This is a genomic window from Saccharomonospora sp. (assembly GCF_027317685.1).
In the GTDB taxonomy this organism is placed as follows: domain Bacteria; phylum Actinomycetota; class Actinomycetes; order Mycobacteriales; family Pseudonocardiaceae; genus Saccharomonospora.
Genome location: NZ_DAHVQP010000045.1, coordinates 56,850 through 113,010, shown reverse-complemented (window position 1 = coordinate 113,010; position 56,161 = coordinate 56,850). Strand labels below are relative to the sequence as shown.

At 67.5% G+C, this 56,161-nt stretch carries 59 protein-coding genes (1 of these 59 running past the window's edge); 42 read left to right on the top strand and 17 right to left on the bottom strand.

Annotated features, from left to right (window positions below; genetic code table 11):
- The first annotated feature begins 16 nt into the window (after window positions 1-16).
- Together M7H19_RS05860 and M7H19_RS05855 are read left to right on the top strand one after the other, a co-directional pair.
- The gene (locus tag M7H19_RS05860; RefSeq protein ID WP_298177953.1) at window positions 17-1,717 is read left to right on the top strand and encodes a CTP synthase; all 1,701 of its coding nucleotides are present in this window, start codon (window positions 17-19) and stop codon (window positions 1,715-1,717) included.
- A complete protein-coding gene (locus M7H19_RS05855; protein WP_298177951.1) occupies window positions 1,714-2,340 on the top strand; it encodes an NUDIX hydrolase in 627 nt (208 codons plus the stop codon). The genes M7H19_RS05860 and M7H19_RS05855 overlap by 4 nt, the downstream gene beginning before the upstream one ends.
- A 20-nt stretch (window positions 2,341-2,360) precedes the next feature.
- On the opposite strand, the gene M7H19_RS05850 is transcribed toward M7H19_RS05855, so the two are convergent.
- Window positions 2,361-2,846, bottom strand: a complete 486-nt coding sequence (locus M7H19_RS05850; protein ID WP_298177949.1) for a DUF1707 domain-containing protein — start codon at window positions 2,844-2,846, stop codon at window positions 2,361-2,363.
- 58 nt (window positions 2,847-2,904) lie between these two features.
- Between M7H19_RS05850 and M7H19_RS05845 the strand changes: the two genes are divergently transcribed.
- The 7 genes from M7H19_RS05845 to M7H19_RS05815 all read left to right on the top strand — a co-directional run bounded on the left by M7H19_RS05845 (window position 2,905) and on the right by M7H19_RS05815 (window position 8,465).
- A complete protein-coding gene (locus M7H19_RS05845; RefSeq protein ID WP_298177947.1) occupies window positions 2,905-3,615 on the top strand; it encodes an OBAP family protein in 711 nt (236 codons plus the stop codon).
- Between the two features lie 58 nt (window positions 3,616-3,673).
- Complete coding sequence (gene xerD / locus M7H19_RS05840) at window positions 3,674-4,609, top strand: site-specific tyrosine recombinase XerD (protein WP_298177945.1); 936 nt, start codon at window positions 3,674-3,676, stop codon at window positions 4,607-4,609.
- Between the two features lie 99 nt (window positions 4,610-4,708).
- Window positions 4,709-5,707: an AAA family ATPase gene (locus tag M7H19_RS05835; protein ID WP_298177943.1), complete on the top strand. Its 999-nt coding sequence runs from the start codon at window positions 4,709-4,711 to the stop codon at window positions 5,705-5,707.
- Window positions 5,704-6,120, top strand: a complete 417-nt coding sequence (locus M7H19_RS05830) for a cobyrinic acid a,c-diamide synthase (RefSeq protein WP_298177941.1) — start codon at window positions 5,704-5,706, stop codon at window positions 6,118-6,120. The genes M7H19_RS05835 and M7H19_RS05830 overlap by 4 nt, the downstream gene beginning before the upstream one ends.
- The gene (locus M7H19_RS05825; protein ID WP_298177939.1) at window positions 6,117-6,986 is read left to right on the top strand and encodes a segregation/condensation protein A; all 870 of its coding nucleotides are present in this window, start codon (window positions 6,117-6,119) and stop codon (window positions 6,984-6,986) included. Before M7H19_RS05830 ends, M7H19_RS05825 begins: the two co-directional genes overlap by 4 nt.
- A complete protein-coding gene (gene scpB, locus M7H19_RS05820; protein WP_298177936.1) occupies window positions 6,983-7,735 on the top strand; it encodes an SMC-Scp complex subunit ScpB in 753 nt (250 codons plus the stop codon). The genes M7H19_RS05825 and scpB overlap by 4 nt, the downstream gene beginning before the upstream one ends.
- A complete protein-coding gene (locus M7H19_RS05815) occupies window positions 7,722-8,465 on the top strand; it encodes a pseudouridine synthase (RefSeq protein ID WP_298177934.1) in 744 nt (247 codons plus the stop codon). The genes scpB and M7H19_RS05815 overlap by 14 nt, the downstream gene beginning before the upstream one ends.
- Window positions 8,466-8,580: 115 nt before the next feature.
- Here M7H19_RS05815 and M7H19_RS05810 read toward each other — a convergent pair whose 3' ends face one another.
- Window positions 8,581-9,162 carry a GNAT family N-acetyltransferase gene (locus M7H19_RS05810; RefSeq protein WP_298177932.1) on the bottom strand — a complete coding sequence of 194 codons (582 nt, stop codon included), beginning with the start codon at window positions 9,160-9,162 and terminating at the stop codon, window positions 8,581-8,583.
- Between the two features lie 66 nt (window positions 9,163-9,228).
- Here M7H19_RS05810 and M7H19_RS05805 point away from each other — a divergent pair, with 66 nt between their 5' ends.
- Window positions 9,229-10,437, top strand: coding sequence for a crosslink repair DNA glycosylase YcaQ family protein (locus tag M7H19_RS05805; RefSeq protein WP_298177930.1), 1,209 nt, complete (start codon window positions 9,229-9,231; stop codon window positions 10,435-10,437).
- 10 nt (window positions 10,438-10,447) lie between these two features.
- On the opposite strand, the gene M7H19_RS05800 is transcribed toward M7H19_RS05805, so the two are convergent.
- On the bottom strand, window positions 10,448-11,329 hold the full coding sequence (locus tag M7H19_RS05800; protein WP_298177928.1) for a DUF4097 family beta strand repeat-containing protein: 882 nt from the start codon (window positions 11,327-11,329) through the stop codon (window positions 10,448-10,450).
- A gap of 4 nt (window positions 11,330-11,333) precedes the next feature.
- A complete protein-coding gene (locus tag M7H19_RS05795; RefSeq protein ID WP_298177926.1) occupies window positions 11,334-11,843 on the bottom strand; it encodes a toxin-antitoxin system HicB family antitoxin in 510 nt (169 codons plus the stop codon).
- A 155-nt stretch (window positions 11,844-11,998) separates the two neighbouring features.
- On the opposite strand from M7H19_RS05795, the gene thyX reads away from it, so the two are divergent.
- The 5 genes from thyX to M7H19_RS05770 all read left to right on the top strand — a co-directional run bounded on the left by thyX (window position 11,999) and on the right by M7H19_RS05770 (window position 17,517).
- A complete protein-coding gene (gene thyX / locus M7H19_RS05790; protein ID WP_298178038.1) occupies window positions 11,999-12,751 on the top strand; it encodes an FAD-dependent thymidylate synthase in 753 nt (250 codons plus the stop codon).
- 46 nt (window positions 12,752-12,797) lie between these two features.
- Window positions 12,798-12,992 (top strand): hypothetical protein, encoded by a 195-nt coding sequence (locus M7H19_RS05785; protein ID WP_298177924.1) that lies wholly within the window; start codon window positions 12,798-12,800, stop codon window positions 12,990-12,992.
- 143 nt (window positions 12,993-13,135) lie between these two features.
- On the top strand, window positions 13,136-14,665 hold the full coding sequence (locus tag M7H19_RS05780) for a serine/threonine-protein kinase (RefSeq protein WP_298177921.1): 1,530 nt from the start codon (window positions 13,136-13,138) through the stop codon (window positions 14,663-14,665).
- A 129-nt stretch (window positions 14,666-14,794) separates the two neighbouring features.
- Window positions 14,795-15,820, top strand: coding sequence for a 4-hydroxy-tetrahydrodipicolinate synthase (dapA, locus tag M7H19_RS05775; RefSeq protein WP_298177919.1), 1,026 nt, complete (start codon window positions 14,795-14,797; stop codon window positions 15,818-15,820).
- Entirely contained in the window at window positions 15,817-17,517 is a 1,701-nt protein-coding gene (locus M7H19_RS05770; protein ID WP_298177917.1) for a ribonuclease J, read from the top strand. Before dapA ends, M7H19_RS05770 begins: the two co-directional genes overlap by 4 nt.
- On the opposite strand, the gene M7H19_RS05765 is transcribed toward M7H19_RS05770, so the two are convergent.
- The 4 genes from M7H19_RS05765 to M7H19_RS05750 all read right to left on the bottom strand — a co-directional run bounded on the left by M7H19_RS05765 (window position 17,504) and on the right by M7H19_RS05750 (window position 19,843).
- Window positions 17,504-17,653 carry a hypothetical protein gene (locus M7H19_RS05765; protein WP_298177915.1) on the bottom strand — a complete coding sequence of 50 codons (150 nt, stop codon included), beginning with the start codon at window positions 17,651-17,653 and terminating at the stop codon, window positions 17,504-17,506. The genes M7H19_RS05770 and M7H19_RS05765 overlap by 14 nt on opposite strands.
- Window positions 17,650-18,693, bottom strand: a complete 1,044-nt coding sequence (locus M7H19_RS05760; protein WP_298177913.1) for an EamA family transporter — start codon at window positions 18,691-18,693, stop codon at window positions 17,650-17,652. Before M7H19_RS05760 ends, M7H19_RS05765 begins: the two co-directional genes overlap by 4 nt.
- Window positions 18,690-19,526, bottom strand: coding sequence for a lysophospholipid acyltransferase family protein (locus M7H19_RS05755; protein WP_298177911.1), 837 nt, complete (start codon window positions 19,524-19,526; stop codon window positions 18,690-18,692). Before M7H19_RS05755 ends, M7H19_RS05760 begins: the two co-directional genes overlap by 4 nt.
- A gap of 95 nt (window positions 19,527-19,621) precedes the next feature.
- Window positions 19,622-19,843 (bottom strand): hypothetical protein, encoded by a 222-nt coding sequence (locus M7H19_RS05750; protein WP_298177909.1) that lies wholly within the window; start codon window positions 19,841-19,843, stop codon window positions 19,622-19,624.
- A gap of 46 nt (window positions 19,844-19,889) precedes the next feature.
- On the opposite strand from M7H19_RS05750, the gene M7H19_RS05745 reads away from it, so the two are divergent.
- Together M7H19_RS05745 and M7H19_RS05740 are read left to right on the top strand one after the other, a co-directional pair.
- Window positions 19,890-22,238 (top strand): DNA translocase FtsK, encoded by a 2,349-nt coding sequence (locus M7H19_RS05745; RefSeq protein ID WP_298177906.1) that lies wholly within the window; start codon window positions 19,890-19,892, stop codon window positions 22,236-22,238.
- Window positions 22,239-22,270: 32 nt separating this feature from the next.
- The gene (locus tag M7H19_RS05740) at window positions 22,271-23,272 is read left to right on the top strand and encodes an o-succinylbenzoate synthase (RefSeq protein WP_298178036.1); all 1,002 of its coding nucleotides are present in this window, start codon (window positions 22,271-22,273) and stop codon (window positions 23,270-23,272) included.
- Here the strand turns inward: M7H19_RS05740 and M7H19_RS05735 are convergent.
- Window positions 23,255-23,821 carry an amino-acid N-acetyltransferase gene (locus M7H19_RS05735; protein ID WP_298177904.1) on the bottom strand — a complete coding sequence of 189 codons (567 nt, stop codon included), beginning with the start codon at window positions 23,819-23,821 and terminating at the stop codon, window positions 23,255-23,257. The genes M7H19_RS05740 and M7H19_RS05735 overlap by 18 nt on opposite strands.
- Window positions 23,822-23,897: 76 nt before the next feature.
- Here M7H19_RS05735 and rimO point away from each other — a divergent pair, with 76 nt between their 5' ends.
- From rimO to M7H19_RS05700, 7 genes are all read left to right on the top strand, one after another.
- Window positions 23,898-25,340 carry a 30S ribosomal protein S12 methylthiotransferase RimO gene (gene rimO / locus M7H19_RS05730; RefSeq protein ID WP_298177902.1) on the top strand — a complete coding sequence of 481 codons (1,443 nt, stop codon included), beginning with the start codon at window positions 23,898-23,900 and terminating at the stop codon, window positions 25,338-25,340.
- A gap of 47 nt (window positions 25,341-25,387) precedes the next feature.
- Window positions 25,388-25,972 carry a CDP-diacylglycerol--glycerol-3-phosphate 3-phosphatidyltransferase gene (gene pgsA, locus M7H19_RS05725; RefSeq protein ID WP_298178034.1) on the top strand — a complete coding sequence of 195 codons (585 nt, stop codon included), beginning with the start codon at window positions 25,388-25,390 and terminating at the stop codon, window positions 25,970-25,972.
- A complete protein-coding gene (locus tag M7H19_RS05720; RefSeq protein ID WP_298177900.1) occupies window positions 25,969-26,454 on the top strand; it encodes a CinA family protein in 486 nt (161 codons plus the stop codon). Before pgsA ends, M7H19_RS05720 begins: the two co-directional genes overlap by 4 nt.
- Window positions 26,455-26,607: 153 nt before the next feature.
- Complete coding sequence (locus tag M7H19_RS05715; RefSeq protein WP_298177898.1) at window positions 26,608-27,084, top strand: helix-turn-helix transcriptional regulator; 477 nt, start codon at window positions 26,608-26,610, stop codon at window positions 27,082-27,084.
- 215 nt (window positions 27,085-27,299) lie between these two features.
- The gene (locus M7H19_RS05710) at window positions 27,300-28,148 is read left to right on the top strand and encodes a PspA/IM30 family protein (RefSeq protein WP_298178032.1); all 849 of its coding nucleotides are present in this window, start codon (window positions 27,300-27,302) and stop codon (window positions 28,146-28,148) included.
- Window positions 28,149-28,176: 28 nt separating this feature from the next.
- Entirely contained in the window at window positions 28,177-29,082 is a 906-nt protein-coding gene (locus tag M7H19_RS05705; RefSeq protein ID WP_298177896.1) for a hypothetical protein, read from the top strand.
- Window positions 29,083-29,156: 74 nt separating this feature from the next.
- Window positions 29,157-30,515: an amidase gene (locus M7H19_RS05700; RefSeq protein ID WP_298177893.1), complete on the top strand. Its 1,359-nt coding sequence runs from the start codon at window positions 29,157-29,159 to the stop codon at window positions 30,513-30,515.
- Here M7H19_RS05700 and M7H19_RS05695 read toward each other — a convergent pair.
- Together M7H19_RS05695 and M7H19_RS05690 are read right to left on the bottom strand one after the other, a co-directional pair.
- Complete coding sequence (locus tag M7H19_RS05695; protein WP_298178030.1) at window positions 30,487-31,551, bottom strand: quinone-dependent dihydroorotate dehydrogenase; 1,065 nt, start codon at window positions 31,549-31,551, stop codon at window positions 30,487-30,489. The genes M7H19_RS05700 and M7H19_RS05695 overlap by 29 nt on opposite strands.
- Before the next feature lie 499 nt (window positions 31,552-32,050).
- Entirely contained in the window at window positions 32,051-32,938 is an 888-nt protein-coding gene (locus M7H19_RS05690; RefSeq protein WP_298177891.1) for a ParA family protein, read from the bottom strand.
- Between the two features lie 67 nt (window positions 32,939-33,005).
- On the opposite strand from M7H19_RS05690, the gene M7H19_RS05685 reads away from it, so the two are divergent.
- From M7H19_RS05685 to M7H19_RS05675, 3 genes are all read left to right on the top strand, one after another.
- Window positions 33,006-33,761 carry a methyltransferase domain-containing protein gene (locus M7H19_RS05685; protein ID WP_298177889.1) on the top strand — a complete coding sequence of 252 codons (756 nt, stop codon included), beginning with the start codon at window positions 33,006-33,008 and terminating at the stop codon, window positions 33,759-33,761.
- A gap of 65 nt (window positions 33,762-33,826) precedes the next feature.
- Window positions 33,827-35,071, top strand: a complete 1,245-nt coding sequence (gene dinB / locus M7H19_RS05680; protein ID WP_298177887.1) for a DNA polymerase IV — start codon at window positions 33,827-33,829, stop codon at window positions 35,069-35,071.
- Between the two features lie 241 nt (window positions 35,072-35,312).
- Window positions 35,313-35,729 carry a DUF3040 domain-containing protein gene (locus M7H19_RS05675; protein WP_298177885.1) on the top strand — a complete coding sequence of 139 codons (417 nt, stop codon included), beginning with the start codon at window positions 35,313-35,315 and terminating at the stop codon, window positions 35,727-35,729.
- 102 nt (window positions 35,730-35,831) lie between these two features.
- Here the strand turns inward: M7H19_RS05675 and M7H19_RS05670 are convergent, their stop codons facing one another.
- Genes M7H19_RS05670 through M7H19_RS05660 form a run of 3 tightly spaced genes read right to left on the bottom strand, consistent with a single transcriptional unit; the run spans window position 35,832 to window position 40,716 of the window.
- Window positions 35,832-38,360 (bottom strand): DUF3488 and transglutaminase-like domain-containing protein, encoded by a 2,529-nt coding sequence (locus M7H19_RS05670; RefSeq protein ID WP_298177883.1) that lies wholly within the window; start codon window positions 38,358-38,360, stop codon window positions 35,832-35,834.
- Entirely contained in the window at window positions 38,357-39,628 is a 1,272-nt protein-coding gene (locus M7H19_RS05665; RefSeq protein WP_298177881.1) for a DUF58 domain-containing protein, read from the bottom strand. Before M7H19_RS05665 ends, M7H19_RS05670 begins: the two co-directional genes overlap by 4 nt.
- An 8-nt stretch (window positions 39,629-39,636) precedes the next feature.
- On the bottom strand, window positions 39,637-40,716 hold the full coding sequence (locus tag M7H19_RS05660) for a MoxR family ATPase (protein WP_298177879.1): 1,080 nt from the start codon (window positions 40,714-40,716) through the stop codon (window positions 39,637-39,639).
- Between the two features lie 277 nt (window positions 40,717-40,993).
- Between M7H19_RS05660 and M7H19_RS05655 the strand changes: the two genes are divergently transcribed.
- The 8 genes from M7H19_RS05655 to M7H19_RS05620 all read left to right on the top strand — a co-directional run bounded on the left by M7H19_RS05655 (window position 40,994) and on the right by M7H19_RS05620 (window position 48,041).
- Entirely contained in the window at window positions 40,994-41,362 is a 369-nt protein-coding gene (locus M7H19_RS05655) for a hypothetical protein (protein WP_298177877.1), read from the top strand.
- Between the two features lie 13 nt (window positions 41,363-41,375).
- The gene (locus M7H19_RS05650; RefSeq protein WP_298177875.1) at window positions 41,376-41,966 is read left to right on the top strand and encodes a DUF3558 family protein; all 591 of its coding nucleotides are present in this window, start codon (window positions 41,376-41,378) and stop codon (window positions 41,964-41,966) included.
- Window positions 41,963-42,586: a PE-PGRS family protein gene (locus M7H19_RS05645; protein ID WP_298177873.1), complete on the top strand. Its 624-nt coding sequence runs from the start codon at window positions 41,963-41,965 to the stop codon at window positions 42,584-42,586. Before M7H19_RS05650 ends, M7H19_RS05645 begins: the two co-directional genes overlap by 4 nt.
- Window positions 42,583-43,350, top strand: coding sequence for an ESX secretion-associated protein EspG (locus M7H19_RS05640; protein WP_298177871.1), 768 nt, complete (start codon window positions 42,583-42,585; stop codon window positions 43,348-43,350). The genes M7H19_RS05645 and M7H19_RS05640 overlap by 4 nt, the downstream gene beginning before the upstream one ends.
- A gap of 525 nt (window positions 43,351-43,875) precedes the next feature.
- Window positions 43,876-44,307, top strand: coding sequence for a division/cell wall cluster transcriptional repressor MraZ (gene mraZ / locus M7H19_RS05635; RefSeq protein WP_298177867.1), 432 nt, complete (start codon window positions 43,876-43,878; stop codon window positions 44,305-44,307).
- Between the two features lie 121 nt (window positions 44,308-44,428).
- Window positions 44,429-45,412, top strand: a complete 984-nt coding sequence (rsmH, locus tag M7H19_RS05630) for a 16S rRNA (cytosine(1402)-N(4))-methyltransferase RsmH (protein WP_298177865.1) — start codon at window positions 44,429-44,431, stop codon at window positions 45,410-45,412.
- A 254-nt stretch (window positions 45,413-45,666) separates the two neighbouring features.
- Complete coding sequence (locus tag M7H19_RS05625) at window positions 45,667-46,098, top strand: hypothetical protein (protein WP_298177863.1); 432 nt, start codon at window positions 45,667-45,669, stop codon at window positions 46,096-46,098.
- Window positions 46,099-46,127: 29 nt separating this feature from the next.
- Window positions 46,128-48,041: a penicillin-binding protein 2 gene (locus tag M7H19_RS05620; protein WP_298177861.1), complete on the top strand. Its 1,914-nt coding sequence runs from the start codon at window positions 46,128-46,130 to the stop codon at window positions 48,039-48,041.
- Window positions 48,042-48,080: 39 nt separating this feature from the next.
- Here the strand turns inward: M7H19_RS05620 and M7H19_RS05615 are convergent, their stop codons facing one another.
- Both M7H19_RS05615 and M7H19_RS05610 read right to left on the bottom strand, forming a co-directional pair.
- The gene (locus M7H19_RS05615; RefSeq protein WP_298178027.1) at window positions 48,081-48,848 is read right to left on the bottom strand and encodes an ABC transporter permease; all 768 of its coding nucleotides are present in this window, start codon (window positions 48,846-48,848) and stop codon (window positions 48,081-48,083) included.
- A 68-nt stretch (window positions 48,849-48,916) separates the two neighbouring features.
- On the bottom strand, window positions 48,917-49,915 hold the full coding sequence (locus M7H19_RS05610) for an ATP-binding cassette domain-containing protein (RefSeq protein WP_298177858.1): 999 nt from the start codon (window positions 49,913-49,915) through the stop codon (window positions 48,917-48,919).
- 88 nt (window positions 49,916-50,003) lie between these two features.
- Between M7H19_RS05610 and M7H19_RS05605 the strand changes: the two genes are divergently transcribed.
- The gene (locus tag M7H19_RS05605) at window positions 50,004-50,777 is read left to right on the top strand and encodes a TetR/AcrR family transcriptional regulator C-terminal domain-containing protein (protein ID WP_298177856.1); all 774 of its coding nucleotides are present in this window, start codon (window positions 50,004-50,006) and stop codon (window positions 50,775-50,777) included.
- 47 nt (window positions 50,778-50,824) lie between these two features.
- Here M7H19_RS05605 and M7H19_RS05600 read toward each other — a convergent pair whose 3' ends face one another.
- Window positions 50,825-52,621, bottom strand: coding sequence for a long-chain fatty acid--CoA ligase (locus M7H19_RS05600; RefSeq protein ID WP_298177854.1), 1,797 nt, complete (start codon window positions 52,619-52,621; stop codon window positions 50,825-50,827).
- A 110-nt stretch (window positions 52,622-52,731) separates the two neighbouring features.
- On the opposite strand from M7H19_RS05600, the gene M7H19_RS05595 reads away from it, so the two are divergent.
- The 6 genes in view from M7H19_RS05595 to M7H19_RS05570 are tightly spaced (at most 33 nt apart) and all read left to right on the top strand, a layout consistent with a single transcriptional unit that may run on beyond the window.
- Window positions 52,732-53,142, top strand: coding sequence for a polyketide cyclase / dehydrase and lipid transport (locus M7H19_RS05595; protein WP_298177852.1), 411 nt, complete (start codon window positions 52,732-52,734; stop codon window positions 53,140-53,142).
- 10 nt (window positions 53,143-53,152) lie between these two features.
- Complete coding sequence (locus M7H19_RS05590) at window positions 53,153-53,950, top strand: metallophosphoesterase (protein ID WP_298177848.1); 798 nt, start codon at window positions 53,153-53,155, stop codon at window positions 53,948-53,950.
- 33 nt (window positions 53,951-53,983) lie between these two features.
- Window positions 53,984-54,427, top strand: a complete 444-nt coding sequence (locus M7H19_RS05585; RefSeq protein WP_298177846.1) for an SRPBCC family protein — start codon at window positions 53,984-53,986, stop codon at window positions 54,425-54,427.
- A gap of 1 nt (window position 54,428) precedes the next feature.
- On the top strand, window positions 54,429-55,559 hold the full coding sequence (locus M7H19_RS05580) for an ArsA family ATPase (RefSeq protein ID WP_298177844.1): 1,131 nt from the start codon (window positions 54,429-54,431) through the stop codon (window positions 55,557-55,559).
- Complete coding sequence (locus tag M7H19_RS05575) at window positions 55,556-56,002, top strand: hypothetical protein (protein WP_298177842.1); 447 nt, start codon at window positions 55,556-55,558, stop codon at window positions 56,000-56,002. Before M7H19_RS05580 ends, M7H19_RS05575 begins: the two co-directional genes overlap by 4 nt.
- Window positions 55,983-56,161: the 5' end (the start) of an ROK family protein gene (locus tag M7H19_RS05570; protein WP_298177840.1), read on the top strand. It continues 772 nt past the right edge of the window; 179 of the gene's 951 nt are visible here — the first part of the coding sequence; its start codon is at window positions 55,983-55,985; the stop codon falls past the right edge of the window. The genes M7H19_RS05575 and M7H19_RS05570 overlap by 20 nt, the downstream gene beginning before the upstream one ends.

The window sequence follows — 56,161 nt, the reverse complement described above, 5'->3', positions numbered from 1 at the left end:
GATAAGGTGGAAGCCCGTGGGACTTCAGCCGCGGACTACCAAATACGTCTTTGTCACCGGAGGCGTCGCCTCCTCACTGGGCAAGGGGCTCACCGCCTCCAGCCTCGGTCAACTCCTCACGGCCCGCGGGCTTCGGGTCACGATGCAGAAGCTCGACCCGTACCTCAACGTGGACCCCGGAACGATGAATCCGTTCCAACACGGAGAGGTCTTCGTCACCGACGACGGGGCCGAGACCGACCTCGACATCGGTCACTACGAGCGGTTCCTCGACCGCGACCTGTCGGGGACCGCGAACGTGACCACCGGTCAGATCTACTCCTCCGTCATCGCCAAGGAACGGCGTGGCGAGTATCTCGGTGACACCGTCCAGGTCATCCCGCACATCACCGACGAGATCAAGTCGCGGATCATGGCGCTGGCCACCGACGACGGCAGTGGGACCACGCCCGACGTCGTGATCACCGAAGTCGGTGGAACCGTGGGCGACATCGAGTCGCTGCCGTTTCTGGAAGCCTGCCGGCAGGTCCGGCATGACGTCGGCCGGGACAACTGTTTCTTCCTGCACGTGTCGCTGGTGCCGTACCTGGCGCCGTCCGGCGAGTTGAAGACCAAGCCCACGCAGCATTCCGTGGCCGCGTTGCGCAACATCGGTATCCAGCCGGACGCGCTGGTGTGTCGTGCGGACCGTGACCTGTCGGACGAGGTCAAGCGCAAGATCGGCCTCATGTGCGACGTGGAGACCGAGGCCGTCATCGCCTGTCCCGACGCGCCATCGATCTACGACATCCCCAAGGTGCTGCACCGGGAGGCGCTCGACGCCTACGTGGTGCGCCGCCTCGGGCTCCCGTTCCGCGACGTCGACTGGACGGTGTGGGGAGGCCTGCTCGACCGCGTGCACAACCCCGCCGAGACCGTCCGGATCGCGATCGTGGGCAAGTACGTCGATCTTCCCGACGCGTACCTGTCGGTCACCGAGGCGCTGAGGGCGGGAGGGTTCTTCCACCGCGCGAAGGTGGAGATCGTGTGGGTCGCGGCCGACGACGTCGCGACGTCCGCGGGCGCCGCCTCCGCCCTGTCCGGTGTGGACGGCATCCTGATTCCGGGTGGCTTCGGGGTGCGAGGCATCGAGGGCAAGATCGGTGCGATCAACTACGCCAGGGTCCACCAGATCCCGGTGCTGGGTCTGTGCCTGGGGCTGCAGTGCATGGTGATCGAGGTGGCGCGTAACCTCGCCGGTCTCTCCGGCGCGAACTCGGTGGAGTTCGACGAGAACACGCCCGACCCGGTGATCTCCACGATGGCCGACCAGAAGGACGTCGTCGCCGGTGAACGCGACATGGGCGGCACCATGCGACTCGGGGCGTACCCGGCGCAGCTGGTCGAAGGGTCTCAGGTCGCCGAGGCGTACGGCGTGAGGGAGGTGTCCGAGCGACACCGGCACCGCTACGAGGTCAACAACGCCTACCGCAAGCGGCTCGCGGACGCGGGCCTCGTGTTCTCCGGTTTGTCGCCGGACGGGCGACTCGTGGAATTCGTGGAACTGCCGAAGGACGTGCACCCGTTCTTCGTGGGAACACAGGCGCATCCCGAGTTGAAGTCGCGTCCCACGCGGCCGCATCCGCTGTTCGTCGCTTTCGTTCGCGCGGCGGTGGATTACCACACGGCAGAACGGTTGCCGGTGGAGCTGCCGGAGGCCACGGCGGCGGTCCGATGAGCGCCCCGGGGAGTCACGAGTTCAGCGTCGCGTCCTCACGCGACATCCACATCGGACGTGTCGTGGGTCTGAGGATCGACGAGGTGGTGATGCCGGATGGTTCCACGGCCTCGCGGGAGGTCGTGGAACATCTCGGCGCCGTCGCGGTGTGCGCCGTGGACGACGACGGTGCCGTGACTCTCGTCCACCAGTACCGGCATCCGGTCGGTGACCGGTTGTGGGAGTTGCCCGCGGGCCTGCTCGACCAGCCCGGGGAGGAACCGGTGGAGGCCGCTCGCCGCGAACTCGTCGAGGAGGCGGGCCTGGAGGCGCGGCGCTGGGACACGCTCGTGGACATCGCCGCCTCGCCCGGCTTCACCGACGAGGTGGTGCGTGTGTTCCTGGCGCGGGAACTGACCCGGGTCGACCGCGAGGCCCACGGCGAAGAGGAGGCCGACCTGGTCATCCACTCAGTTCCGCTGGACCGGGCGGTGGCCATGGCGTTGTCGGGGGAGATCGTCAACGGCGCCACCGTGGGCGGGCTGCTCGCGGCGTACACCGTGCTCACCGGTGGCCGCTCACCCCGCCCCGCCGACGCACCCTGGCGGCACCGGCCGACCCGTTTCGCCTCTCGCGACCGCTGAAACCGACGGGAAGGGCCGCTTCACTGCAGTGAGCGGCCCTTCCCGTCGGTTCCTCCCTCGACGAGCAGGATGATGCCGTCCACGATCGGCCACAGCGCACCCAGTCCCAGGGTGAGTACGACACAGGCGAGCTGGAGCACGGCAAGACGTGTCTCACCGGTGTAGAACCGGCCTGTTCCGAAGGGCAGCGCGATCTGGAGGATTCCCGCCGTGACGGCCGAGCGGTCGGACTGTTCCTTCTGTCCCACCTCGGCGGTGGCGGTTTGCGAAGGCACCATCGCTGTGTCCGGTGGCGGGCCGAGGAACACCGGATGCGGGGCGGGTAGGTCGGCGAACAACGGCCGGACGTCGCCTCGTGTGCGCGCCGTCAGAGCACGACCCATCCGATCCTCGTACTCGGCGGTCGTGAGACGTCCCTCGGCGAAGTGGTCCGCGAGAAGTCGGTTGGCCTCCTCCCGTTCGGCCGTGCCGATACGGAGGCTGTCACTGTCGATCCCGCCGTCCATGTGACAACGGTACCGGGCGGACGTTTCGGTTCAGCGTAGTCTGTCAACGCTTTCGGGCATGAATGTGACGATTCCATCCAGGCCCGCCCCGCGGCGACCGGCGGGGGAGGACAAAAGCGGCTGGCTCGCGGTTCTGGAGCAGGGCGCGAACGTGCTGCAGCAGACGGGTCCGATGTCCGGTTTCGACGTGTACGTGGTCGGTCTGCACTGCGCGAAGGACCACCCCGACATGCAAATGGAGGCCCACCACTACTGCCGGGTGGTGAACGACGACCTCCTGCAGTGCGTGCTGTTCGACGGCAACACGGCCCACGCCAACCTCATCGGCATCGAGTACATCGTCTCGGAACGGATGTTCGACACCCTGCCGGAGGCGGAGCGCGAGTACTGGCACCCGCACAACTACGAGATCCTGTCGGGCCAACTCGCCGCGCCCGGACTACCCGCCGTGGCCGAGAAGGCGTTGATGAAGCAGTTGATGAACAGCTACGGCAAGACGTGGCACACCTGGCACACGGGTCGACACGACAATCGACCCGGTGACGCGCTGCCCATGGGAGAGGCCATGTTGATGTGGTCGTTCAACCGTGACGGCGAAGCCGACGAGGCGTTGCATCTGAACCGGGACGAGGCCATGCGGTTGGACACGATGGCCAAGCGCGACCACCGGCACGACCTGGTCGAACTGGCGCATCCACAGCACGGTGTGGACGACATGCGGGACCAGTTCACCGGTACCACGCCTGTGGAAGGCGTCGTGAACGCGTGATGTCTCACGCGCGTCGTGGTGCTCCCTGCCGGGTTGTGGCGTCACCTACAGTGTGCATGTGGCACAGGCCGACGATCATGACCTCCGCGTGGTCGTGGCCGCGTATGTAGATCACCTGACGGTCGAGCGCGGCACCGCGCGCAACACGGTGGACGGTTACGCCCGCGACCTGCGACGCTATCTCGCTCATCTGACCGACGCGGGAGTGACCGACTTACGACAGGTGGTCCGCGACCACATCGTCGGGTTCGCGGCCTCACTGAGACACGGGGAGGGGGACCGCCCGCCGCTGGCTCCATCGTCGGCGGCGAGGGCGCTGTCGGCGGTGCGCGGGCTGCACCGGTTCGCCCATGCCGAAGGGTGGACTGAGGAGGACCCGGCGCGGGACGTGCGGCCTCCGCCGCCCACCCGTCGTCTACCGAAGGCACTGTCGGTGGACGACGTGCTGCGCCTGCTCGACACGTTCCCGGGCGAGGACGCCCGGACGCTGCGGGACCGGGCGTTGCTGGAACTGTTGTACTCGACCGGCGCCCGCATCTCCGAGGCCACGGGACTGGATGTCGACGATGTCGACCGCGCCGAGCGCACGGTGGTGCTCGACGGCAAAGGAGGCCGTCAACGCCTCGTCCCCGTGGGACGTCCGGCGCTGGAAGCGCTCGACGCCTACCTTGTGCGTGCCAGGCCCGTACTGGCGGCTAAGGGCCGGGGAGCGGGGGCCGTGTTCCTCAACGCGCGTGGAGGACGGTTGTCCCGACAAGGTGCCTGGCGGGTGTTGAAAGCCGCGGCCGAACGGGCCGGCATCTCCGCGCCGGTCTCGCCCCACACGCTCCGGCACTCGTTCGCCACGCACCTGTTGGAGGGTGGCGCGGACGTGCGAGTGGTGCAGGAACTGCTGGGACACGCGTCCGTCACCACCACCCAGGTCTACACGCTCGTCACCGTGAACACACTCCGTGAGGTGTATGCGACGACGCATCCACGGGCGCTGGGTTGATCGAAAGTACTCCGGACGTGGTCCGGCGAGCCGCTTTGGCGCTCGTTTCCTCGCGGCATACGCTGGCGCCGGTCCATGTGAACAAGGAGCTTTCGCCCCATGTCGACTTTTCAGCAGCCGGTGAGGCGTCTGCCGGATCGTCCGGGTCAGGCGGCCGGAGCCGATCCGGGCGACACCGACACGCGCGACCGGACCACCGTGCGGACCGCGAAAGGAGCCAAGGGCAGCAAAGCGGGGAAGACCGGGAAGGATTCGGACGGCCAGGGGCCCAAGATCGGGCCGACGGGACGGCCGATCAGGCACATCCCGGACCCGCCTCCGCTCGAACGCCACGGGCCGGCGGAGATCGTCGCCATGTGCAATCAGAAGGGTGGCGTCGGAAAGACCACCTCGGCGATCAACCTCGGTGCCGCGTTGGCGGAGTACGGACGCAAGGTCCTGCTGGTGGACTTCGATCCGCAGGGAGCGTTGTCGGTGGGGCTCGGCATTCAACCGCACGAGCTGGACAAGACCATCTACAACGTCATCATGGAGCGGTCCGTTGACGTGGACGACGTGATCCGAGAGACCCGGGTCGAGAACGTGGACCTGTTGCCCAGCAACATCGACCTGTCGGCGGCCGAGGTGCAGTTGGTGGCCGAGGTCGGGCGTGAACACACGTTGCTGAGGGTGTTGCGTCCGGTGCTCGACCGCTACGACTACATCCTGGTCGACTGCCAGCCGTCGCTGGGGTTGCTGACCGTGAACGCGTTGACGGCCGCCGACGGCGTGATCATTCCGCTGGAGTGCGAGTTCTTCAGCCTGCGCGGTGTGGCATTGTTGATCGACACGATCGAGAAGGTACGTGAGCGGCTGAACCCGAAGCTGGACATCAGCGGCATCCGCGCCACCATGTTCGATCCGAGGACTCTGCACTCCAGGGAGGTCATCGCGCGCGTGGTGGAGGCATTCGGCGACACCGTGTTCGACACGGTGATCAACCGCACCGTGCGTTTCCCGGAGACGACCGTCGCCGGCGAGCCGATCACTCGTTGGGCACCTCGGTCGAGCGGCGCGGCGGCGTACCGGGCGTTGGCCCGCGAGGTGATCGCTCGGTGACCAGGCGAGCGTCTCTGCCCGGCGCCTCGGAACTCTTCCGCCGGACCGGAGAGCGGGACATCCCCACCTCCGACGACGCGTCCGCGCAGCACAGCAGCACACCGGAACAGTCGACGACGCGACAACTCGCCAGAGTGACCGGTGCCCGACGGGGGTCGGGCCGACAGAAGCACGACGCCAAGATCACCGTGTATGTGTCGGGCGAGGAACTCCTGGCGTTGGAGCATGCCCGGTTGGAACTGCGGGGATCGCACGGCCTCGTGGTGGACCGAGGCCGCATCGTCCGGGAGGCCGTGGCCGTGCTGCTCGCCGATTTCGACGAACACGGTGAGGACTCGGTGCTGGTACGTAGGTTGCGAGGCGACGACGTCCCGGGCGCGGACGGCTGCGGTGAGGACGTCGGGAGCCGATGACGGAGCAGACGCCGCCGTCGCAAGCCTCGCCTGCCGAGGAGAGGGCCGACACCGAACGGCCCTCACGGGGCTTCAAGGTGAAGCTGGACAACTTCGAGGGCCCGTTCGACCTGTTGTTACAACTCATCTCCCAGCACCGACTGGATGTCACCGAGGTCGCTCTGCACCAGGTCACCGACGATTTCATCGCCTACACCCGAAAATTGGGGCAGGAATGGGACCTCGATGAGATCACGGAGTTCCTCGTCGTCGCCGCCACCCTGCTCGATCTGAAGGCCGCACGGTTGCTGCCGTCGGCGGAGGTGGAAAGCGAGGAGGACCTCGCGTTGTTGGAGGCTCGCGACCTGCTGTTCGCCCGCGTGCTCCAGTACCGCGCGTACAAGCAGGTGGCGGCCCTGTTCGCCGAGCTGGAGGCCGGGGCACTGCGGCGTTACCCGCGTTCGGTGGCGTTGGAGGAACGCTACGTGGGCCTGCTTCCCGAGGTGATGCTCGGCGTGACGCCGGAGAAGTTCGCCGAGGTCGCGGCCGCCGTGTTCCGGCCCAAACCGCCGCCTACCGTGTCTTTGGATCATCTGCACGCGGCGAAGGTGTCCGTGCGGGAACACGCGGCCGTGCTACGAGTGCGGCTGGCCACCGAGGGTGGTGCGACGTTCTCCGAGCTCGTCGCCGATTGTGAGCACACCATCGAGATCGTCGCGCGTTTCCTGGCGCTGTTGGAGCTCTACCGTGAGTCGGTGGTGCAGTTCGACCAGGAGGAGGCGCTGGCCGAGTTGCATGTGCGGTGGACCGGCGGGTCCGCCGAGCAGGCCGCCGATGACGCCGAACGTGATCGCGCCGCGAGCCAGGAGGATGAGGAGTACGGGTGAGCAGCGAAGCCGACAGCCGCGGTGAGGGGCTTGAGCCAGCACGGGGCGAACTCGACACGGACAGCGACTTGAGCGAGGGCCTGGACACGATCGATGACGGCGGTGCCGAAGTCACCGGGCTCACAGAGCCCGCCGAAGTCACCGAGGTCACCGAGACGGCGGGAGAGGCCGACGAGTCGGTCACCTCGACGCGGGACCTGCCGGACCTGACCAGCGACGCGGTGTTGCAGTCCGCGCTGGAGGCCCTGTTGTTGGTGGTGGACTCTCCGGCGAGCGAGGAGTCGTTGGCGGGAGCTCTGGAGCAGCCGGTGGACAGGGTCACCGAGATGTTGCGCACGATGGCGGAGGACCTCAACGACCGGGGTAGCGGCATGGACCTGCGGCGGGTGGGAGAGGGGTGGCGACTCTACACCCGCGATACCTACGCGCCGTTGGTGGAGAAGTTCCTGCTCGACGGCCAGCGTTCGAAACTGACCAGGGCGGCGTTGGAGACACTGGCCGTCATAGCCTATCGGCAGCCGGTCACCCGGTCCAGGATCGCCGCCGTACGAGGTGTCAACGTCGACGGTGTCGTGCGGACACTGCTTGCGCGCGGGCTGATCGAGGAGAACGGCACGGACCCGGAAACCGGTGGCACGCTGTATGTGACGACGGAATTGTTCTTGGAACGGCTGGGGTTGTCGTCTTTGAACGACCTCCCCCCGATCGCCCCGTTGCTACCCGAGGTGGATTCGATTGACGACAGCTGACCCGTCCGAGGGCGTGCGTCTGCAGAAAGTGCTGGCCAAGGCAGGAGTGGCCTCTCGCCGTGCGTCGGAGGAACTTATCGCGGCGGGCCGTGTCAGCGTGGACGGCGTCGTCGTACGTGAGCTGGGCCGCAGGGTGGACCCGGACACCGCCGTCATCCACGTCGACGGGACGCGCGTGCAGGTGCGTGACGACCTTGTGTACCTCGCGTTGAACAAGCCCCGCGGAGTGCACAGCACCATGACCGACGAGCAGGGCAGGCCTTGCGTGGGCGACTACGTGGCCGACCGGCCCGAACGGTTGTTCCACGTGGGGCGGTTGGACGCCGACACCGAAGGGCTGCTGTTGCTCACCAACGACGGTGACCTGGCGCATAAGCTCATGCACCCGTCGTTCCACGTCACCAAGACCTACCTCGCCGAGGTCGAGGGCACGGTGGCACGCGGACTGGGTAAACGACTGAAGGCCGGTGTGCGGCTGAGCGACGGCCCGGTGACGGCCGACGCGTTCCGCATCAAGGACGTGCGGCCGGGGCGCACCCTAGTCGAGATCGTGCTGCACGAGGGGCGCAAGCACATCGTGCGCCGACTTCTGGCCGAGGTGGGGCATCCGGTGCGCAAGCTCGTGCGCATCGCCATCGGAGAGGTCCGATTGGGCACCACCAAGCCCGGCAAGTTGCGTGTCCTGACCCAGCAGGAGGTCGGCTCGCTCTACCGCGCCGTGGGCGGGTGAGTCGGAAAAGCCCCGCCCTGTGGGCCGGAGGTAATCCGGTGTCGACGCCTTTTTCGTCCGCTCCGTGGGGTGGGGGACACTCCGAGTTCTTGAGTCCTTGCCGCGGTCGAGTGCGTCAGACCGAATCGGCCGTCACGGGATCTTCGAGACGCAGATCGAGGGTGCCGGTGAGTCGGATCTCCTTGATCGTGCGTTCGCCGGTGTCGAGGGTGCGCACGGTGCCGTCGGGATTCCAGCCGACGCTGCGGTAGAAGGCGAGTGACGCCGAGTCCGACTGCATCACCCAGGCGATGCCCCGTTCGGCTCCGTGTTCGCGGAGCCCAGCTGTCGCCGTGGCGAGCAGTCGCCCACCGTGTCCACGCCTACCCCAGCGGGGCTCCACGAGCAACGACGCGATCAGTCCGGTGCGACCGGCGTCGTCGGGGAGACTGCCGTCCGCGGCGGCGACTTCCCCGTCCGGTGCGGCGCCCGCGACGCAGAACCCGACCGTGAACTTCCCTTCGGTCGCGACGTAGACGGCGGTGTCCGGGTGTGCGACCGCCTCCGACCAACGTGCGGCGACATCGTCGGCGGTGAGCGCGTCGACGACCGAGGGGCCGAGGGCCTCGCCGTAGGCCGTGCGCCAGGTGGCGAGCTGGATCCGCGCGATCTCGGGGACGTCGTCGGAGGTGGCGGGACGAACGTCAGCGGTGGTCATGGCCGCCACCGTAGCGGTGCGGTGACGTAGCGGAAACCGTCGGGGTGCGCTGGCACGATGTCGCACATGAGAACGCTCAGCCGAGACGTCGCCCGTCGTACGGCACTGGCCGCGCAAGGTTTCGCAGACCCCCGTCCCGGCACCGAACCCACCCGCAGGCATTTGCAGAGGGTGCTGTCTCGGGTCCAGCTGCTGCAACTCGACTCGGTCAACGTCGTGGTACGAGCACATTACGCGCCCCTGTTCGCTCGTCTCGGCGCATACGATCGCGGGCTGGTGGACGCCGCAGCGTGGTCGCACAGCGCACGGCGGCCCCGGTTGCTCGTGGAGTGCTGGGCCCACGAGGCGAGTCTCGTTCCGGTGGAGGACTGGCCGCTGCTGCATTCCGGTGCGAAACCGAGAGGCTGGTGGCGGCACTACGGCGGTCTGGCCGAGTCGTCGCCCGCGTTGGTGGACGACGTGCTCGCCGTGGTGAAGGAGTTGGGTCCCGTCGGGGCTGGGACGATCGAGCGAGAGCTGGTGGGAGTTTCGGCGCGCCGCCCAGGCGCGTGGTGGGAACGTTCCGACGTCAAGAAGATCTGCGAGTGGCTGTTCGGTATCGGGGAACTGACCACGGGCACTCGGCGCGGGTTCGAGCGCCTGTACGACCTCACCGAGCGGGTGTTGCCGCCGGAGACCCTGGCCTGTCGGGTGGACGCCGACACCGCTGCCCGTGAGTTGGTGGACCGTGCGGCCAGGGCTCTCGGGGTGGCCACTGAACCGGATCTGCGCGATTACTACCGGCTGGCGCCCGAGACGACACGGCGTGCCGTCGCTGAACTCGTCGGGGACGGCACGTTGGAGCAGGTGCGGGTGGACACGTGGCGGGCCCCGGCTTACCGGCATGCGGCGGCCCGCACCCCGCGCCGGGTGGAGGGGCGTGCGTTGTTGTGCCCGTTCGACCCGTTGATCTGGGAACGCAACCGAACGGAGCGGCTGTTCGGTTTCCGCTACCGCATCGAGATCTACGTTCCGGAGGCCGAGCGGGTACACGGCTACTACGTGTTCCCGTTCCTCCTCGACGGCGAGTTGGTGGCCAGAGTGGACCTCAAAGCCGATCGTCCGAATCGGATGCTGCGCGTTCCGGGCGCGTTCGCCGAGGCCGGTCGAGACCGAGCCGGGATCGCCGCCGAACTGGCCGGCGAACTCGAACACATGGCTTCCTGGCTCGGTCTCGACGAAGTCGTTGTGGGAGCCCGGGGCGACCTCGCCGACGACTTGCGTCGTGCGCTCTGAATCGGCTGGTTCAGGCGCCGGTCACCAGCACGTTGCCTGAACCACTACGTGCTCGGATACTCAACGCCACCTCCTCGTCGGGCGGGGAGTCGGCGACTTCGAGAGCACTGTGGACACTGCCGCCACCGCTGGAGAGGTCGACCTCCGCGGTCGTGCCCTTCCGGATTCCGATTCGGATGTCCCCGGAACCCGAGAATGCCTCCACCGAGCCCGAGGCCGCGTCGTCGACCACGATCTCGCCACCGGCGGTACGCGCCAGTGTCGTGTCGGTGACTTCGCCGAACCTCACGTCCCCACTGCCGCCGTTCACGGTGACCGGCCCGTCCAGCGCGGCGATGTCGACCTCGCCGCTGCCGGTGCGCACGGTGGTGGACTCGGCCACCCGGTCCAATGTCACGGTTCCCGAGCCGGTGCTGATGTCGGCGCGTCCGCAAGTTCCCCGCACCGCGACGGCCGCGAGTCGAGTGCGAACCCGCACGTGCGAACCCGCCGGCGCGTGTACGGTCACCGCGAGTGCCGAATTCATCGGCGGCGGGATCTTGGATCCGCGTACCACGATGCGTTCGCCTATCTGCTCGATACGGACCTCGCGTACCGCGTCGGCCGGAACACCGGCGAACGGACTGCCGACCTGGCCGCCGAATATCTCGCTTACCCGGTTCAGCACCTCGGCCGCGCTGTGGGCCCACTCCGGTGAGGCGGCAGGGGCGCTGCGTACCTCCACCGACGTGCCCTTCTCCTCGGAGTCGCCGTCCAGGCGTACCTCCACGGTGCCCGCTGTGATGTCGAGGTCGAGTTCGACGGGGCCGTCGGTGTCGAATGTCTGAGTGCGGACGATGTTCTCGGAGCCGTCGTCGTTGTTGCTGCGACCGCCGGACGGTTGTTCGCTCACGATGTCACCCCTTCACCCAGCCGTGCAAGCTCGTGCCACCGCGACCGCCTCGCCCGTGTGGACCGTGCCGGTGGTGCGATTTGCCCTGCAGCGCGCCTTGGACCGCCTGGGACACGAACGTGTTCAACGACACGCCTTGTGCGGCGGCGGCCTGCTCGGCCTGCGCCTTCAAGCGTTCGAACAGGCGCAGAGTCATGCGGCTGATATCGCCGGACTCCTCCGACAGAGGAGGCGGGGGAGGTGGTTTCGGTGCCTCCGGCGGCTCTTCGGAGGCGCTGCCCGACACGGCGACACGAACGTCGCGTCCGTCCAATCTCACCTCGACCACGTGGTCGGGCAGTTGAGCGGTGATCTCGGCGGCGAGATCCGAGAGAGCGTTCATGAGCGTCAGTCGAGCGGCGGGTTCGAGGGCGGCCGACAGCACTGCCGCGGCACGTTGTAGCTGCTCATCACCCGCCGAGGCCGTGGTGGCCAGGCTTTCTCGCAATGCGGCGAGATACGGATCCAATTCCATGACATCACTGTGACATCACTTATGATGTCACTCAAGGGGCCATGTGATGCCGTTGATGGTGTCGCGGTGTGTCCCACACGCCGGGGATGCGCCTCGTGGAGCCGGAGCACACCGGAAGTACGCTTCCCGTGACGAACGAGTGGAGGGAGTCGGACGTGGCCGAAACGGTGGCACCCAAGGTGCGGTTGATCGCGAAGACGGAGTTCTTCCCGCCCGAGGACGTGCCGTGGACGACAGACGCGGACGGTGGGCAGGCACTCGCCGAGTTCGCGGGCCGGGCGTGCTACCAGTCGTGGTCGAAGCCGAATCCGAAGACGGCGACGAACGCGGGCTATCTGGACCACATCATCGAGGTCGGGCACCTGTCGGTGCTGGAACACGCGAACGTCACCTTCTACATCACCGGTATCTCACGGTCGTTGACCCACGAGCTCATCCGGCACCGCCACTTCTCCTACTCTCAGCTGTCCCAGAGGTATGTCCCCGAGCGCGATGCCGCGTTCGTCGAGCCCGATGTGATCGCGAACGATCCGGAGCTGCACGAGAAGTTCATCGCCGCCACGCAGGCCAGCGTCGACGCCTACAACGAGCTGCTCGCCGGGCTGGAGGAGAAGTTCAACGACGCCCCCAGCGCGACGTTGCGCCGCAAGCAGGCGCGCCAGGCCGCCCGGTCGGTGCTGCCCAACGCGACTGAGACCCGGATCGTCGTCACCGGCAACTACCGCGCATGGCGTCACTTCATCGCCATGCGCGCCACCGAGCACGCCGACGTGGAGATCCGGGCGCTGGCCGTGGAGTGCCTGCGGCAGCTGCAGAAGGTCGCCGAGAACGCCTTCGCCGACTTCACGATCTCGACATTGCCCGACGGCACCGAGGTGGCGTCGAGCCCGAAGGTCGCCGAGAGCTGACACGCGGCAGGTCGTAAGGAGGCATAAGGAGTCGTAAGGAGGCACTGTGCGCAAGCCGGTCATCAATGTCCGGCCGGGTGAGTACGTGACCGCCCGGTTGGGCCCGGCGGCGCCGGTGCCGTCCCACCGAGCCCGGCATCGGTTTCGTGTCGGTCAACACCGGTTGCTGGTCGAACAAGCCGATCTCGCTCGCGCGGTGACGGCGCTGCGAGATACCGGCCATATGGTTGACGAAGCCTGACCGGGTGACTCGGTCGGCATATCGTCGGTAGTACGCGTAACGGTCACGGACCAGTGCGTCACGGTGGGTGTCTGCGTGGGTAGCCGCCCCCGGTACGGGCGATCTCGTTACGATCTCTGCGCACGAGACGAGGAGAGGCAAGGTTGACCGACGAGCAGACCGACACCACGCCCGCCTTCTCCGCTTCGAGGGTGATCGCCGACCGGTACCGGGTGATCGACGAGCTCGGCCGAGGCGGCATGGGCGTCGTCTGGCGTGCCGAGGACACCGTGATCGGCAGGCAGGTGGCCATCAAGGAACTCAGCTTGCCCGACGGTGCGGAGGACACGGGTGTGTTCCAGGAGCGGGTGCTGCGTGAGGTGCGCACCGGTGGCCGACTCAACGACCCGGCCGTGGTGACGGTGTTCGACGTGGTGGCCGAAGGCGACACCACCTACATCGTCATGGAACTCGTCGAGGCTCCCACGCTCTCCGAACTCGTGCGGCGCAACGGCCCCCTGCCCGCGCAGCAGGTCGCCTCGATCGGATTGCAGGTGCTGTCGGCACTGAACGCCGCGCATCAGGCGGGGATCGTGCACCGCGACGTCAAACCGGCCAACATCATGGTGGGCGCGGACGGTCGGGCGAAACTCACCGACTTCGGTATCGCGCAGGCCATCGACGATCCGCGCATCACCACGAGCGGGATGCTCGTCGGCTCACCCGCGTTCATGGCGCCCGAGCGTGTCGAAGGGCGCGAGGCGATGCCCGCCTCGGACCTGTGGTCGTTGGGAGCGGCGTTGTTCTTCGCCGCGGAGGGCTCCGTACCGTTCGAGCGGTCGAGCACGGCGGCCACCCTCCACGCGATCATGACCGAGGTCCCGTATCTGACCCGGGTCCACGGGCCGCTCGCCTCGGCGATCATGGGACTGATGTCCGCCACGCCGGAGGGTCGGATCACAGCCGCTCAGGCGCACGGACTGCTCAGCCTCGCCGCCCAGCAGCCTGTTCCGGGGACTCCACCGACCGGGCAACCGGTGTCGACCGTGCAGTCGACAACCCACCAGTCCGGGCCGCATCCCACGATGGTCGCCGGAGGGCTCGCCCACGGTGGTGTGCCCGCGCGGCGGATGAGTCCGGGCAGGAAGAAGGCACTGTTCACCGGAGGCGCGCTCGCGGCCGTCGGATTGTTGGTCGGTGGGTTCTTCCTCGGTAAGCCGGTGTGGTCGCCCGATGTGGACGAACAGATGCTGCCCACGCTCACCTACGGTGAGAACGGTGACGTCGAGCAGCTGAACGCGGACAGCTACAACGACTGTGTCAACACGACCGTGGACAAGGGGCGTTCGCTGGCCGACAGCAACTGGGTCGACTGCGACCAGTCGCACGACCTCGAGCTGTACACCACCTGGAACCTGAGCTCCTCGAACGACGATGACGCCGTGGCGTATCAGTACCCGGGCCGGGAGGCGTTCGCCCACTTCGGGGAAACGGTATGTGGTTTCTCCTTCCACTCCAGCAAGGTCAAGGACGAATTCCGTGGTCAACTGGTCTATCGGGCGTTGATCCCCAGTCAGGACGAGTGGGAGAAGCGACAAGATCCTCCCGATGACCCGGCCCGCTCGGTCTACTGTCTGCTCGGCCGGGAGGACGGCACCCAGATGTCCCAGTCGGTGGTGCAGTCGGTCCGGTAACCGGAAACGTTTTCGTTTCACCGCGCCGTCACCGGCAATCCTGTCGCCGCGTCGGCGGATCAGCGCGCATCAATGCATTTGCGCCGGTCGGCGCGGTCGTCGTCGAGTTGAAGAGGTACCGTCGAATCCATGTCGATCGCACCGCCCACTCCCCCCACGGCCGCACCGGGACGTCCTTTCGGCCGTGTACTCACCGCCATGGTCACGCCGTTCACCGCCGAGGGCGCGGTGGACCTGAAGCGGGCGCAGGAGCTCGCCGTGCACCTGGTGGATCTGGGTAACGATGGTCTGGTCGTCAACGGCACCACGGGCGAGAGCCCCACGACGAGCGACGCGGAGAAGACCGACGTCGTCCGGGCCGTCGTGGAGGCCGTCGGTGACCGCGCCACCGTCGTGGCAGGCGCGGGCACGTACGACACCGCTCACAGCGTGGAACTCGCCCGTCGAGCGGAACAGGCCGGTGCCCACGGACTCCTCGTCGTGACGCCGTACTACTCGCGGCCCACCCAGGCAGGACTGTTCGCACACTTCACCACGGTCGCGGACGCCACCGAACTGCCGGTGATGCTGTACGACATCCCGCCGCGCTCGATCGTGCCCATCGAGGTCGACACTCTGCGCAGGCTCGCCGAGCACCCGCGCATCCTCGCCGTCAAGGACGCCAAGGGCGACCTGCTGGCGGGGAGCGAGGTCATCGCCAACACCCACCTCGCGTACTACTCCGGCGACGACGGACTCAACCTGCCGTGGTTGTCGGTCGGAGCGACGGGCGTGGTCAGCGTCATCGGCCACGTCGTGGCCGGCCGGATCCGCGCCATGATCGATGCCTACGAGAACGGAGACACCTCCACCGCTCGCACCAACCACCGTGGCATGATCCCGGTGTACCGCGCGTTCTCGCGCGTCGGTGGCGTAGTGTTCGCCAAAACGGCGTTGCGGCTGCGCGGTGTCGACGTGGGCGACCCCCGGCTACCGATCGTGCCCGCCACCGAGGAGCAGGTGCGGGCCATCGCCGAGGACCTCACGCAGGCGGGAGTGCCGCTGGAGACCTCCTCCGCGGACGACTGGGCGGGCTCACGCGTCGCCCAGGCCGACTCGGCGGCCGCTTACGTCGCACCTACCACCCACACGAGCGTTGGGACGATTCATCGGTGAGTCAGAAGTCAATCGGACCGGGCCCCACACACCAGCCACCGCCGCCGCTGCCCGAGGGCGGACTCCGCATCGTCGCCCTCGGCGGCATCGGCGAGGTCGGCCGCAACATGACCGTCTTCGAGTACGACGGTCGACTTCTCGTGGTCGATTGCGGTGTCTTGTTCCCCGAGGACGCCCAGCCGGGTGTGGATCTGATCCTGCCCGACTTCCGGGCGATCGAGGACCGGATCGATGACATCGAGGCCCTCGTGCTCACCCACGGGCACGAGGACCACATCGGGGCCGTGCCCTTCCTGCTGCGCATGCGCCCCGATCTGCCGGTGTACGGATCGCGGTTCACGCTGGCTCTGTTGGAGGCCAAGTGCAAGGAACACCGGCAGCGGCCGGTCCTGACCGAGGTCGCCGAAGGGCAGCGGCGCAAGGTCGGTCCGTTCGAGCTGGAGTTCTTCGCGGTCAACCACTCGATCCCGGATGCGCTCGCCGTCGCGTTGCGTACTCCCGCCGGACTCGTGCTGCACACGGGTGACATCAAGCTGGACCAGTTGCCGCTCGACGGCAGGCTCACCGATCTGGCGGGATTCTCCCGACTCGGTGACGAAGGCGTCGACTTGTTGTGTATCGACTCCACCAACGCCGAGGTCCCGGGCTTCGTCACTCCGGAAAGCGACATCGGTCCCGTGCTGGACGACGTCATCGCGCGGGTGCGCCAGCGGGTCATCGTGGCGTGTTTCGCCAGCCACGTCCATCGTGTGCAGCAGGTGCTCGACGCCGCTCATCGACACGGTCGCCGCGTGACGTTCGTGGGTCGGTCGATGATGCGTAACATGACCATCGCTGCCGATCTCGGGTTGCTGAACATCCCGGAAGGGCTGTTGATCGACCTCGACGAGGCCGTGAACCTCCCCGAATCCAAGGTGCTGTTCGTCTCCACGGGGTCGCAGGGCGAGCCGTTGTCGGCGCTGTCGCGGATGGCGCGGGGCGAGCACAAGCAGATCTCGATCCGGGCCGGCGACACGGTGGTGCTGGCCAGTTCGCTCATCCCCGGTAACGAGACCGCCGTGTTCGGTGTCATCAACGGTTTGGTGCGCCTCGGCGCAGACGTCATCCACCAGGGCAATGCGAAGGTGCACGTGTCGGGGCACGCTTCGGCGGGGGAGCTGTTGTTCCTCTACAACGCCGTGCGGCCCAAGAACGTGATGCCGGTGCACGGCGAGTGGCGGCACCTGCGGGCGAACGCGGCGTTGGCCGTGCGCACCGGCGTGGACGAGGACAACGTGGTGTTGGCCGAAGACGGCGTGGTAGTCGACCTCGTCGACGGCAAGGCTTCCATCACAGGCCGCGTCGAGGTCGGCATGGTGTACGTCGACGGACTGTCGGTCGGGGACGTGGGAGAGTCCACGTTGTCCGATCGGTTGGTCCTCGGCGAGGGTGGATTCATCGCCATCACCGTGGCCGTCGACTCGACCACCGGCCGTGCCGTGAGCTCGCCTACCCTGTCGGGACGCGGGTTCTCCGACGACCCCAAGGCCCTCGACGAGGTGACCCGGCTTGTGGAGATGGAGCTGTCGCGCACAGAGGCCGAGGGCATCACCGACACCCACCAGATCGCCCAGGCGGTTCGGCGGGTGGTGGGCCGTTGGGTCGCCGGGACTTACCGCCGCAGGCCGATGATCGTGCCGACGGTCATTCCTGTTTGACGCGTGCGGTAGATCCGGTCTCGGGCTGCTGTCGGGCGGTCACGCTGATCGCCGCGAGTGCCAGCACGGCGGTGACGACCTGGGCCAGCAGGGCCCAGCGGGCACGGCGCTGTTCGGCACGGGTCGGACGGGTCATGCTCCCTCCTGAGGTTCCACTCGATTCTTTCGGACGGCGGCCCGAGCCCCGGCCGCTGCCTCACCCGGTAGCGGTTCGGCCGGGCCCGTCGGCCCGCCCTGTGCGGCGGGCGCGGTCAGTTGCACCAGCAGGGCTCCGCCGAGTAACACGACGGCACCGAGGATCTGCACCCAGACCAGTGCCTCACCCAGCAACGCCCACGCCATGCTCGTGGCGACGAGCGGTTCCAACAGCGCGAGCACGCTGGCGGTGGAGGCGGGTAGGTGCCGCAGAGCGGTGATGCCCGCGAAATAGGCGAAAACGGTGGAGAACACCGCGACGGTCACGAGCAGTAACCACACGGGCGGCTGCCATGGACCGAATTCGGCGGAGGACAGCAGCGTCGAAAGGGGCATGGTCCAGGGCGGTGCGACGAGGCCCACGGCCACGGCTGCGATCACCATTCCCCAGGTGACCATGCCGAGCGGGTGGTGGATGGCCATGCCCCGCTCGCCGATCAGGAAGTACGCCGCCGAACACAGCGCCGCGGCGATGCCGGCCAGCAGGCCCAAAGCGTCGAGCACCAGACCCTCGTGGACGCGGGCCACCAAAGCCAGGCCCAGCAGGGCGAGTCCGATGCCGGTCCACGTCGGCCACGGCAGCCGTACCCGGCGTACGAATCGCACCCACAGTGCCACGAGGACCGGCGACGTGAATTCCAGCAGGATGGCGATGCCCACCGGTACTCGCGCTGCGGCCAGGAAGTAGAACAGCTGGACACCGGCCACGCCGAGAAGTCCGTAACCGAGAAGGAGCCGCCATTGCCCGCGCTGCACCCGCAGCAGTCGGGGCCGGGGCAGTCCTACACCGAGGAGGAGCACCAGCGCGGCGATGCTGATGCGGGCCGTGGCGACCTGTTCAGGCGTCAACCCGGACGTCATCGCCGGTTTGGCCAGCACTCCGGAGCTGCCGAAACACAGCGAGGCGGCGACGAGCAGCGCGATACCGCGAGACCGGCTGCGGGGTGGCGCCACGGTGGTGGCTTCGGTGGAGCCCGTCATATCTGCGTTCCCGGCCGCCACGGACTGTGGCCATCGGTGGGACGCGTGGGGTCGCGGAACCGCGGTACGTCCGGTTCGCCGGCCCGTAGCGGCACAAGCCCGTCGGTGATGGCCCGCATGATCGCCGCGTGGGCTTTCACGGCGTCTCCGGGCCGTCCGGCTTCGAATTCCGTGAGGTCGACCGGCTCACCGAAGTGCACCCGGAAAGTGGGTCTGCGCAGTGGGGCGGTGAGTCCTGACCGCGCCAGCGGCACGATGTCGGCCAGGCCGGTCACCGTCTCGGTCCCCCAGTACACGGCCTCGTGCGCGCCCCATTGGCTGATGGGGATCACCGGCACGTTCGCGGAGAGGGCGAGACGCGCGGCGCCGGTCTTGCCGCGTTCCGGCCACAGGCCCGGATCGTGGCTGATGCGTCCTTCGGGATAGACGATGATCGGGGCCGTGCTCGTGCGCAGTGCTTCGGCGGCCTGCCCGAACTGCGCCACCGCCGAGGCCGAACCCCGGTCGACCCGTAGGTGACCACTGGCGCGCAGCGCTGGGCCGATCACCGGCGCGTCCAACAGTCCGCCCGCCAGCATGAACCGTGGCGCGAGGCCGAGGCGTCGACACGCGGCAACCAGGACGAAAGCGTCGAAAACCCCGATGTGGTTCGCGGCCATGAGGAGCGGTTTGCCCCTCAACTCCCGCGGAACGCCTCCGCTGATGCGCAGTCGCCCGGCCACGTTCACCAATGCGTGGTCGAGGGCGAGGAGTGTCCGCCACATCAGGGGAGCACGTGTTCCCTGTCCGGAGGACCCTCGGTCGTGTTGAAGCGCCACCATAGGGCGAAGCATGTCATGCGTACCGGTGTTTTCGGCACGGGACGGACCTTTGCCGATCAATGTCACGTGTGGCCAGTGTGGCGCTCGGGGCGAGAGTGGTGAACCGGTTACCGTAGGAGTATGGCGAGCGGTTCGACGACCAGGGGGCGAGGCTCCGCGAGCACGAGCCGCGGATCGCAAGGCTCGGCGAAGAGCACGTCCTCGGCGAAGGGGACGAAGAGCAGGTCTTCGGCGCGTCCGGCGGCGGGGAAGACATCCGGCCGCTCGGCCGCGGCCCGTAGGCCACCGGCGAAGCGACCTACCCGCTCCTCCGGAGGGGCCCTGGTCAAAGCCCTACGTGGCACCTGGTCTTTGTTGGCGCGTGGTGTCGGTGGCTTGGCTCGCGCGGTGGGTCGTACCCGCGAGCTCGACCCGGAGCACCGCAGAGACGGTGTGGCGCTCGGACTCATCGCCCTGGCCTTCATCGCGGCCGTCGGCGTCGGTTGGGAAGCGGCGGGGCCGGTCGGGGAGTGGATCGCCGTCGGCACCCGGAGCGTGATCGGTGCAGCCGCCGTCGGATTGCCCGTGGCGCTCCTGGTCGCGGCCGTGGTGCTCATGAGGTCGCAGCCCCGGCCCGAGACCCGTCCCCGCATGGTCGTGGGCGGTCTGCTGGTGGGGATGGCCGTGCTCGGCCTGCTGCACCTGATCAGTGGGAGGCCGCAGGAGCACGCCGAGCAGATGTACGCGGGCGGGTGGATCGGGTGGTTCTCCGGTGATCTGCTCGCCCGGGGTGTCACTAGCTGGGTGGCCGTGCCGTTGCTCGTGCTCGTGTTGCTCTACGGCGTGTTGGTGTTCGCGGGAACTCCGATCCGGCGTATCCCTCAGCGGTTGCGGGAATGGAGCGCCGAAGCCGACGCGTCCGACCGCGGTGTCGCGAAGAAGAAGAGCGGTGGTGCGGAGCCGGCCGAACACGATCCGGCGACCGAGGCCGACCCCGCTTCCGCGCGCTTGCGTAAGCCCACGCGCCGCAAGCGTGGGGCTTCCGACGGCACGCAGGCCGAACTCGACTTCACGGAGTCGGACGACACCGCTTCCGACAAGACCACAAAGGTCGGCAAAAACGTCAAATCCGGCAAGTCTGGCACGTCCGATGAGTCCCAGTCCCACGTGACTACACCACTGCGGGCCTCGGCGCCGGCCAAGGCTTCCAGTGCGAAGCGCCGCCAGGAACCCGCGCTCACGGTCACCCGGACCGTCGAGGGCGACTACAAGCTGCCCTCGCTCGAACTGCTCACCCTCGGGGACGCGCCGAAGGCACACAGCCGCGCCAACGACGCCATGATCGAAGCGATCACGGGAGTCCTGGAGCAATTCAAAATCGACGCTCAGGTCACGGGTTTCACTCGTGGCCCCACGGTCACCCGTTACGAGGTGGAACTCGGTCCCGGCGTCAAGGTGGAGAAGATCACCGCGCTCACCAAGAACATCGCCTACGCGGTGGCCACGGAGAACGTGCGCTTGCTCGCGCCGATCCCCGGTAAGTCGGCGGTGGGCATCGAAGTGCCCAACACCGATCGCGAGATGGTGCGCCTGGGTGACGTGCTGCGCTCGCCGGTGGCGGCGTCCGACGACCATCCGATGGTCATCGGCCTCGGCAAGGACATCGAGGGCCACTTCGTCACCGCGAACCTGACGAAGATGCCGCATCTGTTGGTGGCCGGGTCCACGGGGTCCGGTAAGTCGAGTTTCGTCAACTCGATGCTGGTGTCCTTGCTCGCACGGGCCACCCCCGACGAATGCCGCATGATCCTCATCGACCCGAAGATGGTCGAACTGACGCCCTACGAGGGCATCCCACACCTCATCACGCCCATCATCACGCAGCCGAAGAAAGCCGCCGCCGCGCTCGCCTGGCTCGTCGAGGAGATGGAGCAGCGGTACCAGGACATGCAGGCCAACCGCGTGCGGCACATCGACGACTTCAACCGCAAGGTACGCTCAGGGGAGATCACCACCCCACCCGGCAGCGAGCGGGAGTACCGCCCCTACCCCTACATCATGGCGATCGTCGACGAGCTCGCCGACCTCATGATGACCGCTCCGAGGGATGTCGAGGACGCCATCGTGCGGATCACCCAGAAGGCCCGGGCGGCGGGTATCCACCTCGTCCTGGCCACGCAGCGGCCGTCCGTGGACGTGGTGACGGGGCTCATCAAGACCAACGTGCCATCGCGGCTGGCCTTCGCGACGTCGTCGCTCACCGACTCCCGCGTCATCCTCGACCAACCCGGCGCGGAGAAACTGATCGGGATGGGAGACGCCCTGTACCTGCCGATGGGAGCGGGCAAACCCACCCGCATCCAGGGCGCGTTCGTCAGTGACGAGGAGATCTCCGCTGTCGTGGCCGCCACCAAGGAGCAGGCCGAACCGGACTACACCGAGGGCGTCACAGTCGCCAAGGCGGGGGAGAAGAAGGACATCGACCCCGACATCGGCGACGATTTGGAGGTACTGCTTCAGGCGGCCGAGCTGGTGGTGAGTTCGCAGTTCGGTTCGACGTCGATGTTGCAGCGCAAGCTGCGGGTCGGCTTCGCCAAGGCGGGCAGGTTGATGGACCTGCTCGAGACCCGTGGCGTCGTGGGCCCGTCCGAGGGCTCCAAGGCGCGCGAGGTACTGGTCAAGCCCGACGACCTGCCGAGAGTGCTCGCGCTGATCCGTGGGGACGACCCCCCGTCCGAGGAGTGAGTCCTGTGCCGTTCGGTTCGACCGAGTTCCCTCTGTCCGACAAGACCGATCCGTTGGCTGTCGTGGAGTCTGTCCGCGTCTACTCCATTCCCATGAGGACGCGCTTCCGGGGCATCACCGTGCGGGAGGGGATGCTGCTGCGCGGGCCGTCGGGTTGGGGGGAGTTCTGCCCGTTCGAGGACTACGGTGACGCGGCGTCGGTCCCGTGGTTGGCCGCGGCGTTGGAACAGTGCACGAACGACTGGCCCACTCCGGTGCGTCGCCGCATCCCCGTCAACTGCACGGTACCCGCCGTGGACCCCGACACGGCCCACGACATCGTGTCGCGCTCCGGTTGCGACACCGCCAAGGTCAAGGTCGCCGACCATCCCGGCTCGCTGGGGGAGGACCAGGTCCGGGTGGAGGCCGTGCGCGACGCACTCGGTCCGGACGGTGCGATCCGGGTGGACGCCAACGCGGCGTGGGACGTCGACACCGCTGTGCGTCACATCCGTGTGCTCGATCGTTCGGCGGGTGGTCTCGAGTACGTCGAGCAGCCGTGTCCGACCGTGGATGAGCTGGCGCAGGTGCGGCGCCGTGTGGATGTGCGGATCGCCGCCGACGAGTCCATCCGTAGGGCCGACGACCCGTTGCGCGTGGCCAGGGCCGAGGCCGCCGACGTCGCTGTCATCAAATGCACACCGCTGGGCGGGGTTCGTCGGGCGCTGCGGACCGCCGAGGATAGCGGCCTGCCGTGTGTGGTGTCCTCGGCGCTCGAGACCAGTGTGGGCCTGGCCGCGGAGGTGGCGCTGGCGGCCGCGTTGCCCGAGCTGCCTTTCGCGTGCGGGTTGGGCACGCTGTCGCTGCTCAACGGTGACGTGGTCGGGTCCGCATCGGCGTTGAAGCCGGTCGACGGGTTCGTGACCGTACCGTTCGCGCCGCCCCAGCCGGAGTCGTCGCTGATGGAGGCCCACGCGCCCACGGACCCCGTCACGGCCGCGCGCTGGCTGGCTCGACTCTCCCGGGTCGGAGCCCTGCTAGGCGCTCGATCCTAGAGACCGTTCCGGACGCTGTGGGCGGTCGACGACGCTCTTACGTTCGTCGAGGTGCAGCAGCATGCGTGTATTGCCGAGCGTGTTGGGCTTGACGAACGGCAGGTCGAGGAATTCGGCGACGCCGGTGTCGGCCGAGCGGCGCATCTCCTCGTAGACCTCTTTCGGCACGGGCGTTCCCGTGATCTCGATGAAACCGTGCCGACCGAAGAACTCGGTCTCGAACGTGAGCACGAACAACCGCTTCAGCCCCAGCTCCACGGCCAGGTCGATGAGCCGCTCCACGAGCGCGTGTCCGATACCGCGGCCGCGCACGGACCGGTCGACTGCCACCGTGCGGATCTCGGCGAGGTCCTCCCACATCACATGTAGCGCACCGCAACCCACCACGCGTCCGTCGAGCTCTGCGACCCAGAACTCCTGCATGTCCTCGTAGAGGGTGATCAGGTCTTTTCGCAGCAGCCCCCGGCCCGCGTCGGAGTCGACCAGTGCCTTGATTCTGCGCACGTCGGCGATGCGTGCGCGGCGGATTAGGGGTGCTTGCACAGGCATAAACGCTAACGCTTGTGCCGGTCGGTGTGCCCAGGGCATGCCCGAACACTGTCTGTACGCCGGTTACCCTGAGCGGGTGTCTAGCACTGAATCCTCGCACAACCGTCGAGTCTCCCTGTTGACGCTCGGCTGTGCCCGTAACGAGGTCGACTCCGAGGAACTCGCGGGGCGACTCGCCTCGAGCGGCTGGCAGCTCAGTGACGACCCCGAGTCCAGTGACGTCGTCGTGGTGAACACCTGCGGGTTCGTCGAGCAGGCGAAGAAGGATTCGGTCGACACGCTGCTCGCCGCCGCCGACACCGGCGCCAAGGTGGTCGCGGTGGGGTGCATGGCCGAGCGTTACGGCAGGGAGCTGGCGGAGAACCTTCCCGAGGCCGACGCGGTGCTTGGGTTCGACCACTATCCGCACCTGGCCGAACGGCTCGTGGACATCGCCGAGGGCCGGTCGGTCGAGTCGCACACGCCGACGGACCGCCGCACTCTACTGCCCATCACCCCCGTGGACCGGCAGGCCGCCGCCGACGAGGTGACCGTGCCCGGGCACGCCGGGTGGGGTCCCAGGGTACTGCGCTCGCGGCTCGACGACTCCCCGGTCGCCCCGCTCAAGATCGCTTCCGGATGTGACCGACGGTGCTCGTTCTGCGCTATTCCGTCGTTTCGGGGTTCGTTCGTGTCACGTCATCCCGACGAGTTGGTCGCCGAGGCGGAGTGGCTGGCGTCGCAGGGGGTGCGGGAGCTGTTCCTCGTCAGCGAGAACTCCACCTCCTACGGCAAGGACCTCGGCCGCGATCTCGGCGGGACGAGGGCCCTGGAACAGTTGCTGCCTCGATTGGCGGCCGTGGACGGTATCGACCGGGTGCGGGTGTCGTATCTCCAGCCGGCGGAGACACGGCCCGACCTGGTGAAGGTGATCGCCACCACCCCCGGTGTGGCCGACTACTTCGACCTCTCGTTCCAACACTCCAGTGAGTCGGTGCTGCGGCGGATGCGCCGGTTCGGCTCCACCGAGTCGTTCCTCGCGTTGATCGAGCAGATCCGGTCCTACGCGCCCGAGGCGGGTATCCGGACGAACGTGATCGTCGGATTCCCGGGCGAGACCGAGGAGGACGTCGCCGAGCTGGAGCGGTTCCTCACCGAGGCGCGGCTCGACGCGGTCGGGGTATTCGGTTACTCGGACGAGGACGGCACCGAGGCCGAGACGTTCGACGGCAAACTCGACGAGGACGTGATCGCCGAGCGGGTCGGCCGTGTGTCCGCGCTCGTCGAGGAGCTGAGCGCGCAGCGGGCCGAGGACCGGGTCGGATCGGTCGTCGATGTGCTGGTGGAATCCGTCGACGAGGAGATCGTCGGCAGGGCCGCGCATCAAGCACCCGAGGTGGACGGCGAGTGCGTGGTGCTGGGGGAGATCGACTGCAAGGTGGGTGAGCTGCTCCGTTGTGAGGTGGTGGACAGTGCGGGCGTCGACCTGGTGGTTCGGCCGCTCGACGGGTCCACGTTCGATTCGGACGTCGCGACGTGAGTACTGACAAAGCCGACGCCGATCTCGGGGCCGACGGTGGTGGTCGAGTGGGTCCAGCCGTTCCTACGTTGAACGCGGCCAACGTGCTCACCGTGCTGCGGCTGGTGCTCGTGCCGGTTTTCGTCGGGGCGTTGTTCGCCGCGGACGTCGCCGATGCCGACTCGTGGCGATACATCGCCACGGCGGTGTTCGTGGTCGCCGCGCTGACCGACCGTGTTGACGGCTGGGTGGCTCGGCGCTACGGGTTGGTGACGGACTTCGGCAAGGTCGCGGACCCGATCGCCGACAAAGCACTGATCGGCGCCGCTCTCGTGGAGCTCAGCGTGCTCGGCGAGCTTCCGTGGTGGGTGACGGCCGTGATACTGGGCCGGGAACTGGCCGTGACGGTTCTGCGGTTCTGGGTGATCCGGCACGGGGTCATTCCCGCGAGCAAGGGCGGTAAGGCCAAGACTCTGACGCAGGTGGTGGCCATCGGGGTGGTCCTACTGCCGTTGCCCGCGCAGGTCGCACCCGTGGAGTGGGTATTGCTGGGCGTGGCGCTCGTGCTCACGGTCGCCACGGGGGTGGACTACCTGGTCCGGGCGCTTCGCCTGCGGGCGGCGGCCCGGCGCGGCACCGTGGGGACGGAATGAGCGACCGAGGCGTGGACGCGGACATCGCCGCGAGGCTCGTGGCCGAGCTGACCCGGCGGGGGCAGACGGTCGCCACGGCCGAATCGCTCACGGCCGGGCTCGTCTGCGCCACGATCACTCAGGTTCCGGGTGCGAGCGCGGTGTTACGAGGAGGCCTCGTCGTCTACGCCACCGATCTCAAACACACCCTCGCCGATGTGGACCCCGCGCTGCTGGCCGAACACGGGGCTGTGCATCCCGAGGTCGCCGCACAGCTGGCCGAGGGCGCTCGCCGACGTTGTGAGGCGGACTGGGGACTCGGACTGACCGGGGTCGCCGGACCCGATCCGCAGAGCGGTGTCGAGCCCGGCACGGTCCATCTCGGGCTGGCGGGTCCGGGCGACACACGGACGGAGCGGACTGTGCACCTCGACGGGGAACGGGAGGCGGTGCGAGCGGGCTCGGTGACATGCGCACTGCGGCTGCTCGAGGAACGCTTGTAGCCGTGTGTAATGCCACGCCTGTATCGCCTATATCACGGCTCGAACCGGGTTGGAGGCCGAAATTGCGTTCGCTGTGGGCGGACGGGGCCGTGGACACCTGCGTTCCGTCCCTCGTTCTCGGTACCGTGGACACAGTTGGAAGGGAGGCGCGTGATGACCGTGCTGTTGCGTGAGGCGATCGGTGATCGGCTCCGTCATGCCCGCACCACCAAGCGCCGGACGCTGCGCGACATCTCCCGCGCCGCCAAGGTGAGCCTCGGGTACTTGTCCGAGGTCGAGCGAGGCCAGAAGGAGGCGTCCAGCGAGTTACTCGCCTCGATCTGTGAGGCACTGGACCTTCCTCTCGGCGAATTGCTGCATAACGTCGCGGAGGATGTGGCGGCCCTCGACCGCGTCGAATCGGGTGTCGAGCCCACGTCCGAACCGAGGCCCGAGCGTGCCTCGATGAGCGACGCCGGCGGCGTGAGTGCCACGGACGGTAAGGAGCCGGTGCCGGCCGGTGCCGAGGGCTTCGAGGAGGATCGCCTTACCGGCGCCACGGCGGACAAGGACCTCTCCGACCTCTACCTGCCTCCCGCTTTGCGCACCACGATTCGCGCTCCGAAGTCGAAGGCCGTTCTGGCCGCGTGACCGCCCGGGTCGGGAATGAGGTGACGAGAACGTCACCGATGGGCCTCGACCCGGTCAGGGGTCTCCCTGAAATCGCAGGGGTCGTCTGGAACGCCGACGTGCGACCTGACACGATGGAACAAACACGGGGGTCACGTGTTCGGCGAGCGAATAGCGCAACGGGCAGGTGGTCACCCGATCGGTAACTGTGGGATGTGAGAAGGCAGGCGGAGGAGATGGCCAATCCGTTCGTGAAGTTCTGGAAGTACCTCATGGCGGCGTTTTCGTCCAAGGTCGATGAACACGCCGATCCGAAGGTGCAGATCCAGCAGGCCATCGAGGAGGCGCAGCGGAACCACCAGACGCTCTCCCAGCAGGCCGCGTCGGTGATCGGTAACCAACGGCAGCTGGAGATGAAGCTGAACCGGCAGCTCGGTGAGGTGGAGAAGCTGCAGGCGTCCACTCGCCAGGCGTTGACGCTCGCGGAGGAGGCTCGAGCCAAGGGCGACGAGGCGAAGGCCCAGGAGTTCGAGACCGCCGCCGAGGGTTTCGCCGCCCAGTTGGTGACCGCCGAGCAGGGCATCGAGGACCTCAAGACGCTGCACGACCAGGCTTTGCAGGCCGCCGAGCAGGCCAAGCAGGCTGTGGAGCGCAACGCGAGCATGCTGCAGCAGAAGCTGGCCGAGCGCACCAAGCTGCTCTCGCAGCTGGAGCAGGCCAAGATGCAGGAGCAGGTCTCCGCGTCCTTGAACCAGATGTCCGAGCTGGCGGCGCCCAGCAACACACCGTCGTTGGACGAGGTGCGCGACAAGATCGAGAAGCGCTACAGCACGGCGCTGGGGTCGGCCGAGCTGGCGCAGAACTCGGTGCAGGGTCGGATGCTGGAGGTTCAGCACTCCACCACGCAGCTTGCCGGGCACAACCGTCTCGAGCAGATCAGGGCGTCGATGAAGGGCGAGTCGGTTGCGCAGGTGACCGATGGTGCCTCCACGAGCAGCGGTGCGGCCTCGTCGTCCACCAGTTCGGACATCCAGCGCGAGATCCAGGCCCGGGTAGAGGCCGAGCGGCAGAAGAACCAGGCATAACTGAAGCGGTGTTATCGCGGGGGTGACCGTGGCGGGCGGACGGAACGAGCGTTTCGGTAAGTTCGACAAGCATCTACAACGTCTGCCCGACTACGCCCAGCGAGCGCAGCGCATGTTGCGGGCCTACGCCGACAGTGCTCGGACGGATACTCCGTCCGAGGACAGTGGTCGGCCCGTGACACGGCCGCCGCTCACAGCTGTCCCACCCGTCGTCGCGGAGGTGCGGGACAAATGGGCGAAGTGGAACGATCCCGCGGCCAAGCATGAACGCCGTAAGCGGCGTACTTCCCGTGCGCTGACGCTGTGGATCGTGCTCTCCCTGCTGTGCGTGCTCTACGCACTCGCCGGTTACGCCGGCATCACCGGGGGGATCGACGGTTGGCAAGGCGCTTTCAGCGGTCTCGTCGGCACGGTCGTCTTCAGTGCCCTCAGCGTACGGTCGGGTATCCGGCTGTACCAACTGAGCAGGATGTCGGTCTCCCCGGCCCGAGAACCGTCCACGCTTCCGCGTGCGGGGTCAGTGGCGCGGGAGCCCATGGAGCGATTGGCCCGCAGCGAGTCCACTCTGACCGACCTGTTGGATCAACTTTCGACGGCGGACGTTCCTGTGCCGCCTTTGTCGGTCGACCAGACTCGGTCCACCGCGATGGAGACCGCTTCCGCGTTACGTGCGCTCGCGTCCCGCATCGAGTCGGTGGAACGAGCTCGGGCTTCCGCGCCTCCGGCGGAACAACCCGCGTTGGACTCCGCTATCACCGGCCTGCGGAAACAGCTCGATGAGGGAGTCGAGGAGTACGGCACTTTGGTCGCCGCGGCGGGCCGTGCCGTGGCGGCCACCGACAGCGGTATGACTGAGGCCAAGGAAGCCCTGACGGACGCGACCGACCGTCTCGCGGGCTTGGCCTCCGCGCTACGCGAGCTGTCGTCGCGCTGAGGATCGGCCGGTTGACCGGCTGCCGAGCGGGGTAGGCACTACGCGCCAGAACCTGTCATTGAAAGGACAGTGGCGTGAACCCGTTCCTGTTCGACGACGACACGGCTCCACTTCCTCCGATCACCATGAGCCAGGCGGTCCAGCGCGTACTGTCGGTGTTCGACGCGCTCTCGCGTGGGTTCGGACCCGCTCCGGGAGTGTGGTTGCGCTGCCGAGAGGACGTCTTGGTTGACGCCAAGTCCGTGGACGAGCGGGTACGAGCGGGGGAACGCCTGCCGTTGGTGGGCACGCTCGTCGCCGCGCCGGATGATCCCGTGATCACCGGACGGCTGGTCCAGGCGGGAGGTGTGGTCGTTGGACATACCGTTCCCGGTGCCATGGCGACCGTGCCCGAAGCACGGCTGGAGACGCTCAGCAAACTCGACGCCTTGTTGGTGAGCGAACCGCCGTCGGTGTGCCGGGACGTCGTCGGGTTCGTCCCGACTCGTGGGCTCGTGCCTCTCGGAGGGCCGGGGGCTGCCACGGTGTTGGCTCGCGAAGCGGCTGTGGCACAGAGGGTCGCCGCGGCGGTCACCGGAAGCGACTCGCGCGTGGGTCACAGCCGGGATTGGCCCGATTCGGTCCGTCTCAGCGCGGGCGACCATCCGCGTGTCGGCGTGCCCGACAGCGCGTTGCGCGCCCGTTTGGATGTCGACGTACGCGCGAGGCTGGAAGCGACGATGGACACTCTGCGTGTCGTGGGCGCGCTGATCGACGAAGTCGACCTCGGTGGGACGAACGGTTGGTGCCTGCGGCGGGCGGCGTTCACCCTGCACGACCACGACGCGCTCCTGGTACCCCTCGGAAGCGAGGCCGGATCGTTGGCGCAGCTGGTGACCCGTCTCGACACGTCCGCCGTGCTGATCCCCGCGGCCGACGGAAGGGGAATGGGCGTGGTGACCAAGCCGTTCGACGATCAGGTGGCGCTCGATCTCGCCGGTTTACTCACCGGTTCGCAAGCTTCGACCCCCTATCCGGACACCGGGGTCGGCCTGGTGGCGTTCGGAGCCTATCTACGGGGCCAACCTCGTGCGAACGATCTGACCGAGGCCGGTGCGCGGTTCGCAGGATTCGTCACGACCGCGCGTCACTACCGGATGCTGCTGATCGGGCAGGAGCCGCCCGAAGCGGGCGTCGTGGACGCGAGGGCTCCCCAGCAGGGCGGCTCGTTGGTGGGAGAACGCTGGCTGCTCTCCCCGTCGGCGCTGGGTGAGTTCGTGGCGCATCTGCCGGCACCCATGCGTCTGGGCACGGTGGAACTGTCGGATGGAACGAGTTCCTTGGCGATCTTGTGTGACCCGGCGGTGGCCGAACGCGGCGAGGACCTCACGGCGTGGCAGTGCTGGCGCGCCTACCTACGGCACCTCAGCGCGTTGCGGCCGATCGAAGCGTGAGCCGGGAGTTGATCCGTTTCACCACGCCGGGACCGTGCAGTGCGAAGGCGGTGAAGACCTGGAGCAGACTCGCGCCCGCGTCGAGCATGCGCAGCGCGTCGTCGGGACCGCTGATCCCACCGACCCCGATGATCGGCAGGGAGTCTCCGGCCTGCTCACGCACGAAACGCACCACGTTCAGAGCACGCGCGGTCAGCGGGCGGCCCGACAATCCGCCCTGCTCGTCGACGAACCGGGCGTCTCGCGGAGCGAGCCCGTCGCGGGCCAGGGTCGTGTTCGTCGCGATGATGCCCGCGACTCCGTGCTCCGAGCACACACCGAGCAGCTCCGCGATGGCGTCGAAAGACAGGTCGGGCGCCACTTTCACGAGCAGTGGCACCGGCCCTCGCCCGCTGTCCTCCGCGAGGCTGCGCGTGGTACGGGACAACTCCGTGAGCAACTCCGTGAGCGCGCCCCGGTCCTGGAGTTTGCGTAACCCCGGGGTGTTAGGGGAGCTCACGTTCACGGCCATGTAGTCGGCGTACGGGTGCAGAGTCACCAACGAATTCCGATAGTCGGCTATCGCGTCCTCGACCGGCGTGACCTTCGACTTGCCGATGCTGATGCCCAGGGGAACGTCGAGTTGGCCCGTGGCCGCGAGGCGCCGGGCGAGGGCGGTCGCACCCGCGTTGTTGAACCCCATGCGGTTGATCACGGCGTCGCTGTCGCTCAGCGCGAACAACCTCGGCCGTGGGTTGCCCGGTTGCGCGTGCCAGGTGACCGTGCCGACCTCGACGAACCCGAAGCCGAGCGCGGGCCACGCTTTGAGCGCGCGACCGTCCTTGTCCAAGCCTGCGGCCAGTCCGAGACGGCTGGGGAATCGGATACCGAAGACCGTGCACGGGTCGTCGACCCGGTAATGGCGCCGCAACGCGGTGGTCACGGGATCGATCGTGCCGAGCCTCGCCAACAGGCTCACGGTGCGTTCGTGCACCGCTTCCGCGTCGTGGCGGTGGAGACGGTAGAGAGCGGGTCGGACGATCTTGTCGAAGAGCACGGCACCAGTATCCGTCATACGGTCGTGGCTCCGCCGCCGAGCCGTCGTGGCTGTCGCGTCTGTCGCGAGCGATGCGGACCGGGTACCGCGGAAAGCTTCCCCGGTCCCTTCCGCAGCACCCGGAAATGAAAAGACCTCCAGTGCGACTCCCGGAACGTCGTCAGCCGTTCGGGCTCGAGGCGGACCGGTCCCCGAGAGCACTGGAGGCCGGTGACTGCCTGGTATTCACCGGCAGACACACGTGCCAACTGGGTGGTCCGTGTGCTGTCAGTGGACAGCCACCTCACGAGTCCTGTGGATATTCACCGTCGGACCACCTCCTTTCCCGTGTACCGCCACGTTAGGTGGGATCGGAGGTGTACGGCAACGTATTTTTCGGTGGCGCACCGTCGGCCGGCCCGGACCCGAACTCGTGTGGGGGCGAGGCCGACGGGCGTCGGGGGAAAACCGGCCGTACTCGGGAGAGGGCCGCCCTCGGAAGCCGCTGCGTCCTGTCCGCCTAGCGGTCGACGTACGGTCGATCGGTGGGCAGCCGAGGGGTGGGCCCTCCGCCCCTGGGTGGGGCGGGCTCGGGCGGTTCATGACCGGTGAGGCGGTGGCGTCCCGCGCGGTCGGACCTCAGGATCTTCGCGAGCACCATGTTGAAGGTGAGCGCGATCTCCTGTGCGGCGGGTGAGTTCCATTCGTGGATGGGTGTGCAGGCACCCTGTGCCTGCTGGATGACCAGGCGGTCGGGGATCGCCGTGGGCATCACGAGCCGCCCGAACGACTCCCGTAGTTCCTGGACGCGGTACTCGTGTTCGTAAGACCGGCTGCGCAACCGGTTGACCACGACACCCGCCGGACGCAACCGGGGATTGTGCTCGGCACGGACGTTGTCGATGGCCTCCAACGCACGCTGCGCGCCCGCCACCGCGTACATGGTGGGCTCGGTGACGAGCAGGGCACTGTCGGCGGCGATGAGCGCTGAACGGGTCAACCGCCCGAGCGATGGGGGACAGTCGAGGATGGCGAGCTCGTAGGGCTTGCCTCGGGGGTAGGTGCGTAGCTCGTGCAACGCCCTCGCGAGATTGTCCATGCGGCGTGCGTGCGGGCCCGGCTCGTTGAGGAGTTCGAGCTCCTCGGACCCGACGAGCACGTCGACGGCGTCGCTCCATCCGCTGGCCGCGATCGCTTTCGTCAGCACCCCCAGCCGGGGTGCCTCCAATACATCGGCGAGTGTGGCGTCGGTCAGCGGAGGATCCAGCGTGGCAGTGGCATTGCCCTGCGGATCGAGGTCCGCCACCAGCGTCCGGGTTCCCCTGCGTAGCGCAGCCGAGGCAATACCCAGAGCAACCGTCGTTTTGCCGACGCCTCCCTTGAGGCTGAGTACGGCGACCGTGTGCACGCCTGCGAGCGTAGCCGGGTGTGGTCACCATGAGAACGTGTGAGGTGCCCCAACTACTCTTGATTCCATGCGAGCGGAGACTTCGGCCGGTCAGGGGTCGGCGGCGGTGCGGAAGGTGCTGGAGGCCGAGCTGCGTGCCGCGCGCGCTCGGAGAGCCGAGGAACCGGTGGTGGTGGATGTCGGCGGCGGCAGCGGTGTGTGGGCTGTGCCCTTTGCGGCCGCCGGATGCAGAGTGACGGTGGTGGAGCCCAACCTCGACGCTCTGGCCACCCTGGAGCGGCGCGCGGCGGAGGACGGCGTCTCCGACCGGATCACGGTGGTGGCCGACGACTCCGACGCGTTGGCCGAGCATGTTCGGCCGGGTTCCGCCGATCTCGTGCTCGCGCATTCGTTGTTGGAGGTCGTGGACGACCCGGAGAGCGTCGTCGCGGCGATCGCCGAGGTGACCGCGGGTGGCGGTGCTGTGTCGGTGCTGGCGGCCAATCGTCACGCGGCCGTGCTGCACCGGGCTCTCACGGGCCGGCTCGTGGAGGCCCGTCGGTTGCTCGCCGAGCCCAGTGGTGTGTTGAGCGGCGACTCCGACACGCTCCTGCGCAGGCTCGACGTCGAGGGACTGACCACCCTGCTCGACGAGGCGGGGCTGTCTGTGGAACACATCCAGGGCGACGGTGTCGTGTCGGAGACCATTTCGGCCGAGCCCACCCCCGGGACGGCTGCGTCGTGGGAGCGGGATCTCGCCGAGTTCGAGGCGTTGGCCGCGGTGACGGCTCCGTTGCGGGACATCGCGAGCCGTCTGCACGCTTTCGCTCGTAAACCGGCCTGACGCCTCCTGGTCGCCTTCCTCACCGACACGGAACCGTCGGTGGGGCGACGTAGGCTTGGACACCGATGGGACGGAACACGGCGTTACCCGAGGCGTTCGAACGGTTCCGGGTCACGGATTCGACGCGACCCGACGACACCGGTTGCCACGTGCTGCACGTCGATATGGACGCCTTCTTCGCCGCCGTGGAGCTGCGGACTCGGCCGGAACTGGTCGACCGTCCCGTGGTGGTCGCCGGAGCCGGCCCCCGTTCCGTGGTGCTATCGGCCAACTATCCGGCGCGCCGCTTCGGGATCTCGTCCGCCATGCCGGTGGCGGCGGCGAGGAAACTGTGTCCCCACGCCGTGTACCTTCCCCCGACCCGAGGTCTCTACAGCGAAGTCTCCCGTAGCGTGATGGCGCTCTTCAGGGAGATCACGCCGCTTGTGGAGCCGTTGAGCCTCGACGAAGCGTTCCTCGACGTGGGCGGTGCTCTACGCAGACTCGGGGCCACCGCGACGGAGATCGGAGCCCGTCTCCGCGCTCGGGTGGAGGCCGAACACGGTGTCACGTGTTCTGTCGGCGTGGCGGGGGTGAAGTTCGCGGCCAAACTCGCCTCCGGCATGGCCAAGCCGGACGGCATGGTCGTGGTTCCGGTGCGAGAGACGGTCTCGTTCCTGCGTCCGCTCCCGGTGTCGGCGTTGTGGGGCGTGGGACCGAAGACGGCCGAAGTGCTCCGCGGCCACGGCCTGCACACGATCGCCGACATCGCGGCTACGCCACTCGACCGGTTACGACGTTGGGTGGGTGTGGCCACGGCCGAACACCTGCACGCGCTGGCGCACGGCAGGGACGAGCGCCCCGTGGTGCCGGAGAGCGAGGAGAAGTCCCTCGGGGCCGAACGCACATTCGACACCGACCTCACCGACCGGGAGGCACAGGAACGACAGTTGCTGGACCTGTCGGAGAAGGTCGCGGCCACTCTGCGTCGCCGGGGACTGCGAGGCCGAACGGTTTCCATCAAGGTGCGCTTCTCCGACTTTCGAACCATCACCCGGGCCCGTACCCTGTCGGGCGCCACCGACGTGGCACGAGAGATCCACGCCACCGCTGTCTCGCTGCTGGAGGAGGCGGCTACCGCGCCGGTGCGGCTGCTGGGAGTGCGAGTCGAGGGGCTCAGCGGAGCCACGGACGCCGAGCAATTGACCTTGGAGGACGTGCGTCCGACCTCACGGTGGAGAGACGCCGAGATAGCGGTCGACTCGGCGCGCTCGAAATTCGGTGTCGCGGCTGTGCGCCCCGCGTCGCTGTTGGCGCGGGACACGGACTGAGAACATGCCGTCAGAAGGCACCGAACATTCGTTTTATCAGGCTGGGCGTCGCCGCGCACGGCAGCGTTGGGCTGTTCGAGGCAAAACCAGCGGCGTAAGGGGGGAGATCGGGTAGTCGTCCGCGCGTGCGCCTCGTATCCTGGTATTGACACCCCAACGGGGGTAGCCCGGGTCGACGTCTTCACGTGGTTCCGGCACCCACTAGGGGGTCATCAGATAACGCTGTGCCGGAGGAGGAAAGATGCCACTCTCCGAGCATGCGCAGCGGCTGCTCGACCAGATCGAGCGCGAGCTCTATGCCGAGGACCCCAAATTCGCATCCACTGTGCGCGGTACCAGGATGCGCCGCCCTACGCGCCGTCGACGTCTGCAGGGTATCGCTCTCTTCGTAGTGGGCGTCGCCATGCTCGTGCTCGGTGTCGCGGGCCAGGCGGCATTCCTTCGCGTCGCCGAGATCCCGTGGCTCAGTGTGCTCGGGTTTCTGGTGATGTTCGGCGGTGTGCTACTGGCAGTGACAGCGCTGGGGGCATCAGGGGAGGCCGATGACGCTGTGCCCCAGAGCCGGGACGGTCGTGGGGGCCGAGGCGGTTCTCCCGCCAAGAGTTCTTTCACCGAGCGCATGGAGGAGCGGTTCCGCCGGCGCTTCGAGGACCGTTAGCCCACACCAGTCCGGCATCCGGGACAGCTGTCCGCTGCCGGGGTTCGCGAATGAACCGAGGGTCCGTTCGCCAACCCCGAGCAGCGGATTTTTCGTGTCGGATCACCGAGACCGCGGACTCCGCCGCCTCACGTTCCGCAGGATCGAACGGGGCAGCAGCCGGTCTTGCCAGGACAGCGGTGCCGCGCGTTCGAGGCCGTCCAGGACGTCGTGGAACGCCTTCGAAAACCCGGTGTCCCGACCGTCGCGCCGCCGAGCTTCGGGGCTGTACCACACGCGCTCGACCGTGGTCACGACCGCGCGCAGGTTGTTCTTGGCCTGTTTGTCGAGTCGCTGCTGTTGAACGATCTTCTGGGCGGTGATCCGCACGGTGTCGTGTTCGGAGATGTCGATGCCGCGGTCCACACACTCTTGGAGCAGCTCCCGCCACGCGGCATCGGCCGCTGCGGTCTCCTGGGCCTGTTCCACTTCGCGAAGTCGGCGGTGTCGCTGTACGCGGCGTAGCGCCCACGGAACCAGCGCCAACGCGGACGCCGCGAGCAGAACGAGTGTCACGACCCAGTGCACCCACCACGTCACCAAAGCCACGGTCAGGGCCCAGAGGGTCACGGCCAGGATGAGCGCCCACGACAGGGAGCCCACGCCTGTCCCCTGAGGGGAGTTCTCGCGTCGGCGCCGGGCTGTGACGGCGGCGACGACCGTGGCGATCACGGCGGCGGCAGCGAGGACCATCCCCGCGATACCCCACCACGAGTCGGAGGTGGAGAACGGGCGTTGTTGCTCGGGTTGGGCGCTGGCTTCCTGCTCGGCCTGGTCCTGGGTGGGCTGCTGCGCGCTCTGTGAGGACGATTCCGGCGGTGTGCTCGACGCGGCGTCGTCGTCGCCGGACCGATCGCTGCCGGAGGCGCCGTCGTCGTCCAGGTACGAAGGCACATAGCCACGACCGTCCGACAGCGGAGTGGGATCGAAGCTCACCCAGCCGAGCTCACCGAAGTGAACCTCCACCCAGGCGTGGGCGTCGCGTGAGGTGATGGTGCGAGCGTCGCCATCGCGGTAGCCGCTTGTGAATCCGACGGCGACCCTCGCGGGAATGTCGAGTGATCGCAGCATCACCGCCATCGTCGAGGCGAACTGTTCGCAGTAACCCCGTTTGCCGTTGAGGACGAAGTCCGCGAGGGCGTCGCTGTCGGCCGCCGGTGCGGTCTGGGTGTCGTAGGTGAAGCCGTTCGCGGTGTCGAAGTGCCTCCACACCGCGTGCACCTTGTCGAATGTGGTGTCGGCCGAGGCCGTGATCCGCCGGGCGAGCTCGGCCACCCGAGGATCGACACCGCTGTCGTTGGTGTAGACGTCGGCGACAGCGCCGGGGTCGGACGTAACCTGGCGCAGCTCGGCTCTCGTCGGTTCCTCCAGAGCCGCCACCTCGGTGTAGGCGGCGGGGTTCTGCCTGCGTTCGCGGAACACCGAGCCGCTGGTGTGGTCGTAGTACCAACCGTCGGAAAGGCCCCGCAGGACACGGGGGGAGCCGTAGACGGGCAACCACACGTCGTTCCAGTGCACGGGTTCGATGTGGATCTCTCGACCGGGAGCCTCACCGTCGTCGCCCGAGGCCAAGGGGAGTTCGCCGTTGGCGGGAACGCCGGCGGGCATGGGGCCGTCGGGCAGTCCCCACCCCTCGTTGGGGCGGTAGGTGTCGAGGGTGAACGCGCGTAGCGGTCGCTGGTCGTCGTCGAGCCCGGTGACACGGAACAGGGGTACGTCGTCCCCTTGATCGAGCATGCCGCGCAGCGAGGTGAACGGGTTGACCCCGAGGCCGCCCAACACGGCTTGGTCGCCCGAACTGCCGGGCAGTCTGCCCTCGGTGCCGACGCTCGTGACCGCGATGCCCGCGACGAGCCCGGCGGACAATGCCCCCGCCACGACGGCGGCCGGGGCGGACACGGCCACGGCGGAGACACCTGTTCCGGGAGTCGACCGGTTCCGCCAACGGCTGTGCCGATGGCTGCCGTCTACGGCGAGGAGCACGGCGAACGCCGTCGCCCCGAGGACGAACGTCCACCACGACAGTAGATCGTCGGCCAGCGCCGACGGCACCGCGTAGACACACAGCAGAACGAGACCCGCGGCCGCCGGGGCGGACGCCGCGACGACGAGCGTGTCCACCAGGATCGCGACGACTCCGACGGCGATCGTGGCCAGACACAGGATCGAGACGCTGCCCTCGACAGGGGGGACTCCGGTTCTGATCTCCTCGAACGCGGTCGTTAGGACATCGTTCAGTTCGGAGAACGCGGCGGGGCCGGGGATGACGGCCAGGATGCCGTTGCGCGTGAACGCGCCCGTGGCCAGCAACAGCAGGACCAGCGCCTGAGCCGGTGCCGTCAGGAGTGTGGGCAGGCGCAGTGAACGCAGCGCGAGGCCGGTGCACGCCACCAGGAGGGCGGCCACGGCGATGTAGGCCAGCCAGGCGCCGCCTTCGATGACACCGGTCAGTGAGGTGGCGGCGCTGACGGTGGCGAACATGGCCGCAGCGGGAGCGAGCAGCGTGCTCGCCGCAGCCATGCCGCGAGCCGCGCTACGGTCGGATTCGGGGCGTTGCCGGGTGTGCCGGGGCCGGGAGGCCGTGGTCGTCATGAGACACCCCCGATCAACGAGGCGCCGGGTGTTGTCGTGCGGCACAGTTGTGCCCACACGTCGGCGACGGAGTGTTCCGGCTTCACCACCACGACGCCCCAGCCCGCAGCGCGCAGCAGCGTGGCCGTGTCCTCGACCGCGACGTCACCGTCCGCGGGCGTGTCCGAGCTTTCCCAGGCGATGGTGTCGAGGAGGACCGCGAGGTTCCGGGTGCCGCGAGCACGGTGCCGGGTGATCTCATGGACGGACTCGGTACCGACTGTGCCGAGCACCGCGATCAGCTCTTGGCCCTGTCCCGGGTCGGAGCCCAGGACGATGTCCCGTGCATGACCGGGTTGCAGTACGGCGAGGGCCTCCAACACCGCGCCGGCGTGACTCGCTCCGGCTTCCTCGGGCGCGTCGGCGAGCAGCCTGCCGTGTTCACTGACCAATCGCACGTGCTGTCCGGCCTTGTTCAGATGCAGGCACACGCTGGCGGCGAATTCGACGGCCCACTCCAAACTGGATTGCACCCCGGAACCGCGATGAGCCGTCGCGCGATGGTCGAGCAACACCGTGGTACCCCCGTGCCAGGGGCGTTCCTCGACCCGCACCATCAACTCGTCGCGCCGGGCAGTCGACCGCCAATGCACTTTGCGCAGGTCGTCGCCCTGACGGTACTGACGGACCACGACGTCGGCTTCGCCCTGCCCCGCGTGCAGACGGATACTGCTGTCCTGACCCGATCCGATGCCAGCTCCGCGCGGCAGTCCCCACAGGGTGGTGACACGCGGTACGACGACCAGCCGTGAGTGCGACACGAGGTCACGCTCGAACTCACACAATCCGAACGGGTCGGTGATGGTGGCCCGCAGCGGACCGATCTGGTGCACGCCCCGCAGAGTGGGTTGCACCGGATAGCGCAGCGGTACCGCCCGTCGATGGGGCAACCGCTCCACGACGAAGCGGGGCCTGTCACCGAACGTGTAAGGCAAGCCGTCTTCGAGCAGCACCTCGCCGGCGGGCATACGGCCCGTGCGCCACAGGTCGAGTTGCACCTCGCCCCGGCCACCGACGGAGATCCGTTCGGGCAGGAGCGAGCGCGACGCGGAGATGGTCATACGCGCGGCCGACGCCAACAGCACCACGCACAGGGGAAGGGCGAGGACGAACACCGCGACCCGCAGCAGGTCGCGCTCGTTGAGTACGACAGCGCACACACCCGCGGCGACTCCCGCGGCGAGCAGGCACCGGCCCCGGGTGGTGAGGCCGGACAACGAGCGGAACATGTTGCGCGTTACCGGGGTCGGGGGCCGTGCGGCACGGGCACGCGAGCCAGCACGGTGCGGACGACGTCCGTGGCCGATCTACGGGCGGCGTGCGCCTCGGTGGTGAGCACGAGCCGATGGGCCAGCACGGGAGCGGCCACGGCGTGCAGGTCGTCCGGTACCACGAACTCCCGGCCGGAAAGGGCTGCCTGCGCCCGTGCGGCACGGACGAGTTGCAGCGTCGCTCGCGGGGAGGCGCCGAGTCGCACCTCCGGCAGCTGCCTCGTGGCCGAGGTGAGCTCGACCGCGTACTGTTTCACCTCCGGGGACACGTGGAGCCCACGGACGACCTCGATGAGCCGTTGTACCGTCGCGCCGTCGGAGACGGGTTCCAGTTGATCCAACGGATTGTGTCCGGCGTGCTCGTCCACCATCGCCAGTTCGGCGGCCGTGTCCGGGTAGCCGATGGACAGTCTGGCGGTGAACCGGTCGCGCTGTGCTTCCGGCAGCGCGTAGGTGCCTTCCATCTCGACCGGGTTCTGGGTGGCGATCACCATGAACGGTTTGCCGAGTTCGTACGTCGTGGAGTCGACGGTGACCTGGTGCTCTTCCATGCATTCCAGCAGCGCCGACTGGGTTTTCGGGGACGCGCGGTTGATCTCGTCACCGACCACGATGTTGGCGAACACCGGGCCCGGGCGGAACTCGAAGTCGGAATGCTGACGGTTGTAGATCGAGACACCGGTGACGTCGCTGGGCAGCAGGTCCGGCGTGAACTGGACACGGCTCACGGTGCAGTCGATCGACCGGGCGAGCGCTTTGGCCAGCGAGGTCTTGCCGACACCGGGCACGTCCTCGAGGAGCAGGTGTCCTTCCGCAAGCAGGGTGACCAGCGCTATGCGGACGACTTCCGGTTTGCCGACCAGTACTCGTTCGACGTTGGCGGCGATGCGTCTGGCGATGTCGTGGAGCTGGTCAAGGTTCGCAGGCGCGCCGTGGTCTTCCCCAGGGGCGTCGCCGGGGAACCCGCCGGACGGGTAGCGCACCTCGGTGGTGGGCTGACCGTCGGCCAACGGGGCGGTAGCGGTGGACTGTCCTCTCGACGTCACACGACCTCCTGGTACGAAAAGCCCTCGCTGCTGTCACGAACGCCCTTGGGGACCTTCGTAGGTGGGCGGACTCGCCTGCGAGTCGGCCTGGCACGCAGTGTGTCAAATGTCTGCGGATTCGGTACGCCAGCCCTGTTGATCATTCACTGCGGCGGGCAAGCATCCCACAGGCGTGTTTGCCCCTTTCAGGTGACTTCGGATCACAGATCTTGGCGACTGGACGATCTCGCCTACGCTACGGCAGCGTAGTCGGTTGACTACCGAAAGAGGTGCGGTGATGACCGATGCCGGCGTACACGTGCCGGACTCCGGGCTCACGCTGCCATCCGACGGCTTTGCCGTCTCGCCGGAACTCGCTACCGAGGCTTTCGGCAAACTGAGCGAGGTCCAGGATGCGGTGGGCCGGATGGTTCGCCAGGCGAAAGTGTTGGGCCGAACAGTTCCGCTCGGTGATGGCTATGCCAAGGAGATCGGCGAGTTCATGGCGCGATACGGCATCGACGACGCCGGTTCGGCCGTGGAGTCGTTGACTCGCTTCGGCCAGGAGATCGAGGAACTCAAACAGCGCATCGAGACCGCCCTGCGGCGCTACGACGAGCAGGATTCGGATGCGGCCGCCGGGACCGATTGTGTGGGTGGGGGTTGAGGACCGCGTGCGGGTGAGCAGGGGGTGGCAACTGCCCGCGCTGCTGGTCGGTGTGCTCGGCCTGGCCGCCGGGACCGTCGGATGCGGTTCCGACCCACAGCCCGGATCGATGGCCGGTCCGGAAGGGACGGCTGAGGCCGACGCGAAGCCCGGTTCCTCCGTTGTGCCACCGATCTCGACGCGACAGTCCGTCTCCGTATCGGATCCCTGCGCACTGCTCGATCCGCAGGACCGGTCGCGCGCGGGGTTGACCTCCCCGGGCAAGTCCACCACGGTAGCCGGTTCCCCTGTGTGTGACTACGTCGAGCCGGGAGCATTCGGCGTCTCGGTGACCCTGGACAGGGATACGGACCTGGAGGAACTGAGAGTCGGGATGGCGGACGCCGAGGACATCCGTGTCGGCGCCGCGCCCGCGCTGCGCGTGGCGGACCGGGAGGCCGACGACGGCACGTGTTCTGTGCTGCTGGAGTCCGGAGAGACGGGCACACGATCCGGCATACGGACGGTGCACGTCGATGTGACCATGGCCGATTTCCGCGACACGTCCCAGGCCTGTGAACGTGCCACCACGGTGGCTGAGGCGATCGAGTCGGAGCTGACATGACCCGCAGACCAACTGATGACCGTAGGTACGAGTCGTACGCTCACGAGCGGATGTACGCGGAGGTCGGGATCGGCAACGACCCGGCCGCTGCGGGGGAGATCGGTCGTGAATGGACCGACCTCGCGCGAGGGTTACGTGAGGTAGGGGAAGCGCTGACGGGCCTGTCGAAGGCCAGCGAGGGTGTTTGGCAGGGCGGTGGCGCCGAAGCGGTGCGTTCGGTGTTGAGTGACGCCGCGGCATGGTCGGGACAGGCCGCCGAGGTCTCGGACGCCGTGAGCCGGGCGGTGACCGGACAGGCCGAGGCCGCTGCGTGGGCGAGAGCGGAGATGCCGGAGCCCGTGTCCTATGACCCGGCCGCGATGATCCGGGAGGCAGCCGCCGGTGGGGATGTCTGGCAGCTCGTGGGATTGTCCGACGCCATGGCCGCTCGCCGGGACGAGGCCGAGCGTGCTCGACAGCAGGCGGTCGACGTGATGTACGCCCGGGCCGCGGCGCTCGGTTCCGCTGTGCCGGAGGCCGAGTTCCCCAAGCCACCGCGTTTGACGGCAGGGGAGACGGGCGCCGGTGACGACATCGGCGATGGTCCCGCTTCGACGGTTGGAAGGTCGGTCCCGGTGTGATCAGAGTGTCGGCGTCCGCACTCGACATTTTGTGGTCCGATTCCGGGTATCCGGGTTCTCCCGCCCCGTTGGCCGTGCACAGTGTGGGCGAGACTCAGGACGAACGTGCCCGCATCCGCGATGCCGTGTACTCCAACCTCGCGGAGAGAGGACTGTTCCGCGGGGGGAAGCTCGACTCGACGCTGCGGCAGCGACTGGACCTGCTCGCCGGCGCTTCACTGATGGTGGAATGTGAAGCGCTGATCGATCTGTCCGATTCCGAACCGTTGCGTGCGGTGGCCGCGGTGGCGCGTGATCGGGGAATCCTGGCCGTGCAGCCTCGGCGTACGGTCGCCCTCACGGCGATTCGGGCCGGGGAGGTCTTCTCCGCGGCGGTCGGCGTGCTACCCGACTTCGCCTCTGGACCGGGTATGGGGGTGAGTCTGCCCGCTTCGGCGCTGGACACGCTCTCGAACGCGGCGGTGGAGGACTCGACTTCCCGGCGTGCGCGAGTGTTCGAACAGCAGGCGCGGGAAGCCTTGGCCGTGCAGTCGCGGCCTGTTCTCGCCGCGGGACAGTTCTCGGTGCGGGCGCGCGACGGAGTCGGATCACGGCGGGTCGGTGGAGTGAGTTGGTTCGTCACCGACGCCGGGGGCTACCTGGGCACGGTCTCCGAAGGACGGACCGGTGAGGCGTGGTTGAGTCTCGTGCCCGCCGACCCGGCCAGGATCGCGGCCCGTCTGGCCGATATGTACGACGAGGCCGAACTTGCCGGCCGTGGATGACGAGCCGTCGGTGACATGGCCGTTTCGTGTTCGGACTGGACCTCGGCCGCTCGCACGACGTCATGGGGCGGTCCACTGTGCGCTGAGCATCTGTCGTTTCCGGCGGGCCACACTCGCAAGGCTCCCGAGACGTGCACGAGTTCGCCTTCCCGGAAGGCCCGGCTCACAGTGGGCTCACAGTGTTCGTCCAAGTTCGTCCAAGTTCGTCCAATGCCCCACCGAGCCCCACCGAGAGGCGTTCTTCGCCGCTTTCGCGAGTGAAGAGACTGTGAAGGGGGGGGTTCGGTGCTGTTTCGGTGCCGTTTCGATGCCACTGTCGTGGTGATGTCCCACGAAGCGCTCCACTGAGCACCCCCGCGTTGACGTGCGAAGACGCCGTCAACATCCCACTGAAGTGGTCGTTTTGGCGTTGACTGTGGTGGAAAGTGGGGTACCGTGGTGGCCTGTGGGGCGGAAGGGGCGCTCCGTAACCGATCGCGGAGGACTCCCGGGTTCTGATGCTGATCGGTGGGGAGGTGGAAGCCGGTGTTCCTCGGCACCCACACCCCAAAGCTGGACGACAAGGGGCGGCTCACGCTGCCTGCGAAGTTCCGCGATGCGCTGGCAGGTGGGCTGATGATCACCAAAGGACAGGATCATTGCCTTTTCGTCTTCCCACGTGCCGAGTTCGAGCAGCTGGCTCGCAAAGTGGCTGAGGCGCCGTTCACCAACGAGTCGGTGCGGGCGTATCAGCGGTACTTGTTCGCGGGCACAGAGGAACAGCGTCCGGACGGGCAGGGTCGCATCGCGATCGCTCCCGAACTCCGTCGCTACGCCGGGCTGACCAAGGAGTGCGTGGTCATCGGCGCCATTACGCGATTGGAGATCTGGGATGCCCAGGCATGGGGGTCCTACCTGGAGGAACACGAGGACGGTTATGCGAAGGCGCAGGAGGAGATCCTGCCGGGCGTGTTCTGACCGGATGGCGTGAGGCTGCGGCCCTGATGCAACTTCCCCGGTATCAGGTCCGCAACCTGACGGCATCCGGTCACAGGTCGGAATGGGGGCAGTGAAGGACGAGACGACAAAAGGGGGTGTCGTGACCGACTGTGCCGGAGCCGATGGTGCTGCGGCTGAGGCCGGGCATCTGCCCGTACTCGTCGACCGGGTATTGGAACTGTTCGCTCCCGCGGTGTCCAACCGGGACGCGACATTGGTCGACACCACGCTCGGGTTGGGTGGCCACACCGAAGCGCTGTTGAGCGCCTACCCGCGGCTGCGCGTCATCGGTCTTGACCGCGATCCCGACGCACTGGAGCGCTCACGCGAAAGACTCGCCCCCTACGGGGACCGGGTGCGGTTCGTTCACACGGTCTACGACCGCATCCTCGACGTCCTCGCCGAGCTCGACATCCCCTCGGTCGAGGGTGTGCTCATGGACCTCGGTGTCTCCTCCATGCAACTCGACCGCGACGACCGTGGCTTCGCGTACGCCCGTGACGCACCGTTGGACATGCGGATGGACCCGACGACCGGGATGACCGCCGCCGACGTGCTCAACACCTACTCGGTCGACGAACTCACCCGCATCCTGCGCGACTACGGCGAAGAGCGGTTCGCGCGCCGTATCGCCAAAGCGGTGGTGGAGCAGCGAAAGCGACAGCCCTTCGACACCAGCGGAAAACTGGTGCAGCTCTTGTACGACACGGTTCCGGCGGGGAGTCGACGAACCGGTGGCCATCCCGCGAAGCGCACGTTCCAAGCGCTTCGTATCGAGGTGAACGGCGAGCTCGACATCCTGCGTGCAGCCGTACCCGCCGCCATCGATTCCTTGGCCGAGGGCGGGCGTATCGTCGTCGAGTCGTACCACTCGCTGGAGGATCGGATCGTCAAGCAGGCACTGGCCCGAGCGGCGACGTCCCGAACTCCCGAAGGGCTGCCGGTGGAGTTACCCGGACATGGGCCACGACTGCGGCTGTTGACACGAGGTGCCGAGAAGGCGGAGGAGGAAGAGATCGAACATAACCCCCGTGCGGCGTCCGTCCGGCTGCGGGCAGCGGAGAAGAGAGGGGAGGACGCCTGATGTCCGCACCGGCTCGTCAGCGGGCCAGGTCGGTGTCCGCTCGCACCGCGACTTCCTCTACCACCGGTACTTCGGCGAAGTCCCGCACCGGCTCGTCCGGGGGGAAGGCCACGAAGCGCAGCGCAGCCGCGCATCGCGCTTACGCGAAACGGGCACATCGATCCGAGACGAAGCGTCAGGGTGGTGGACACACCCGAGGCCGCCTCGGGTTGCAGTATTGGCCGAAGTCACGGGCGACGTTCGTCATCGTCCTGATGGGACTCATGCTGTGCGGGGTGGCGGCCTCGCTGTGGTTGTCCACTCAAGCCATCGCCGACTCGTATCGACTGGAACAGCTGAGGGAACAGAACGCCCAGCTCGCCGAGCGGGCCGAGCAGTTGCGTCGAGAGGTCGGGCAGTTGCAGTCGCCGTCGTCGTTGGCTGAGCGCGCCAAATCGCTGGGTATGGTCCCGGGCGGTAATCCAGCGCGGTTGGTGGTGAACGAGGACGGCTCCATCGTGTTGGTGGGGGAGCCGGTGGAGGCAACCGCGCCAGATCCGCCGCCGTCCGAGGACGCAGACGATGACGGCCGTACCGGCGAAAGCGATGACGACGACGGCGCCGGCGATGACGGCGGCAGTGCCGATAGTGACGACAGTGACAGCGGCGACGGCGATGGCGGCGGTGCCGGCAGCGACGACAGGTGACACGGCGCGACTGGTGAGGGAGGACGGCGATGCCGGGGCAGCGTGGCGTGAAGGGGGCCAGCACGGGTAAGGGGCCGCATCGCACGTACTCGGTCAGGGCGAGGCGGAAGCGATCGGCCACCACGGTACGCAACAACCGCAACCGGTTCGTCATCGGACGCATCGCCCTGACACTCGTGCTGGTAGCCGCGGGACTGAAGCTTGTGCACATCCAGGCTTTCGAGGCCTCCGCGCTGTCCGAACGGGCTGAACGGCAACGCACGAAGATCATCGATATCCCTGCCGACCGGGGCTCTATTGTGGACCGGAACGGGGCCGAACTCGCGTTCAGCGTCGAGACACGCCAGCTCTGGGTCAACCTGCGACAAATGCGCCAGACGTGGGCCGAACACGCCCGGGAGAACCCGAACTCGGGCGAGAACTTCGGCACCCGTGCCGCCGAGATCGCCGCCTACATCTCCGCACGGGTTCCCGACCTGGTCACCGAGGAGAAGCTGCTCGAGGCCTTCCACAAGGACGCGTCCTTCACCTATCTCATCGAGGTCGAGCCGTCGGTGGCCGAGGAGATCAGCAAGCGGTACCACGAAATCGGCTACGAAAAGCGCGCCAAGCGCGTCTACCCGGGTGGTGAGCTAGCCGCGAACGTGCTCGGATACGCGAATTGGCGTACCGAGAGCGAGGACGTGTCCGAACACAACCTGCACGGGCTGTCCGGGCTGGAGTATTTCCGCGACGAGGACCTGGTCGGCACCCCGGGCCGGCAGATCGTCGACACCGAACAGGGCACCGATGTCGTGATTCCCGGCACGGAACGGGATATGCAACCCGCAGCACCCGGCTCCGACCTGGAACTCACGATTGACTCCGACGTGCAGTACGAATTGGAGCGAAGCCTCGCCGGTTACGTCGACAAGGTGGACGCCAAGGGTGGCAGCGCTGTCATCCTCGATGCGAAGACCGGTGAGGTGTACGCATTGGCGAACCACAAGACGTTCGATCCGAACGATCCGAAATCGCTGTCGTCGGAGGCGATGGGCAACCCGGCGGTGTCGACACCGTTCGAGCCGGGCTCGGTCGCCAAGGTGATCACCGCGACCGCCGCGATCGAGTCCGGTGTCGTCACACCGGAGACGACGATGGCGGTTCCGGGAGCGATGGAGGTCGCCGACCACACCGTGCATGACGCCTGGTCCCACGATACGCAGGATTTCTCGGTGACCGGTATCTTCGCGAAATCGTCCAACGTCGGCACGCTGCTGCTGGCCGATGAGATCGGCCCCGATCGGTTCATGAGCGTTTTGGACAGGTTCGGTATCGGTCACCGCACGAACATCGGCCTCCCCGGAGAAAGCCCGGGCTTCGTCCCGCCGCGCGAGCAGTGGTCGGGTACCACATTCGGTAACCTGCCGATCGGTCAGGGCCTGTCGATGACGGTCGTGCAGATGACGAGCATGTACCAAGCGATCGCCAACGGCGGCGTGCGGGTGGAACCACGCATCGTCAAGGCGAAGATCGCGCCGGACGGTCGCCGGATTCCCGAACCGGTCCCGGCGACCACGCGTGTGACGGACGCGAAGACGGCCGACACGGTGAAGAAGATGCTGTCCGCGACGACACAGGACGGGGACTACTACTACAGCGGCACGGCTCCCGAAGCGGCGCTGCAGGGCTATCAGATCTCGGGCAAGACCGGGACGGGCCAACAGGTGGATCCCAAGACCGGGGCCTACAGCAACCGGCTGCACAACATCACGTTCGCGGGCATCCTGCCCGCCGACGAACCGCGATTCGTGGTGGGTGTCTGGCTGGACGCGCCCGACACCACCATTCCGGGTGGCAGTTCGGCGGCTCCGTTGTTCCAGGAGGTCGCTTCCTACCTGGCCCAGCGGTACAACATCCCGGTCTCCGACCGTTCCACGCCGAGGGTGAGGCTGGTGCACTGACGCGCACCGCCTCCACCCTCCACTTCGACGAACGGTCTGTCAGAGTCCGGCGTTACGGAACCGTCGGACCGACAGTGGAACGAACACCGCGAGCAGAAGCGCGCACCAGCCGACCGTCGCCAACACCGGGTGCTGGATCGGCCAGGCGGCGTCCGCGGAAGCAGGTAGTCCGGGATTGCCGAACAGTTCCCGACAGGCGGCGGTGGCCGCGCTGACAGGGTTCCAGTCGGCGATCGTTTGAAGGACGACGGGCATGCCGTCGGTCGGGACGAAGACGTTCGAGATCATCGTCAGCGGCATGATGAGAGGACCGATGCGGGCGGCCGTCTCCTCGTTCTTCGCCAGCGAACCCAGAAAGACACCCACCCAGGACACGGCGTACTGTAGCAGTAGTACGAGACCGAATCCGGCGAGGGTCGCCATGATCCCGTTGTGGGCCCGCCAGCCGAAGAGCAGGCCGCAGACCGCCATGATCGCCAGGCTGCCGGCGGCGATCACCAGGTCAGCCGCCGTCTGTCCGAAAGGCACCGCCGAGCGTGCCATGGGCATCGAGCGGTACCGGTCCATGACGCCGAGGCTGTTGTCCTTGGCGATGACCATCAGCGAACCCATGACGCCCATGACCGAGCTCATGACGAACAATCCGGGCATGAGGTACTCGCGGTAGTTGCCTCCACCCGGGATCGGGATGGCACTGCCGAACACGTAGCCGAACAGGATCACCGACATCAGCGGGAACGCGAAGGTGGCCACGATCTGCTCGGGCTGGTGCTTGAGCTTCAGCAGGTTACGCAGAAAGATCGTCATCCCGTCCGACAGGCCGGCACGGAACGTTGTGAGCGAGCCCGTCGGCGAAGCGGGTCCGGTCGAGGTCGTCACGCCACACCCTCCTTCCGCTGCCGGGGGACTTCCGACTGAGCGGTGGGCTTGCCCGTCAGGGACAGGAACACCTCGTCGAGCGTCGGTTGGCGAAGTCCCACGTCGATGGGTTTCACCCCGGCTTGGTCAAGCTGACGGACCACGTCGGGCAGGGCAACTCTGTCGGTGTCCACAGGCAGCGACAACAGTTTGCGCTCGGGATCGACGTCGGGTTCGATCTCGGCTCCGGTGAGTGGTTCGAGCACGGTAGCGGCACGGGACAACTCCGTCGCTTCGGTCAGGACGATGTCGAGCCGCCCTCCGATGCGTGCCTTGAGTTCGTGGGGTGTGCCGGAGGCGATCACCCTGCCGTGGTCGATGACAGCGATGTTCTCGGCGAGCTGATCGGCCTCGTCGAGGTACTGGGTGGTGAGCAGCACCGTGGTGCCCTCGTCGACCAGTCGTCGCACAGTGGACCAGATCTCGTTGCGGCTACGGGGATCCAGGCCGGTGGTGGGCTCGTCGAGGAAGAGCACCTTGGGCGAGACGATGAGACTGGAGATGAGATCCAGACGTCGACGCATGCCACCGGAATACGTCTTGACGGGGCGGTCGGCGGCGTGAGCGAGGTTGAACTGTTCGAGCAGTTCGTCGGCGCGGGCGCGGGCACGGGCGCCGCCGAGACGGAAGAGCCTGCCGAAGATACGGAGGTTCTCGCGTCCGGTCAGCTCTTCGTCGAGTGCCGCGTGCTGACCGGCCAGGCCGATCTTGGTGCGTACGGCGTGTGGTTCGCGGACGACGTCGTGTCCCGCCACCGTCACTCGGCCTTTGTCAGGGCGAGTCAGAGTGGCCAGGACACGGACCGTGGTGCTCTTGCCCGCGCCGTTGGGGCCGAGCAATCCGTACACCATGCCCTCGGGCACGGTCAGGTCCAGTCCGGAAAGTGCGTGGGTGGTGCCGAATCTCTTGTGCACTCCCTCGGCGACGACCACGGCGTCACCGGTTGGTGTTGACATGAATTCCCCCTGAACTGGGTACAACGTACGCGGATAAGGTAGCCAATCGAGTGCACGATAGGCAACGAATTTCCGGTTGAGGGAGAACATGGCGTCGAACGGCGACTCGCCTCTGCTATCCCGGCTACGGCTGTGGACGTCGCGTCCTCGACCGGCACGCGGGCCTGCACCCGCCTACACACGGGAGCAGATCGCAGATACCGCCATCGCGATCGCCGACCTCGACGGCCTGGACGCGGTCACCATGCGCCGGGTCGCTACCGAGCTCGGTACCGGCGCGATGAGCCTGTACCGCTACGTCGAGAACAAGGAAGCGCTGCTCGAACTCGTCGCCGATCGGATGTACGCCCGGCACGAATGGCCCGAACTCACCGGTCGGTGGCGGCAAGACCTGCGGGAATTCGCCCGAGCTCACCGCCGCGCCCTGCTCGAGCGTCCGTGGCTGAAGCACGTGTGGAACGGAAGGGCCGTGGGACCGAACATCTTCCGGCACTTCGAACGGGCGGTGTCGGCCATGGACGGTCTCGGACTCGGCATAGAAGAAATGGTCGAGGCCGTTCTGCTCGTGCTCACCTGGGTCGACGGTTACACGCGACAGGAACTGGAAGTGTTGACCTACGTGTGTTCACCGAACGAGGAGGAGATCGGTCGAGAACTGAACGAGTACGTACAAGCGGTGGTGCACAACGGCGAACACCCGTATCTCGCACGCTTCGTCGACGAGGCGTTGTCCGCACAGTCTTCGCAGCGGTCCTCACAGTTTCCGCGCTTTGCCGCCGACGCGTGGTTCAACCGCGCACTCGACCGTGTTCTCGCCGGGATCGAGGCGACCCTACCGGCGGAAACGGGGACCGGGAAATGACCGAGGCCGGTGACCGGCGGCATACCGCTTCGCCACCGGCCGTCGACTCACTTTGCGTAGAGCTTCTCGATGGCGTCGGCGTAGTTCTTGCTGACCACGTTGCGCTTGAGCTTCATGCTCGGGGTCACCTCGCCACCCGCCTCGGTGAAGTCATTCGGCAGGATGACGAACTTCTTGATCGACTCGGCCTGGGACACCTGCTTGTTGGCTTCGTCCACGGCAGCCTGTACGGCCGCCTGCAGATCGGCGTCGTCGATGAGATCGGCCACCGTGGCGTTCTCCGGCTTGCCGTTCTGCGCCTTCCAGGTCGGGAAGAACTCCTCGTCGATCGTCACGAGAGCCCCGATGAACGGGCGCTGGTCGCCGACCACCATCGCCTGGCTGATGAGCGGGTTGGCCTTGAGAGCGTCTTCCAGACCCGAGGGGGCGACGTTCTTGCCGCCCGCCGTGACGATGATCTCCTTCTTCCGTCCGGTGATCTTGAGGAAGCCGTCCTCGTCGAGCTCGCCGAGGTCGCCGGTGCGGAACCAGCCGTCCTCCAAGGACTCGCGAGTGGCCTGCTCGTTGTTCCAGTAGGCGCTGAAGACGACGTCACCCTTGAGCAACACCTCGCCGTCCTCGGCGATGCGGACCGACGTGCCCGCCACCGGCCTGCCCACCGTGCCGACCTTGAAGGCCTCCTCGGTGTTGACGTTGGCCGCCGCTGTGGTCTCGGTGAGGCCGTAGCCTTCGAACACCGGAACACTGATGCCGCGGAAGAAGTGCGCAAGCCGTTCACCCAGCGGCGCGCCACCGGAAACGGCCGCGATGCAGCGGCCACCGAGTGCCGCCCGGAGTTTGGTGTAGACGAGCTTGTCGAACACGGCGTGCTTGAGTCGCAGGCCGAAGCCGATCCCGCCGGAGTCCCGAGCCTGGCTGTGGGCGACGGCGGTGGCCTCCGCCGCGTCGAAGATCTTGCCCTTGCCCTCGGAGTGGGCCTTGAGCTTCGCGGTGTTGTACACCTTCTCGAACACTCGCGGCACGGCGACGACGAAGGTGGGACGGAAGGTGCCGAGGTCGGCCACCAGGTTCTTGATGTCCGGAGTGTGGCCGAGGGTGACCCGCGAGGTGAACGCCGTCAGCGCGATCGCGCGGGCCAGGATGTGAGCCAGCGGCAGGAACAGCAGCATCGAGTTGCCCGGCTCCATGAGCCTGGGGAACGCCTTGATGTCGGCGCGGACCTCGGCGAGCAGGTTGCGATGGGTCAGCACGACGCCCTTGGGGCGGCCGGTGGTCCCGGAGGTGTAGACGATGGTGGCGATGTCGGCCGCGGCCAGGGAGCGGCGGCGGGTGTGCACCTCGTCGTCGGGGATGTCGACACCGAGTTCGGACAGCTGGTCGACGGCGGGTTTGTCGCCTTCGATCTGCCACAGGTGGGCGAGTTCCGGCAGGCGGTCCCGCACCGAGGAGACGGTCGCGGCGTGGTCGGCGGTCTCGACGATCACCGCTTTGGCCCCGGAGTCGGTGAGGATCCAATGGGCCTGTTCGGCGGAGGAGGTCTCGTAGATGGGTACGGTCACGCCGCCCGCGGCCCAGATCGCGAAATCGATCAGCGTCCACTCGTAGCGGGTCTTGGACATCAGGGCCACCCGGTCGCCGTGTCCGATACCGGCTTTGACGAGCCCTTTCGCTACGGCGAGAACCTGGGCGGCGAACTCCCGCGCGGTGATGTCGCGCCACGAACCGTCGAGCTGTCGACGGAAACTCACGGTGTCACCGAACCGCTCGGCGTTGACCCACACGACGTCCGACATGTTCTCGTCGTCGGCGACCGCAGCGATCGCGGGGGCGCTGTACTCGCGCACGTGAACCTCCGTGTTCGACAGATGTTACTCGCCGGTCAACCTAACTCCTAGTCGAGCATTTGGCTATGCCCGGGGGCTGTGGCATTCGCACGTCGTGCGATTCTGCACTCGTGTCCGCTACTGAAGACGCGCCCACTCTCGACATCGTTGACGAAACGTTTCTCGCAGTGCCGCCGAGTACGGTCGCGGCGGCGTTCGCTGACCCGCGATCATGGAGCCTGTACTGGCCCGACCTTGTACTGGAAGTTTACACCGACCGGGGTGACGAGGGGCTTCGCTGGACAGTGCGAGGTGCGCTGGTCGGGACGATGGAGGTATGGCTGGAACCCGTGCTCGACGGCACGATCCTGCACTACTTCCTGCGCGCGGACCCCACGGGACCGCGGCGCACGCCCCGCCAGCTGCGCGTCGAACGTGACCGTCGGGCCCGGGCTGCGAAAGCCATCGCTCTGGAGCTGAAGGACGTGCTCGAAGACGGCAGGGAACCCGGGGTGCCGCCCGGCGCGCACATCCAGAGTTAGGCTGTCAACCGTGCGGGTACATGTCGTCTCCGACGTGCACGGCAACGCTGAGGCGCTGTCTCGTGCGGGCGAGGGAGCGGACGCGCTGATCGTGCTCGGAGACCTGCTCGACTTCATCGACTACCACGATCACCGTGGTGGCGTCTTCGGTCGGTTGTTCGGCGAGGACAACGTCAGCACGTACGCGACCCTGCGGAGAACGGGCACGCGGGCCGAGATGAGGGCGTTCGTACAGTCGCTGTGGGAAAGCCTCGACGACCCGGCCGGTGCCGTCGACGAGGCCGTACGGGAGCAGTACGCGCGCCTGTTCCCGGCGATGACCGCGTCGGGGGTGCCGGTCTACGCCATTCCGGGCAACGTCGACGCGCCCGCGTTGTGGCCGGAATTCGTGCCGGACGGTGTTCGGACGGTGGACGGCGAAGTGGTCGAGATCGGTGGGCTGCGATTCGGGTTCGTCGGCGGAGCCGTGCTGCCCGAGGGCGTCACGCCACGAGCCAACGCGGTGTGGCGTCCTCACCTGATGACCCGCGAGGAGTTCGACGACCGTGTCGCCGAGCTGTCCGATATCGACGTACTGTGCAGTCACATCCCGCCCGCGATCCCCGAGCTCGCCTACGACGTGGTGTCACGCACGTTGGAGTCGGGGTCGCGGTCGCTGCTCGAACGGATTCGTGTCGAGCAACCGAGATGGTCGTTGTTCGGGCACGTCCACCAGCCGCTGACGGCGCGGTTCCGAGTGGGGTACACCGAGTGTCGCAACGTGGGCCACTTCCAACGGACGGCTGTTCCCTACGTGCTGCGCTGGTGAGGACGAGAAGACGGACCGCTAGGCTCTAGCATCATGGCGGAGCAGTCCACGCAGTCCATCGAGATCGAGTCCGCCCCGGACGACATCATGGCGGTCATCGCCGACCTACCGGCGTATCCGGAGTGGGCGAAAGCCGTCCGGCAGACCGAGATCCTCGCCACTGACGATGCGGGTCGACCCGCCGAGGTGCGTTTCACGCTCGACTCCGGGCCGGTCAAGGATGTCTACACCCTCGCTTACGACTGGGCCTACAACGGCCTGTCGGTGAGCTGGCATCTGGTGAAGGGCCAGATGCAGAAAGCGCAGCAGGGACGTTATCTGTTGGAGCCGCTCGGCCCGAACCGGACCAAGGTGACGTACACGCTGTCGGTGGAACTCGCGCTCCCCATGATCGGGCTGCTGCGCCGTAAGGCCGAGAAAATGATCATGGATACGGCTCTGCGAGAACTCAAGCGTCGGGTCGAAGGCCGGGACTAGCGTGCGCATACTGCTGTTCACCGGGAAAGGCGGCGTCGGCAAGACCACTCTCGCCGCCGCTACCGCCGCCTGCCTCGCACGTCGGGGGCGCAAAACGCTGATGGTGTCCACAGACCCGGCCCATTCGCTCGCCGACGCGGTCGGAAAGCCGTTGAACGACGAGCCTTCCGAGGTGGACGGTTTCCTGTACGGGGCGCAGGTGGACATGCGTAGCCTGGCCGACGGTGCCTGGAGCACGCTGCGTGAACAGCTACGGACCGTGTTCTCCGGACTCGGACTGGATCTGCTCGACGCCGAGGAGCTCACCATGCTCCCCGGTGTGGACGAGCTGCTGTCGCTGGGCGAGGTGCAACGTCTCGCCGACACCGGGCCGTGGGAGAACGTCGTCGTGGACTGCGGGCCCACGGCCGAGACATTGCGGCTGTTCGCCTTGCCCGAGGCGGTATCGGGGTATCTACGGAGGCTGCCGGCATGGCGTTCGGCGACCGCGACGGCGCGTTCGGCCGACCGTTTCGCCGCGTACGTCGAGTCGTTGCGGACGATGCTCACCGGCGAGGAGACCACCGTACGGTTGGTACTCACCCCCGAACGTGTCGTGGTCGCCGAGACCCGGCGCACGTTGACGTCTCTGGCCCTGCGGGGCATCACCGTCGACGGGGTGGTCGTCAATCGCATGATGCCGTCGGCCGGGCTGTGGCGCGGTGCCGCCGCGACGTGGCTGCGTACCCGGCGTGCACAGCAGGAACAGGTTCTCGCCGAGCTTCGTGAGGGCGGACTCGTCCCCGGCACGCTGCGCACCGTGGAGCACCGCGCGGTGGAGCCGGTGGGGATGGAGGCGTTGCTGGAGATCGCCGACGAGCTGTACGGCCAGGCCAGCCCGCTGGTGGGCGAGCCAGACACCGTGCCGTTGCTCGAAACCTCCGAGGAGGGGGACGGCGTACGACTCCGCATCGTGATGCCGCTCGCGAAGGACTCCGATGTCAAGCTCGCCCGGATCGACGACGACCTCGCCGTCACGGTCGACGGTTTCCGCAGGCTCATCGCGCTGCCCGAGCCGCTACGCGCCTACACACTGACAGGTGCCGAATCCGACGCGCGTGGATTACTGGTGCATCTGGAGAACCCGTTATGACCACCGACAACGGTACGGACGCCGCCCAACTCGCCGACGAGATCAGGCTTCTCGTGGACCTGGTGGTGGAGCGTGCCAGGCCCTGGCTCGAAAGTGTTTTTGAAGCTGGTCACGGCCACGGCCACGAGCACGTCGATACCGAGACCGACATTTCGTCCGGTGGTGAGAGTGACCAGTGGTGCCCGCTGTGCGCCGTGGTCGCTGTGTTCCGAGGCGAGCGAGTGGACGTCGTGGCACAGGTGCTGGAGCACATGACCCGACTGTTGGGGTTGTTACGAGCCGTGCTCGCGGATCGGTGGGCGCCGGAGGACGGCATCCACATGCCCGGCTTTCGTCCATCGCCGAGCACACCGAGATCCGACGAGCGCCGCGGCGGTCGCGTGCAGCACGTGATGGTCCGGCCTCGAAGTCAATGGGAACCCGATGCTCGCGATCGGAGTTGATGTCGGGGGCACCAGTGTGCGGGCCGGTGTCGTCGACGAGCAGGGGGGTGTGATCGACTCCGCTTGCGTCGCCACCCCGGGTGCAGAGGACGCCTTGGAGGACGCCATCACCACGGTGGTGGACGAACTGAGGAGGCGGCACACGGTCGAGGCCGTGGG

Excerpts from the sequence above, each read along its gene's own strand:
- M7H19_RS05855 (WP_298177951.1), top strand. The coding sequence starts at position 1,714 with ATGAGCGCCCCGGGGAGTCACGAGTTCAGCGTCGCGTCCTCACGCGAC.
- M7H19_RS05850 (WP_298177949.1), bottom strand. The coding sequence starts at position 2,846 with ATGGACGGCGGGATCGACAGTGACAGCCTCCGTATCGGCACGGCCGAA.
- M7H19_RS05845 (WP_298177947.1), top strand. The coding sequence starts at position 2,905 with ATGAATGTGACGATTCCATCCAGGCCCGCCCCGCGGCGACCGGCGGGG.
- M7H19_RS05835 (WP_298177943.1), top strand. The coding sequence starts at position 4,709 with ATGTCGACTTTTCAGCAGCCGGTGAGGCGTCTGCCGGATCGTCCGGGT.
- M7H19_RS05825 (WP_298177939.1), top strand. The coding sequence starts at position 6,117 with ATGACGGAGCAGACGCCGCCGTCGCAAGCCTCGCCTGCCGAGGAGAGG.
- M7H19_RS05810 (WP_298177932.1), bottom strand. The coding sequence starts at position 9,162 with ATGACCACCGCTGACGTTCGTCCCGCCACCTCCGACGACGTCCCCGAG.
- M7H19_RS05805 (WP_298177930.1), top strand. The coding sequence starts at position 9,229 with ATGAGAACGCTCAGCCGAGACGTCGCCCGTCGTACGGCACTGGCCGCG.
- M7H19_RS05795 (WP_298177926.1), bottom strand. The coding sequence starts at position 11,843 with ATGGAATTGGATCCGTATCTCGCCGCATTGCGAGAAAGCCTGGCCACC.
- dapA (WP_298177919.1), top strand. The coding sequence starts at position 14,795 with ATGTCGATCGCACCGCCCACTCCCCCCACGGCCGCACCGGGACGTCCT.
- M7H19_RS05765 (WP_298177915.1), bottom strand. The coding sequence starts at position 17,653 with ATGACCCGTCCGACCCGTGCCGAACAGCGCCGTGCCCGCTGGGCCCTG.
- M7H19_RS05760 (WP_298177913.1), bottom strand. The coding sequence starts at position 18,693 with ATGACGGGCTCCACCGAAGCCACCACCGTGGCGCCACCCCGCAGCCGG.
- M7H19_RS05755 (WP_298177911.1), bottom strand. The coding sequence starts at position 19,526 with ATGCTTCGCCCTATGGTGGCGCTTCAACACGACCGAGGGTCCTCCGGA.
- M7H19_RS05735 (WP_298177904.1), bottom strand. The coding sequence starts at position 23,821 with ATGCCTGTGCAAGCACCCCTAATCCGCCGCGCACGCATCGCCGACGTG.
- M7H19_RS05720 (WP_298177900.1), top strand. The coding sequence starts at position 25,969 with ATGAGCGACCGAGGCGTGGACGCGGACATCGCCGCGAGGCTCGTGGCC.
- M7H19_RS05715 (WP_298177898.1), top strand. The coding sequence starts at position 26,608 with ATGACCGTGCTGTTGCGTGAGGCGATCGGTGATCGGCTCCGTCATGCC.
- M7H19_RS05710 (WP_298178032.1), top strand. The coding sequence starts at position 27,300 with ATGGCCAATCCGTTCGTGAAGTTCTGGAAGTACCTCATGGCGGCGTTT.
- M7H19_RS05685 (WP_298177889.1), top strand. The coding sequence starts at position 33,006 with ATGCGAGCGGAGACTTCGGCCGGTCAGGGGTCGGCGGCGGTGCGGAAG.
- dinB (WP_298177887.1), top strand. The coding sequence starts at position 33,827 with ATGGGACGGAACACGGCGTTACCCGAGGCGTTCGAACGGTTCCGGGTC.
- M7H19_RS05675 (WP_298177885.1), top strand. The coding sequence starts at position 35,313 with ATGCCACTCTCCGAGCATGCGCAGCGGCTGCTCGACCAGATCGAGCGC.
- M7H19_RS05670 (WP_298177883.1), bottom strand. The coding sequence starts at position 38,360 with ATGACGACCACGGCCTCCCGGCCCCGGCACACCCGGCAACGCCCCGAA.
- M7H19_RS05665 (WP_298177881.1), bottom strand. The coding sequence starts at position 39,628 with ATGTTCCGCTCGTTGTCCGGCCTCACCACCCGGGGCCGGTGCCTGCTC.
- M7H19_RS05655 (WP_298177877.1), top strand. The coding sequence starts at position 40,994 with ATGACCGATGCCGGCGTACACGTGCCGGACTCCGGGCTCACGCTGCCA.
- M7H19_RS05645 (WP_298177873.1), top strand. The coding sequence starts at position 41,963 with ATGACCCGCAGACCAACTGATGACCGTAGGTACGAGTCGTACGCTCAC.
- M7H19_RS05625 (WP_298177863.1), top strand. The coding sequence starts at position 45,667 with ATGGGACTCATGCTGTGCGGGGTGGCGGCCTCGCTGTGGTTGTCCACT.
- M7H19_RS05620 (WP_298177861.1), top strand. The coding sequence starts at position 46,128 with ATGCCGGGGCAGCGTGGCGTGAAGGGGGCCAGCACGGGTAAGGGGCCG.
- M7H19_RS05615 (WP_298178027.1), bottom strand. The coding sequence starts at position 48,848 with ATGACGATCTTTCTGCGTAACCTGCTGAAGCTCAAGCACCAGCCCGAG.
- M7H19_RS05610 (WP_298177858.1), bottom strand. The coding sequence starts at position 49,915 with ATGTCAACACCAACCGGTGACGCCGTGGTCGTCGCCGAGGGAGTGCAC.
- M7H19_RS05605 (WP_298177856.1), top strand. The coding sequence starts at position 50,004 with ATGGCGTCGAACGGCGACTCGCCTCTGCTATCCCGGCTACGGCTGTGG.
- M7H19_RS05585 (WP_298177846.1), top strand. The coding sequence starts at position 53,984 with ATGGCGGAGCAGTCCACGCAGTCCATCGAGATCGAGTCCGCCCCGGAC.
- M7H19_RS05575 (WP_298177842.1), top strand. The coding sequence starts at position 55,556 with ATGACCACCGACAACGGTACGGACGCCGCCCAACTCGCCGACGAGATC.